Origin of the sequence: Rhodovulum sp. DZ06 (assembly GCF_050586345.1) — a bacterium.
GTDB lineage: Bacteria > Pseudomonadota > Alphaproteobacteria > Rhodobacterales > Rhodobacteraceae > JBOCEF01.
Genome location: NZ_JBOCEF010000035.1, coordinates 7,756 through 54,059 on the forward strand (window position 1 = coordinate 7,756; position 46,304 = coordinate 54,059).

General features: G+C 72.2%; 41 protein-coding genes and 1 pseudogene. 16 read left to right on the plus strand and 26 right to left on the minus strand.

Annotated features, from left to right (window positions below; genetic code table 11):
• Window positions 1-115 precede the first annotated feature (115 nt).
• The gene (fsa, locus tag ACQ5SO_RS14745; protein ID WP_430942380.1) at window positions 116-769 is read right to left on the minus strand and encodes a fructose-6-phosphate aldolase; all 654 of its coding nucleotides are present in this window, start codon (window positions 767-769) and stop codon (window positions 116-118) included.
• Between the two features lie 511 nt (window positions 770-1,280).
• Here fsa and ACQ5SO_RS14750 point away from each other — a divergent pair.
• A complete protein-coding gene (locus ACQ5SO_RS14750) occupies window positions 1,281-3,509 on the plus strand; it encodes a primosomal protein N' (RefSeq protein ID WP_430942381.1) in 2,229 nt (742 codons plus the stop codon).
• 6 nt (window positions 3,510-3,515) lie between these two features.
• Here the strand turns inward: ACQ5SO_RS14750 and ACQ5SO_RS14755 are convergent, their stop codons facing one another.
• Window positions 3,516-4,775 (minus strand): MATE family efflux transporter, encoded by a 1,260-nt coding sequence (locus tag ACQ5SO_RS14755; protein WP_430942421.1) that lies wholly within the window; start codon window positions 4,773-4,775, stop codon window positions 3,516-3,518.
• A 333-nt stretch (window positions 4,776-5,108) separates the two neighbouring features.
• On the opposite strand from ACQ5SO_RS14755, the gene ACQ5SO_RS14760 reads away from it, so the two are divergent.
• The gene (locus ACQ5SO_RS14760) at window positions 5,109-5,555 is read left to right on the plus strand and encodes an SRPBCC family protein (protein ID WP_430942382.1); all 447 of its coding nucleotides are present in this window, start codon (window positions 5,109-5,111) and stop codon (window positions 5,553-5,555) included.
• Between the two features lie 151 nt (window positions 5,556-5,706).
• On the opposite strand, the gene ACQ5SO_RS14765 is transcribed toward ACQ5SO_RS14760, so the two are convergent.
• The gene (locus ACQ5SO_RS14765; RefSeq protein ID WP_430942383.1) at window positions 5,707-6,291 is read right to left on the minus strand and encodes a PaaI family thioesterase; all 585 of its coding nucleotides are present in this window, start codon (window positions 6,289-6,291) and stop codon (window positions 5,707-5,709) included.
• Window positions 6,288-6,785, minus strand: coding sequence for a PaaI family thioesterase (locus ACQ5SO_RS14770; protein WP_430942384.1), 498 nt, complete (start codon window positions 6,783-6,785; stop codon window positions 6,288-6,290). The genes ACQ5SO_RS14765 and ACQ5SO_RS14770 overlap by 4 nt, the downstream gene beginning before the upstream one ends.
• Before the next feature lie 303 nt (window positions 6,786-7,088).
• Between ACQ5SO_RS14770 and ACQ5SO_RS14775 the strand changes: the two genes are divergently transcribed.
• The 8 genes from ACQ5SO_RS14775 to ACQ5SO_RS14810 all read left to right on the plus strand — a co-directional run bounded on the left by ACQ5SO_RS14775 (window position 7,089) and on the right by ACQ5SO_RS14810 (window position 15,803).
• Entirely contained in the window at window positions 7,089-7,511 is a 423-nt protein-coding gene (locus ACQ5SO_RS14775) for a MerR family transcriptional regulator (protein WP_430942385.1), read from the plus strand.
• 145 nt (window positions 7,512-7,656) lie between these two features.
• On the plus strand, window positions 7,657-9,429 hold the full coding sequence (locus ACQ5SO_RS14780) for an acyl-CoA dehydrogenase C-terminal domain-containing protein (RefSeq protein ID WP_430942386.1): 1,773 nt from the start codon (window positions 7,657-7,659) through the stop codon (window positions 9,427-9,429).
• Between the two features lie 161 nt (window positions 9,430-9,590).
• On the plus strand, window positions 9,591-10,217 hold the full coding sequence (locus ACQ5SO_RS14785; protein WP_430942387.1) for a glutathione S-transferase family protein: 627 nt from the start codon (window positions 9,591-9,593) through the stop codon (window positions 10,215-10,217).
• A 182-nt stretch (window positions 10,218-10,399) separates the two neighbouring features.
• On the plus strand, window positions 10,400-11,611 hold the full coding sequence (locus tag ACQ5SO_RS14790) for an acetyl-CoA C-acetyltransferase (protein ID WP_430942388.1): 1,212 nt from the start codon (window positions 10,400-10,402) through the stop codon (window positions 11,609-11,611).
• A 46-nt stretch (window positions 11,612-11,657) separates the two neighbouring features.
• Window positions 11,658-12,506 carry a hypothetical protein gene (locus tag ACQ5SO_RS14795; RefSeq protein ID WP_430942389.1) on the plus strand — a complete coding sequence of 283 codons (849 nt, stop codon included), beginning with the start codon at window positions 11,658-11,660 and terminating at the stop codon, window positions 12,504-12,506.
• Window positions 12,503-14,722 (plus strand): 3-hydroxyacyl-CoA dehydrogenase NAD-binding domain-containing protein, encoded by a 2,220-nt coding sequence (locus tag ACQ5SO_RS14800; RefSeq protein WP_430942390.1) that lies wholly within the window; start codon window positions 12,503-12,505, stop codon window positions 14,720-14,722. Before ACQ5SO_RS14795 ends, ACQ5SO_RS14800 begins: the two co-directional genes overlap by 4 nt.
• A gap of 274 nt (window positions 14,723-14,996) precedes the next feature.
• A complete protein-coding gene (locus ACQ5SO_RS14805) occupies window positions 14,997-15,302 on the plus strand; it encodes an ATP-dependent Clp protease adaptor ClpS (protein WP_430942391.1) in 306 nt (101 codons plus the stop codon).
• Between the two features lie 147 nt (window positions 15,303-15,449).
• The gene (locus ACQ5SO_RS14810; protein ID WP_430942392.1) at window positions 15,450-15,803 is read left to right on the plus strand and encodes a hypothetical protein; all 354 of its coding nucleotides are present in this window, start codon (window positions 15,450-15,452) and stop codon (window positions 15,801-15,803) included.
• Window positions 15,804-15,828: 25 nt separating this feature from the next.
• Here ACQ5SO_RS14810 and ACQ5SO_RS14815 read toward each other — a convergent pair whose 3' ends face one another.
• On the minus strand, window positions 15,829-17,157 hold the full coding sequence (locus ACQ5SO_RS14815) for an ATP-binding protein (protein ID WP_430942393.1): 1,329 nt from the start codon (window positions 17,155-17,157) through the stop codon (window positions 15,829-15,831).
• 121 nt (window positions 17,158-17,278) lie between these two features.
• On the opposite strand from ACQ5SO_RS14815, the gene ACQ5SO_RS14820 reads away from it, so the two are divergent.
• On the plus strand, window positions 17,279-18,235 hold the full coding sequence (locus ACQ5SO_RS14820; RefSeq protein WP_430942394.1) for an MBL fold metallo-hydrolase: 957 nt from the start codon (window positions 17,279-17,281) through the stop codon (window positions 18,233-18,235).
• 83 nt (window positions 18,236-18,318) lie between these two features.
• Here ACQ5SO_RS14820 and ACQ5SO_RS14825 read toward each other — a convergent pair whose 3' ends face one another.
• From ACQ5SO_RS14825 to meaB, 5 genes are all read right to left on the minus strand, one after another.
• Window positions 18,319-19,446, minus strand: a complete 1,128-nt coding sequence (locus ACQ5SO_RS14825; protein WP_430942395.1) for a M48 family metallopeptidase — start codon at window positions 19,444-19,446, stop codon at window positions 18,319-18,321.
• A gap of 186 nt (window positions 19,447-19,632) precedes the next feature.
• Window positions 19,633-21,813: a DUF898 family protein gene (locus ACQ5SO_RS14830; RefSeq protein WP_430942396.1), complete on the minus strand. Its 2,181-nt coding sequence runs from the start codon at window positions 21,811-21,813 to the stop codon at window positions 19,633-19,635.
• A gap of 208 nt (window positions 21,814-22,021) precedes the next feature.
• Window positions 22,022-23,659, minus strand: a complete 1,638-nt coding sequence (locus ACQ5SO_RS14835; protein ID WP_430942397.1) for a long-chain-fatty-acid--CoA ligase — start codon at window positions 23,657-23,659, stop codon at window positions 22,022-22,024.
• 142 nt (window positions 23,660-23,801) lie between these two features.
• On the minus strand, window positions 23,802-24,650 hold the full coding sequence (gene rlmJ, locus ACQ5SO_RS14840; RefSeq protein ID WP_430942398.1) for a 23S rRNA (adenine(2030)-N(6))-methyltransferase RlmJ: 849 nt from the start codon (window positions 24,648-24,650) through the stop codon (window positions 23,802-23,804).
• A gap of 10 nt (window positions 24,651-24,660) precedes the next feature.
• Window positions 24,661-25,698 (minus strand): methylmalonyl Co-A mutase-associated GTPase MeaB, encoded by a 1,038-nt coding sequence (gene meaB / locus ACQ5SO_RS14845; protein ID WP_430942399.1) that lies wholly within the window; start codon window positions 25,696-25,698, stop codon window positions 24,661-24,663.
• Between the two features lie 298 nt (window positions 25,699-25,996).
• On the opposite strand from meaB, the gene ACQ5SO_RS14850 reads away from it, so the two are divergent.
• Window positions 25,997-26,899: a hypothetical protein gene (locus ACQ5SO_RS14850; RefSeq protein ID WP_430942400.1), complete on the plus strand. Its 903-nt coding sequence runs from the start codon at window positions 25,997-25,999 to the stop codon at window positions 26,897-26,899.
• Between the two features lie 177 nt (window positions 26,900-27,076).
• Here ACQ5SO_RS14850 and ACQ5SO_RS14855 read toward each other — a convergent pair whose 3' ends face one another.
• The 7 genes from ACQ5SO_RS14855 to ACQ5SO_RS14885 form a co-directional block, all read right to left on the minus strand.
• On the minus strand, window positions 27,077-28,564 hold the full coding sequence (locus tag ACQ5SO_RS14855; protein WP_430942401.1) for a DEAD/DEAH box helicase: 1,488 nt from the start codon (window positions 28,562-28,564) through the stop codon (window positions 27,077-27,079).
• A 458-nt stretch (window positions 28,565-29,022) separates the two neighbouring features.
• Window positions 29,023-29,625: a peroxidase-related enzyme gene (locus tag ACQ5SO_RS14860; RefSeq protein WP_430942402.1), complete on the minus strand. Its 603-nt coding sequence runs from the start codon at window positions 29,623-29,625 to the stop codon at window positions 29,023-29,025.
• 76 nt (window positions 29,626-29,701) lie between these two features.
• Entirely contained in the window at window positions 29,702-30,433 is a 732-nt protein-coding gene (locus tag ACQ5SO_RS14865; RefSeq protein WP_430942403.1) for a GNAT family N-acetyltransferase, read from the minus strand.
• A 94-nt stretch (window positions 30,434-30,527) separates the two neighbouring features.
• A complete protein-coding gene (gene smpB / locus ACQ5SO_RS14870; protein ID WP_430942404.1) occupies window positions 30,528-31,007 on the minus strand; it encodes an SsrA-binding protein SmpB in 480 nt (159 codons plus the stop codon).
• Between the two features lie 72 nt (window positions 31,008-31,079).
• Window positions 31,080-31,568, minus strand: a complete 489-nt coding sequence (locus ACQ5SO_RS14875) for an SAM-dependent methyltransferase (protein WP_430942405.1) — start codon at window positions 31,566-31,568, stop codon at window positions 31,080-31,082.
• Window positions 31,569-31,572: 4 nt separating this feature from the next.
• Window positions 31,573-32,451 carry a 4-hydroxy-tetrahydrodipicolinate synthase gene (gene dapA / locus ACQ5SO_RS14880; protein WP_430942406.1) on the minus strand — a complete coding sequence of 293 codons (879 nt, stop codon included), beginning with the start codon at window positions 32,449-32,451 and terminating at the stop codon, window positions 31,573-31,575.
• A gap of 234 nt (window positions 32,452-32,685) precedes the next feature.
• The gene (locus tag ACQ5SO_RS14885) at window positions 32,686-33,342 is read right to left on the minus strand and encodes a flavin reductase family protein (RefSeq protein ID WP_430942407.1); all 657 of its coding nucleotides are present in this window, start codon (window positions 33,340-33,342) and stop codon (window positions 32,686-32,688) included.
• Window positions 33,343-33,746: 404 nt separating this feature from the next.
• Between ACQ5SO_RS14885 and ACQ5SO_RS14890 the strand changes: the two genes are divergently transcribed.
• The 3 genes from ACQ5SO_RS14890 to ACQ5SO_RS14900 all read left to right on the plus strand — a co-directional run bounded on the left by ACQ5SO_RS14890 (window position 33,747) and on the right by ACQ5SO_RS14900 (window position 36,714).
• The gene (locus ACQ5SO_RS14890; RefSeq protein WP_430942408.1) at window positions 33,747-34,757 is read left to right on the plus strand and encodes a TRAP transporter substrate-binding protein; all 1,011 of its coding nucleotides are present in this window, start codon (window positions 33,747-33,749) and stop codon (window positions 34,755-34,757) included.
• A gap of 132 nt (window positions 34,758-34,889) precedes the next feature.
• Window positions 34,890-35,393 carry a TRAP transporter small permease gene (locus ACQ5SO_RS14895; RefSeq protein ID WP_430942409.1) on the plus strand — a complete coding sequence of 168 codons (504 nt, stop codon included), beginning with the start codon at window positions 34,890-34,892 and terminating at the stop codon, window positions 35,391-35,393.
• Between the two features lies 1 nt (window position 35,394).
• Complete coding sequence (locus ACQ5SO_RS14900) at window positions 35,395-36,714, plus strand: TRAP transporter large permease (RefSeq protein WP_430942410.1); 1,320 nt, start codon at window positions 35,395-35,397, stop codon at window positions 36,712-36,714.
• Between the two features lie 461 nt (window positions 36,715-37,175).
• On the opposite strand, the gene ACQ5SO_RS14905 is transcribed toward ACQ5SO_RS14900, so the two are convergent.
• The 9 genes from ACQ5SO_RS14905 to ACQ5SO_RS14945 all read right to left on the minus strand — a co-directional run bounded on the left by ACQ5SO_RS14905 (window position 37,176) and on the right by ACQ5SO_RS14945 (window position 45,426).
• Entirely contained in the window at window positions 37,176-37,862 is a 687-nt protein-coding gene (locus ACQ5SO_RS14905; RefSeq protein WP_430942411.1) for a TerB family tellurite resistance protein, read from the minus strand.
• Window positions 37,863-37,998: 136 nt separating this feature from the next.
• Window positions 37,999-38,580 carry a cobalamin biosynthesis protein CobQ gene (locus ACQ5SO_RS14910; protein WP_430942412.1) on the minus strand — a complete coding sequence of 194 codons (582 nt, stop codon included), beginning with the start codon at window positions 38,578-38,580 and terminating at the stop codon, window positions 37,999-38,001.
• 695 nt (window positions 38,581-39,275) lie between these two features.
• Window positions 39,276-40,265, minus strand: a complete 990-nt coding sequence (locus ACQ5SO_RS14915; protein ID WP_430942413.1) for a glutathione S-transferase family protein — start codon at window positions 40,263-40,265, stop codon at window positions 39,276-39,278.
• Between the two features lie 113 nt (window positions 40,266-40,378).
• Window positions 40,379-42,043, minus strand: coding sequence for a cisplatin damage response ATP-dependent DNA ligase (locus ACQ5SO_RS14920; protein WP_430942414.1), 1,665 nt, complete (start codon window positions 42,041-42,043; stop codon window positions 40,379-40,381).
• Window positions 42,044-42,667: 624 nt separating this feature from the next.
• Window positions 42,668-42,901, minus strand: a complete 234-nt coding sequence (locus ACQ5SO_RS14925) for a hypothetical protein (RefSeq protein WP_430942415.1) — start codon at window positions 42,899-42,901, stop codon at window positions 42,668-42,670.
• Window positions 42,902-43,060: 159 nt separating this feature from the next.
• A complete protein-coding gene (locus ACQ5SO_RS14930; protein WP_430942416.1) occupies window positions 43,061-44,059 on the minus strand; it encodes a ligase-associated DNA damage response exonuclease in 999 nt (332 codons plus the stop codon).
• Between the two features lie 43 nt (window positions 44,060-44,102).
• Entirely contained in the window at window positions 44,103-44,306 is a 204-nt protein-coding gene (locus tag ACQ5SO_RS14935; RefSeq protein ID WP_430942417.1) for a hypothetical protein, read from the minus strand.
• 29 nt (window positions 44,307-44,335) lie between these two features.
• Window positions 44,336-45,025: a hypothetical protein gene (locus ACQ5SO_RS14940; protein WP_430942418.1), complete on the minus strand. Its 690-nt coding sequence runs from the start codon at window positions 45,023-45,025 to the stop codon at window positions 44,336-44,338.
• The gene (locus tag ACQ5SO_RS14945; RefSeq protein ID WP_430942419.1) at window positions 45,022-45,426 is read right to left on the minus strand and encodes a hypothetical protein; all 405 of its coding nucleotides are present in this window, start codon (window positions 45,424-45,426) and stop codon (window positions 45,022-45,024) included. Before ACQ5SO_RS14945 ends, ACQ5SO_RS14940 begins: the two co-directional genes overlap by 4 nt.
• A gap of 173 nt (window positions 45,427-45,599) precedes the next feature.
• On the opposite strand from ACQ5SO_RS14945, the pseudogene ACQ5SO_RS14950 reads away from it, so the two are divergent.
• Window positions 45,600-46,217 (plus strand): annotated as a pseudogene (locus ACQ5SO_RS14950) (DEAD/DEAH box helicase); the annotation flags it as partial.
• Window positions 46,218-46,304 lie beyond the last annotated feature (87 nt).

Consider the following 46,304-nt stretch of genomic DNA (forward strand, 5'->3'; position numbering starts at 1 on the left):
TTTGGTTTTCTCTGTTTTTTTTTTCGTTGTTCCCCTGCCCCTCCCCCCCCGGGGCTCCCGTCCCCCCCCGTGCGCTGGGGGGCGGTCTGGGCGCTCCACGGCGCGCCCGGGGGCGTCAGACGATCTTCTGACCGGTCTTGGCCCAGTCGGCCAGGAACTGCTCGAGCCCCTTGTCCGTCAGCGGGTGGTTGGCGAGGCCCTTGAGGACCGCCGGCGGCGCGGTGCACACGTCGGCGCCGATCAGCGCGGCTTCGCGGATGTGGTTGGCGGTGCGGATCGAGGCGGCCAGGATCTCGGTGTCGAAGTGGTAGTTGTCGTAGATCTGGCGGATCTCGGCGATCAGGTCCATGCCGTCGATATGCATGTCGTCGAGGCGGCCGATGAAGGGCGAGATGAAGGTCGCGCCCGCCTTGGCGGCCAGCAGCGCCTGGTTGGCGCTGAAGCACAGGGTGACGTTGACCATGAAGCCCTTGTCGCGGAACGTCCGGCAGGCGCGCAGCCCGTCGAAGGTCAGCGGCACCTTGATGCAGACATTGTCGGCGATGTCGGCGAGCTTGAGGCCCTCGGCCACCATCGCGTCGTACTCGGTCGCCGCGACCTCGGCGCTGACCGGGCCGTCGACGAGATCGCAGATCTCTTTCGTCACCTCGATGATGTCGCGGCCGGACTTGAGGATCAGCGACGGGTTGGTCGTGACCCCGTCCACCATGCCCGTCTCGGCGAGCTCACGGATCGCGTCGATATCCGCGGTGTCCACGAAGAATTTCATGTCGTCTCGTTCCGTTCTCTCTGGTCGAGCCTGTCGGTCGCGCCGGGCGGGGCTCGCGCCGCCGCGGTCGCTGGAAAGGGACGGCGCGGGGGGCGCCGGGGCGCGCAAGGCGGGGCCTGGCGCGGTCCGGGCGGGGGAGGGCGCCATGGAGGGCCGCCGCGACGCGCCCCCGGGGCCGGACGGCGGGCACGATAGACCAAGCGGCGCACGGTCGCCAGCGCAGGGCGGCGGGATCGGCGCGGCGGTCGGGGGAAATGACGCAGCGGGGCAACGATTCCGGGGCGCGGAGAGGTTGCGCCCGGACGGGCGTCCGCGGCGCGGGGCGGCGCAGGGGAGGAAGGGGCGGGCCCCTTCCTCCCGTCGACGCAGTGCGTCGACCCCCTCCTTCCCCAGCCTGGCGTTGCGCGGGGCGGCGACCGGAGCGCCCTCGCCGCCCCGGCGCAAAGCCCAACCGGCTTGCGCCGGCCCGGCCCGCGCCCCATACCTTGCCCATGCCCAAGGCCCCCCGCCCATGACCCGAAGCGACGCCCCCGCCCCCCGCCCCGAGGAGGACGGCCCGCGCCGGTTCGCGCCCTGGGACGCGGTGGCCGTGCTCGCTCCCCTGCCCCTCGACGGACCGCTGGATTACCTCGCCCCCGAGGGCGGCGTGACGGAAGGCGCGCTCGTGGAAATCCCCCTCGGGCCGCGCACCGCCATCGGGGTGGTCTGGGGGCCCGGCTCGGGCGAGGTTCCGCGCGCGCGCCTCAAACCCATCAAGTCGGTGATCGACCTGCCGCCGATGCGCCCGCAGATGCGCGCCTTCCTCGACCGCGCCGCCGACTACACCCTGACTGACCGCGGGCTGATGCTGCGCCTCGCCACCCGCGCCAAGGGGCTGGCCGATCCGCCGGGGGTGCGGACGCTCTACGCGCCCTCCGGCGCCCCGCCCGCCAAGATCACCGAGGCCCGCCAACGCGTGCTCGACGCCCTCGCCCGGTTCGGCGGGATGCCCATGGCGCCGGGCGAGCTGGCGAAGGAGGCGGGGGTGAGCGTCGGCGTGGTCAAGGGCCTCGCCGATGCCGGGGGCCTGAAGGCGGTCGAGGCGCCCCGGGACCTGCCCTATCCGCGCCTCTCGCCCAGCGCGCCGGGCAAGCCGCTCTCCGCCGCGCAGGCCGCCGCCGCCGCCGAACTGGCGGAGTCGGTCAGCGCCCGCAAATTCTCCGCCACCCTGCTGCGCGGGGTCACCGGCTCGGGCAAGACCGAGGTCTATCTCGAAGCCGTCGCCGCCTGCCTCGCCGCCAGGCGGCAGGCGCTGATCCTGCTGCCGGAAATCGCGCTGACCTCGGATTTTCTCGACCGTTTCGCCGCCCGCTTCGGCGCCCGCCCCGCCCTGTGGCATTCCCAGGCCACCGACGCCGAGCGCCGCCGGGCCTGGAAAGCCGTGGCGAAGGGCGAGGCGCAGGCGGTGGCGGGGGCGCGATCCGCCCTGTTCCTGCCCTTCCAGGATCTCGGCCTCGTGGTGGTCGATGAAGAACACGACACCGCCTACAAGCAGGAGGAGGGCGCGCTCTACAACGCCCGCGACCTCGCCGTCCTGCGCGCGAGCCACGAGGGCGCCGCCGCGCTCCTCGCCTCCGCCACGCCGTCGCTCGAGACCTGGGCCAACGCGCAGGCGGGCAAGTACAGGCGGCTCGACCTGCCCGAACGCTTCGGCCCCGCGGTGCCGCCCGCGCTGAAGCCGCTCGACCTGCGCAAGGACGGCCCGGCGAAGGGCCAGTGGATCGCCCCGCCGCTGGCCGAGGGCGTGCTGCAGCGGCTGGAGAAGGGGGAGCAGTCGCTCCTGTTCCTCAACCGCCGCGGCTATGCGCCGGTGACGCGCTGCACCGGCTGCGGGCACCAGATGGGCTGCCCCCATTGCGACGCGACGCTGGTCGAGCACCGCTTCCGCGGCCGCCTGATGTGCCACCAATGCGGGTGGGAGCAGTCGGCCCCCAAGGCCTGCCCCGGCTGCGGCGCGGCGGACAAGATGGCCCCCATCGGCCCGGGCGTGGAGCGGCTGGCCGAGGAGGCGCAGGCGCGGTTCCCCGACGCCCGCGTCGCCATCCTGTCCTCGGACCTGACCTCGGCCAGGACGCTGGCCGAGCAGATCGCCGCCATCGCCCGCGGCGAGGCGGACGTGATCATCGGCACGCAGCTGGCCGCCAAGGGGCACAACTTCCCGATGCTGACGCTCGTGGGCGTCATCGACGCCGACCTTGCGCTGCGCGGCGGCGACCTGCGCGCGGCCGAACGCACCTTCCAGCTGGTGCGGCAGGTGGCGGGCCGCGCGGGCCGGGCCGAGCGGCCGGGCGAGGCGCTGATCCAGACTTGCGCGCCAGAACACCCGGTGATCCGCGCCATTCTCGACGGCGACGAGGAGGCGTTCCTGCGCGAGGAGGCCGAGCGCCGGATGCAGGCCGGGGCGCCCCCTTACGGGCGCATGGCGGGGGTCATCGTCTCGGGCCCCGACGAGGGCCGCGCGGCCCGCACCGCCGAGGCGCTGGCACGGGCGGGCGAGGGGCTGGGGCGGTCGGGCGTGCAGCTTTTCGGCCCTGCGCCCGCGCCGATCTCCCGCATTCGCGGCAAGTACCGGTTCCGGTTGCTGGCCAAGGCCCCGCGCAGCGCGCCGTTGCAGAAGGCGCTGCGGGCCTGGCGGGACTCGGTGAAGCCCGAGCCGGGGGTCACGGTGAAGATCGACATCGACCCGCAGAGCTTCCTCTGACGCGCCCTACCCCTTCGCCGCCTCCAGCAATCCCGGCCAGCGCCGCCACAGCGTGACCGCCCGCGCCACGAAAAACCCCATCAGCGCGGCCCAGAGCCCGTGCGGCCCCAGCGCCCAGCCGAGGCCGAAGAGAAGCGGCAGGTAGATCGCGAAGCTCTCGATCATCCCCACGCGCATGTCGCGGGTGCGGGTCGCGCCGATGAAGATCCCGTCGAGCATGAAGCAGGGCAGCCCGATCACCGGCGAGGCCGCGGCCCAGAGCAAGAAGACCCGCGCCCGCGCCCGCGTCTCGGGGTCCGTGGTCATCAGGTCGATGATCGCCGGGCCGAACACCAGGAACAGCGCCGCGATGGCGGCGGCGGCGGCGAAGGCCCAGAGGCTCGCCACCCGCGCCGCGGCCCGCACCGTGGCCGGGTCGCGGGCGCCGAAGGCCGCGCCCACCATCGCCTCGGCCGCGAAGGCGAAACCGTCCAGCGCATAGGCGTTGATGGTGAAGAACTGGTACAGGACCTGGTTCGCCGCCAGGGTCACGTCCCCCGCATCGGCCGAGGAGAAGACGAAGAGCAGGAAGGCCAGCGACAGCAGCGCCGAGCGCAGCAGGATGTCGCCATTCACCTGCGCCAGCCGCCGCAGCTTGGCCGGGTCCAGCACCCGCGCCCGGTCCTTCCACGCGCCCCCGGCGAAGGCGGCGCGGCAGAGGTAGAGGCCCAGCGCGGCGCCGGCGACCTCGGACATCACGGTGGCCGCGGCCACGCCCTCGACGCCCCAGCCGAGCCCCAGCACGAACCACAGGTCGAGGCCGATATTCATGCCGTTCATCCCGACCTGCAGCAGCAGCACGCCGCGCGTCTTCTCCATCGCGATCAGCCAGCCGGTCAGCGCATAGACCGCGATGGCGCAGGGCGCGCCCCACATGCGGATCGAGAGGTACTGGCGGGTCATCTCCTCGACCCCTTCGCTGGCGGGCGACAGCATCAGCGCCAGCGGGATCAGCAGCGGCTGCAGGATCGCGACGGCCAGCCCCCCCGCGGCGGCGATCAGCAGCGCGCGGGTCAGCAGCGCGCCCGTCTCGGCCGCGTCCCCCTGCCCGCGGGCCTGGGCCACGAGGCCGGTGGTCCCCATCCGCAGGAACCCGAACATCCAGTAGATGAAGGCGATGATGACGGCCCCGACGCCGACGGCGCCGATGGGCTCGGGCGCGCCGAGCTGGCCGACCACGCCGGTATCGACCGCCCCCAGCAGCGGCACCGTGACGTTGGAGAGCATGATCGGCCCGGCGATGGCCAGCACCCGCCGCCCGGTGACGGGCGGCGCGGCCCCGGGGGCGGCTGCGGCGGAAGGCGCGCCGGGCGCCCGCCCGGCCTCGGGCGGCGTCGCGGGATCGGTCATGAACAGGGTCCGGGGCACGGGGCGGGGCCGCAAAGCGCCCCGCCGGAACAAGTATTCGCCAGCAACCTACGCCCCGAAGTTGATGGAAATCAACGGACTTCCCGGCAAGACTGCAAAATGCACCCTGTAAAGGTCCCGAAGCACGCTTCGCGTTTGCCAGGCCCCGTCCCCGGCGTATTGTCCGCGCGTTCATCAAGGGGGGACGACCTCATGGCCGCCATTCGCCGCTCGCTTCGCATCCATGCGCCCGCCGCCGTCGTGTGGCCGGTGCTCGCCCGCGTCACCGCCTGGCCGGACTTCCTGCCGATGATCGAGTCGGTGGTCCCCCTCGACGGCCCGAACCTGAAGCCCGGCGCGCGGTTCTACATCCACCAGAAGGGCGTGCAGGAGACGACCTGGACGGTGGAGGAGGTGGTCCCCTCGCGCTCCTTCAGCTGGAAGGCCTATGCGTCCGGCACCTTCCTGACGGCGAGCCACGCGCTGGAGCCCGACGGGCAGGACGCGGTGGTGGTGACGCTGGAATTCCGCATGTCCGGGGCGCTGGGGATGGCCGCGGGGCTGCTGATGAAGGGCAAGGCCGAGCGCTACATGGAGGCCGAGCTCGAGGGCATCCGCGCCCGGGCCGAGGCCAAGCGCGGGGCCGGGCGCGCCGCCTGACCCACTGTCCCGCCGCAGAAACTGGAGGCGCCGCGCCCTGCCCCACGGCCGCCGCCCTCACACCGCCCGCCCGGGCGCGGCCGGGCCGGCGAGCGGGGGGCCTGTCCCCCCGAGCCGGGCCGCACGCCCCGCGCGCGGCCCGGACCGACCGTCACTCCTTGGGCATGGCGAAATGGGCGATGGCGCTGGCATAGGGCTTGCTGCGCTCATCCTGCCAGGCCTCGACCGAGACCGAGGCGTAGCGCCGCCCCATCCGGGTGATCCGCGCCCGCGCATAGGCGTCCCGCGGCAGGCCGGAGCGCAGGTAGTCCACGGTGAAATCGATGGTCTTCGGGAAGGGCGGGAACTCCCCCGCCTCGATCCGCGCCGCCGCCTCGCCGCCGCCTTCCATCCGCTCCCACACCATCGCCCAGGCGATCTCCACCTGTGCGGCGAGTTCCAGGAACGCGCCGGTCACGCCGCCATGGATCGCGGGCAGCATCGGGTTGCCGATGATCGAGGGAGAGAAGGAGAGGGTCGCGGTCAGCTCGTCGCCCGCGCGCTCCCAGCTCACGCCGATGAAACGGGCGTAGGGGATCCCCTCGGTCAGCCGGTGCAGCGCCGCGTCGCGCCGCGCCTTGACCACCTGCACAGGCTCGGGGCGCTTGCGCTTCGGGCGCCCGGCCGCGGCCTCGCCCCCCGCAGCGTCGCCGGTATCGGTGACGGGGCCCGCCGGGTTCTTGTCCTCGCCGCTCATTTGCGCACCTTCTTCATCAGCTCCGCCGCCGCCTGCGCCGCCGGGGTCAGCGGGCCGCCCCGCTCCACCGTGAAGGCGCCGGAGCTGGCCGCCACCAGGTCGCCCTCGTCCTCGTCCCAGGCCGATCCGCGCACGAAGGCCACGGACCTCGTGGCGCGGTAGCACACCGCCTTGCAGGTGATCGCCTTGCCCGGCCGCGCGGGGCGCATGTAGTCGATCCGCAGGTCGATCGTCGCCGTCGTCGTCACCCCCGAGGGGTGCGAGAGCACCGCCGCCCCCGAACAGCTGTCGAGCAGCGCGGTGATGACGCCCCCGTGCAGCACCCCCGTCGCCGGGTCGCCCACGAAGCGTTCGTCCCAGGGCACGCGCATCATCGCCTCGCCCGCCATCAGGTCGACGATCTCCATGTTCAGCGCGCGGTTGTGCGGGATCGCGCCGATGAACTTCTGGCCGATCGCGGCCAGCGCCTTCAACGCCTCCTCGGAAGAGGTCATGCGATTCGTTCTCCTTGTCCTGCGCGGACGTCCCGCCGGGCCCCGCCGGGGCGGGCGACGCAGCGTCGCCTGACGATCCTTGCGCAACCGTCCGCCCGCGTCGATGCCAGAGGATCTGGCGCGGGTTTGAAAAAACCCATAGTTTCCCTGCGGCATGCGGCAGAACGCCCGGCGCTTCGCGAGGCAGAACGCCCTTTCGCAAATTATCCCGCATTCTTACGTTAACGTCAAACAGGGCTTGAAACTGACGCGCACGTCAACCACATTGACGTCCAGCGACGGATCCATTCCCCAGGAGCTGCAATGACCGAAGAGCTGAGCACCATCAGCCAGATGTGCGCGGAGTACGGCGTCACCCCGCGCACGCTGCGATTCTACGAGTACAAGGGCCTGCTGAACCCGCGTCGCGAGGGGCAGAAACGCCTCTTCACCTATCGCGACAAGGCGCGGATCCAGCTGATCCTGCGGGGCAAGCGGTTCGGCTTCTCGCTCGACGAGATCCGCGAACTCCTGGACCTCTACTACCTCGACGACGGCCAGAGCACGCAGCTGACCCGCACCTACCTCAAGGCGCAGGAGCGGCTGCAGGCGATGATCGCCCAGCGCGACGAGCTGACCGAGGCCATCGACGACCTGGCGAACGAGCTGAAGCGCCACGAGGGCTCGCTGCGTGCGCGCGGCCTTCTGCCCGACCAGCAGGACGCCGGGTCCGAGACCGCCGACTGATCCCGGGCCGGCGCGCCCCCGCGCCGCCCAGCCCATCCCGGGCGCCGCCCGCGTCGGCGGCGTCCCCGACAAGCCTACTCGCGCCCCGGGCCAACCGGGGCCGCGCCTTCAAGCGAACGCTTTGAAAACAAACGGGAGCCCGCGAATGCCCGCCTATGTCCCCCCCCTGCGCGACCTGTCCTTCGTCCTGCACGAGGCGCTGGAAATCGAGAACTCCGGCATCGCCGGCTATGACGAGATGACCCCCGACTTCACGGGCCAGGTGCTCGAGGAAGCCGGCAAGATCGCCCGCGACGTCCTCGCGCCGCTGAACATCATCGGCGACGAGCAGGGCTGCACCCTCGAGAACGGCGTGGTCCGCACCCCCGAGGGGTTCAAGGCGGCCTTCGACACCCTGCGCGAGGGCGGCTGGACCGGGCTCGACTGCGATCCCGAATATGGCGGCCAGGGCATGCCCTACGCGCTCGCCGCCGCGGTGGGCGAGATGCATTCGGCCGCCAACATGGCCTTCATGATGTATGCGGGCCTGACCCACGGCGCCTATTCGGCGATCCACGCCCATGGCTCGGACGCGCAGAAGGCGAAGTTCCTGCCGAAGATGGTGACCTGCGAGTGGACCGGCACCATGAACCTGACCGAGCCGCATTGCGGCACGGATCTGGGCCTGCTGCGCACCAAGGCGGAGCCGCAGGAGGACGGGACGTACAAGATTTCCGGGCAGAAGATCTTCATCTCGGCCGGCGATCACGACATGTCCGAGAACGTCATCCACCTCGTCCTCGCCAAGATCCCCGGCGGGCCCGAGGGGGTGAAGGGCATCTCGCTCTTCATCGTGCCGAAGTTCATCGTGAATGACGACGGCAGCCTCGGCGAGCGCAACGCGCTGTCCGTCGGCAAGCTCGAAGAGAAGATGGGCATCCACGGCAACGCCACCTGCGTGATGAACTATGACGGCGCCACCGGGTATCTCGTGGGCGAGGCGCACAAGGGCCTCCGCGCCATGTTCACCATGATGAACGAAGCCCGGCTCGGCGTCGGGATGCAGGGCCTCTCGCAGGCCGCGGGCGCCTACCAGGGCGCGCTGGCCTATGCCAAGGACCGCATCCAGGGCCGCGCCGTGACCGGCGTCGAGGCGCCCGAGAAGGCGGCCGACCCGCTGATCGTGCATCCCGACGTGCGCCGGATGCTGATGGACCAGAAGTCCTTCATCGAGGGCGCCCGGTTCTTCGCGCTCTGGGGCTCGGTGATGATCGACGCCGCCCACCACGGGGACGAGAGCGCGGACGACATGATCTCGCTCCTGACCCCGGTCCTGAAGGGCTTCCTGACGGACAAGGGCTACGAGATGGCGACCCAGGCCCAGCAGGTCTTCGGCGGCCACGGCTATATCGAGGAATGGGGCATGTCGCAGTTCGTGCGCGACGCCCGCATCGCCATGATCTACGAGGGCGCGAACGGCGTGCAGGCGCTGGACCTCGTGGGCCGCAAGCTGGCCGCCAAGGGCGGCAAGCCGGTGATGGCGTTCTTCGAGATGATCACCAGCTTCTGCAAGGAGCACCGCGAGGACGAGGCGATGAAGCCCTTCATCGACCCGCTCAAGGCCGCCTCCAAGGACCTGCAGGCCGCCGGCATGTTCTTCATGCAGAACGGGATGAAGAACCCCAACGCGGCGCTGGCCGGGTCGACCGACTTCATGCACCTCTTCGGCCATGTCTGCCTCGGCTACGCCTGGGCGCGGATGGCCAAGGTGGCGCTGGGCAAGCTGGCCGAAGGGACCGGGGACAAGGCGTTCTACGAGACCAAGCTGGCCACCGGGCGCTACTACATGGCCCGCCAGCTGCCGGCCACCGGCATGCACCTGGCGCGGATCCAGTCGGGCGCCGAGCCGGTGATGGCGCTGGACGCCGAGGCGTTCTGATCCCGCGCCGCGGATAATCGCGGAACAGTGTTCCGCACTTGCGTGAACGATGTTCTCGGAACATCGTTCACGCGATAGAACGGCAAGACGCCGGGCTACGGCGCGACGCCGCCCCGACCCCCCGCGACGCGGGGGGCGGGCCGCACACCAGGGAGCATCCAATGGCCGACTTCAACCTCACCTGCTTCGGGCAGTCCGGAAACGCCTACAAGGCCGCGCTGGCGCTGTCCTTCGCCCATGCCGACTGGCAGCCGGTCTTCATCGACTTCATGAACGGCGCGCACCGCGCGCCCGAATTCATGGCGAAGAACGAGATGGCCCGGGTGCCGATCCTCGAGCATGGCGGCAAGACGTATTCCGAGTCGGGCGTCATCCTCGACGTCATCGCGCGGGAGACCGGCAAGCTCGGCGGCGAGACCCAGGACGAGACCGACGAGATCCGCCGCTGGATCTTCTGGGACAATTACGGCTTCACCTCGACCGTCGCGCCGCTGCGCTTCATGGCCAATTTCGTGCCCGAGGAGAAACGCTCGGCCGAGGTGATGGGCTTCCTGCAGGGCCGCCTGCGCCCCTGCCTCAAGGTGCTCGACAAGCGCCTCGGGGAGCATGGCTTCGTCGCCTGCGGCCGGCCCACGATCGCCGACTGCTCCATCGCCGGGTACATGTTCTACGGCGACGAGCTGCCCTTCGACCTCGGGGAATTCCACCACATCACCGAGTGGATGAACCGGCTGCGCGCCATGGACGGCTTCAAGCCGCCCTACGAGATGATGCCGCTCAAGGCCTGATCCCGTCCGGGCCCGGAGCCGGGCCCGACCCTTTCCGGCGCCGCCCCGCCCCGCGCAATGGGCCGGGCGGCGCCGACCCCCGCCCCCCCAGGAAAACCGGGGGCGGGTCATGACCCTGCGGGCCCGCCCCCGGGCCGGTCCGCGCCGCGCCACACGCGAAAACTCAAGGGAGCCTGTCCCACATGACCGAGGCTTATATCTTCGACGCCGTGCGCACCCCGCGCGGCAAGGGCCGCAAGGACGGCGCGCTGCACGAGGTGACCTCCGTCGCCCTCTCGGCGCGCATCCTGGACGAGCTGGCCGCGCGCAACGACCTCGACACCTCCGCGGTCGAGGACGTGATCTGGGGCAACGTCACCCAGGTGAAGGAGCAGGGCGCCTGCCTCGCCCGCTCGGCCGTGCTGATGTCGAACTGGGCCGAGAACGTCCCCGGCCTGTCGATCAACCGCTTCTGCGCGTCCGGCATGGAGGCGGTGAACCTCGCCGCCGGCCAGGTGATGGGCGGCATGGGCGACATGTACGTGGCCGGCGGCGTCGAGATGATGTCCCGCGTGCCCATGGGCTCGGACGGCGCGGCCATCGCGGTCGACCCGACCCTGGCGATGCGCGCCTATTTCGTGCCCCAGGGCATCGGCGCCGACATCATCGCCACCAAGTACGGCTTTTCGCGCGACGACTGCGACGCCTACGCGGTGGAATCGCAGAAGCGCGCCGCCCAGTCCTGGGCCGAGGGCCGCTTCGGCAAGGGCGTGATGACCGTGCGCGACCAGAACGGCCTGCCGATCATCGACAAGGACGAGTACCTGCGCCCCGGCACCGACATGCAGTCCCTCGGGGCCCTCAAGGCCGCGTTCAAGGACCAGGGCGAGGTGATGCCGGGCTTCGACGCCGTGGCCAAGCTCAAGTACCCCGAGCTGGAGCGGATCGAGCACGTGCACACCGCGGGCAACTCCTCGGGCATCGTCGACGGCGCCGCGGCGCTGCTGATCGGCTCGAAGGAAGCGGGCGAGCGGCTGGGCCTGAAGCCCCGCGCGCGCATCCGCCAGACCGCCAAGATCGGCACCGACCCGACCATCATGCTGACCGGCCCGGTTCCGGTGACCGAGCGCGCGCTGGCGCTGTCGGGGATGAATATCGGCGACATCGACCTGTTCGAGGTCAACGAGGCGTTCTCGGCCGTGGTGCTGCGCTTCATGCAGGCCTTCGACGTCGACCATTCCAAGGTCAACGTCAACGGCGGCGCCATCGCGCTCGGCCACCCGCTGGGCGCCACCGGCGCGATGATCATCGGCACGGCCCTGGACGAGCTCGAGCGCTCGGACAAGGAGACCGCGCTGTGCACGCTCTGCGTCGCTTCCGGCATGGGCGCGGCGACGATCATCGAGCGCGTCTGACGGCGCGCGGAACGGATCGAAACGGAACGGATCGGAACGGGCGATGATGGCCGGGGACGAAGTGGAAACGGTGACGCATGAGGTCGGCGCGCGCGTGCTCGCGGGCGACTTCGCGGGCTACATGAAGCTCGTCGTCACCCCGCTCGTCCGCGTGGGACAGGCGGAGACGGGCATCCATGCCGACGCCGCCGCCCAGCGCCGCGTGTTCGAGAGAACCTCGCTGCGCGCCCGCCATGCCGGGTGGGACGGGCTGTCGTTCGAGATGCTGGGGAGCGTCGCGATCGGCGGCTCCTCGATCTTCGCGCGCTTCCGCATGACCCCCACCATCGACGGCGTGGCCACGCCGCTCGGGCGCACCGAGGGCGGGCTGTTCCAGCGCATCGGCGAGCGGCTGATGCTGCGGGCCCGGCTCAACACCACCGGCGGGGGGTACGAGAGCGACTCGGCCTACCGGCCGGAGCGCGAGCCGGTCCCGGTCGAGACCGCCGCCCTGACGGATGCGGTCCGCGGCCTGCAGCAGGGGCTTCAACAGGGCGACATCGCCCGGTTCCTGTCCTCGATCTGCCTGCCGATGTCGCTCAACTACGATGACGGGGTGACGCCGGTCCGCAATGCCGGCGACGCCGTTCAGGTCCTGGCGGCGTATCGGCAGATGAACACCGAGATCGCCTCCTACGATTCGGAGCTGATCGACGTGATGTGCTGCGGCCCGCTGCTGCGCGCCGCGCGGTTCCGGATCTTCACCCGGCTGCGCGACGGCGGCGAGCTCGATCCGTTCACCAACCTCTACTTCCTGCGCCGCGGCCGCGACGGCTGGCGGGTGGCGCTTGCGTTCAACGCGGCGATCGGGCGGACGCTTCCGCCCCCGCCGCCCCTGGGAAGGACAATCCAATGACCGAGATCTTCCACTACGAGGTCGACGCCGACGGCGTCGCGACGCTGAGCTGGGACCTGCCCGAGCGGTCCATGAACGTCATGACCGTCGAGGGCCTCGAGGAATTCGCCGCCAAGACCGAGGCGGCCATCGCCGACGACGCGGTGAAGGCGCTGATCATCACCTCCTCCAAGCCCGATTTCGCGGGCGGGATGGACCTGAACGTGCTGGCGGGCATGAAGGCGGGCGCGGGCGACAACCCGGCCAAGGGCCTGTTCGACGGCACCATGCAGATGCACGCCATCCTGCGCCGGGTCGAGCTGGCGGGCGCCCTGCCCACCGACAAGAAGAAACAGCCGAAGAAGCCCGTCGTCTGGGCCTGCCCCGGCACCGCCGCGGGCATCGGCTTCGAGATCGGCCTCGTCTGCCATCGCCGCATCGTCGCCGACAACCCCAAGGCCAAGATCGGCCTGCCCGAGATCATGGTCGGCCTGTTCCCGGGCGCCGGCGGCGCGACCCGCGTCTCGCGCATGCTCGGCGTCATGGCGGCCGCGCCCTTCCTGATGGAAGGCAAGATGGTCGCCCCGGCCAAGGCCAAGGCCGCGGGCCTGGTGGATGAAGTGGTCCCCGCCGACCAGCTGCTGGCCCGCGCCAAGGAATGGGCGCTGTCGGCCAAGCCGGACGAGCTGGTCAAGCCCTGGGACGGCAAGCGCGAGAAGATCCCGGGCGGCGAGCCCTATTCCGCCGCCGGCTTCCCGACCTATGTCGGCGCCTCGGCGATGATCCACGGCAAGACCCAGGGCGTGTACCCCGCCGCCAAGGCGCTGCTCGCCGCGGTCTACGAGGGCGCGCAGGTCGACATCGACACCGCCCTGCGGATCGAGGCGCGCTGGTTCACCTCGGTGCTGCTCAACCCGTCCTCCGAGGCGATGATCCGCTCCATCTTCCTCAACAAGGAAGCGCTGGAGAAAGGCGCCGTGCGCCCCGAGGGCGTGCCGGACCAGCGCGTGAAGAAGGTCGGCGTGCTCGGCGCCGGCATGATGGGCGCGGGCATCGCCTATGTCTCGGCCATGGCCGGGATCGAGGTGGTCCTCGTCGACCAGTCCGCGGAAGCCGCCGAGCGCGGCAAGGCCTACTCCACGGGTCTTCTCGACAAGGCGATCTCGCGCAAGCGGTCGACCGAGGAGAAGAAGGAGGCCGTGCTGTCGAAGATCACCGCCACCGATGATTACGCCGCCCTCGAAGGGTGCGACCTGATCGTCGAAGCGGTGTTCGAGGATCCGGGCGTGAAGGCCGAGGTGACCGCGAAGACCGAGGCGATCATCCCCGAGGACGCGATCTTCGCCTCCAACACCTCCACCCTGCCGATCACCTCGCTCGCCAAGGCCTCGAAGCGCCCCGAGCAGTTCATCGGCATCCACTTCTTCTCGCCCGTCGACAAGATGCTGCTGGTGGAGATCATCAAGGGCAAGCAGACCGGCGACCGGGCCGTGGCCAAGGCGCTCGACTTCGTGCGCCAGATCCGCAAGACGCCCATCGTGGTCAATGACGCGCGCTTCTTCTACGCCAACCGCTGCATCATCCCTTACATCAACGAGGGCGTCCGCATGGTGGCCGAGGGCGTGAATCCGGCGCTGGTCGAGAACGCCGCCCGCCAGGTCGGGATGCCGCTGGGCCCGCTGCAGCTGACGGACGAGACCTCGATCGACCTCGGCGTGAAGATCGCCAAGGCGACCAAGGCGGCGATGGGCGACGCCTATCCCGAAAGCCCGGCCGACGACGTGATGTTCCACCTGTTCGACGAGGGCCGCCTGGGCCGCAAGTCGAAATCGGGCTTCTACGACTATGACGAGAAGGGCAAGCGCCAGGGCCTCTGGGCCGGGCTGGACGAGGCCTTCCCGCAGGACGAGGACGAGGAGCAGCCGGGCGTGCAGCGCGTCCAGCAGCGCCTGCTGATGGCCCAGGTGCTCGAGGCCGTGCGCGCGCTGGAAGAGGGCGTGCTGATGGACATCCGCGAAGGCGACGTGGGCGCGATCCTCGGCTGGGGCTTCGCGCCCTGGTCCGGCGGGCCGTTCAGCTGGCTCGACATCATCGGGACGGACACGGCGGCGATGCTGTGCGACGACCTCGAGGCCGAGTATGGCGAGCGCTTCAAGTGCCCCGCCCTGCTGCGCGAGATGGCCGAGAAGGGCGAGACCTTCTATGGCCGCTTCGGGAGCAACCAGGCCGCGGCCTGATCCGACGCGACGCGATGCGATGCGAGGGGGCCCGGTGGAAACCGGGCCCTCTTGCGTTCCGACACCTGCCGCAGCCCTCGGGTCCCCTGCCCGGCTTCCCGCCCGAAAAGGTGGGATTCGCGCCACAGGCGCCCCTCGCGCGGCGGCCCGCCGCCCCGCCGCGCTTGCCCCGAATCGCCGCGCGGCTGTAAAGGGCGCTCCGGATCCGCTATGATGCGGCCCACGTCCCCGTCCATCGCCGCCCAGCTTACCGGCCCCGCCCGAAGGCTATGCCATGACCGATCAGGACCTGCAGACCCGCCTCGCGACCGTGACCAAGCCGGCGCGGCCCAAGCTGTGGAAAGTCATCCTTCTGAATGACGACTACACCCCGCGGGATTTCGTGACCCTGATCCTGATGGCCACCTTCCGGATGACCGAGGACGAGGCCGCGGGCGTGATGCTGACCGCCCATCGCAAGGGCGCCTGCGTGGTCGCCGTCTATACCCGCGAGGTGGCCGAGACCAAGGCGACCGACGCGATGGAGCAGGCCAAGCAGATGGGCTTCCCCCTCGCCTTCTCGACCGAACCGGAAGAGTGACCGGCGCCGGCCCCGCGACCGTGCGGTAACGACGACCCGGAGCGGCGTATTCGGCCCGCGGCGACGCATTTGACCTGAGTCATGGCCGGCCCGTTGCGGCCCCTGTACTCAGCGCCGATCGTTTCGTCCCGCCCCCGAGGTCCGCCCATGCTCCGCCCCGCCGCCCTCTGCGTCTCGCTCGCCCTCGCCCTCGCCGCCCCGGCCGCCGCCGCCGACTGGTCCGAGCGCGACATCTGCCGCGCGGGCATCCAGACCTTCTTCGACCTGCCCGAGGCGCCGATCGACGACGCAAGCGCCGATTTCCGCGACCACATGGGGTTCGAGGGGCGCAACGGCATCATCCGCCGCCAATACGCCTGCCGGGTGCAGAAGGACCGCATCGCCATCCGCTGGTTCGTCGACGGCCACCGCAAGCGGGACGCGCGCACGACCTGGGAGGTCGACGGCGACGCGCTGGTGATCCACGCCAGGAACGCCGAGGCGCGCTTCCCCGCCGAATGATCCGCGGCGGAGGGCGCCCCCCGCCTCAGCGCGGGATCCGCACCACCGCCTTCAGCCCCCCCAGCGCGTCCGAGCGGTCCAGCAGCACCACGCCCCCGTGGCTGCGCGCGACGTCGAGCGCGATGGCGAGGCCGAGGCCCGCGCCGCCGCCCGCATCCATGTTGCGCGCCTCGTCGAGGCGGGAGAACGCGCGGAAGGCGGTCTCGCGCAGCTCCTCGGGGATGCCGGGGCCGTCATCCTCGATCACGAACTCGACCGAGCGGCGGTTGGCGCGCAGGCTCGTCTCCACCCGCCGCCCATAGCGCACGGCGTTGTCCACCAGGTTGGTCAGCGCCCGCGCCACCGCGCCGACGCGCAGCGCCATCGGCGCGACCTCCTCCTCCGGCAGGCTCAGCCCCACCTCGCGGCCCATGCGGCGCTGGTCCTCGACCACCCCTTCGAGGAGCGCCGCGGGGCTGACCGAGGCCGGCTCCTCGGCCCCTTCCCCGCGCGAGAAGTCGAGGAATTCCTGCACCATCCGCTCCATCTGCGCGACGTCGCGCTTCAGGTCGTCGGTCTCCGGGCCCGGCTCGGTGAATTCCAGCGCCAGCTTCATCCGGGTCAGCGGCGTGCGCAGGTCGTGGCTGACGGCCGAGAGCATCCGGGTGCGCTGCTCGATCTGCCGCTCGATCCGGCGGCGCATCTCGAGGAAGGCGGCCCCGGCGCGGCGGACCTCCTCGGCGCCCGCGGGGCGGAAGGGGGTGGCGCGGCCCTTGCCGAAGGCCTCGGCGGCGACGGCCAGCGCCTTGATGGGCCGCACCTGGTTGCGCAGGAACAGCACCGCGACGACCACCAGCGCGGTGGCGGTGACCACCATCCAGACCAGCAGGAGATGCGGGTTGGAGGCGATGGTCCGCCGCCGCGGGATCTCGGCGCGCAGCACGCCCTTGGAGGTCTCGATCCCCACCACGGCGGCCTTGTCCACGGACACGAGATCCACCGCCATCGGCCGGGTCAGGTGGCGCCTGAGCGTGTCGGCGAGGGCCGAGCCGGAGACGTCGTAGAACCGCCGCCGCGCCTCGAGCGACAGCAGCGTGTCGGGCAGCAGCTGCAACCCCAGCCCCAGCGGGCGGGCGAGCTCGTCCAGCCGCGCCTGCGCCGCATCGTGGCTTTCGGCGGCGTCCACCACGTCGGCGGCATAGGACAGCTCCAGCGCCACGGCCCCGGCCATCTGGGCGGTGACGCCGGCATAGTGGCGCTGGATGAACAGGCCGGTGACGACCAGCTGCAACAGCAGGATCGGCAGCAGCAGGATCATCAGCGCGCGGCCGAACAGGCTTTTGGGCAGATAGCGTTTTATGATCGGGCGGCTCATGCCCCGCATCCTCGCGCGCCGGGCGCGGAATGCAAGCGCGCGCGTTGACGGGCGCGGCGGGGCCGGGGAAGGTGGCGCGCGGCCCGACCGGGCCGAACCGCTGCAAGGAGAGAGCCGCCCCATGTCCGCATCCGACCCGTTCGACCGTTCCCAGGACGTGGCCCATGGCGTGGCCGAAACCTTCGAGCCCGGCATCCGCCGCGTGGTCTGCCCCAATCCGGGGCCGATGACCTTCACCGGCACCAATTCCTGGATCCTCGGGACGGGCCGCGTCGCGATCCTCGACCCCGGCCCGGACATCCCCGAACACCGCGCCGCGCTGCTCGCGGCGCTGGGGCCGGGCGAGGAGGTCGAGGCGATCCTCGTCACCCATTCCCATGTCGACCATTCCCCCGGCGCCCGCCCGCTCGCGGAAGAAACCGGCGCCCCCATCATCGCCTTCGGCCCCCATGGCGCGGGGATCAGCCCGCGGATGGCGGCGCTGGCGGAGTCGGGCGCGGAATTCGGCGGCGGCGAGGGCTCGGACCGCGATTTCCAGCCGGACATCGCGCTCTGCGACGGAGAGGTCTATGCCGGGACCGGCTGGACCGTGCGCGCGATCCACACCCCCGGGCACCTGTCCAACCATCTCTGCTTCGCGGTGGAGCGGCTGGAGGGCGGGCGCCCCGGCGCGGTGTTCTCGGGCGATCACGTGATGGCCTGGGCGACGACCATGGTCTCGCCCCCCGACGGGGACATGGCCGCCTTCATGGCCTCCTTGCGCAAGATGCGGACGCGGGCGGACCAGGACCGGGTCTACTACCCCGGCCACGGCGCCCCGGTGCAGGACCCGGCGGGGATGATCGACCACCAGCTGGCGCATCGCGAGGCGCGGGCCGCGCAGGTGGCCGAGGCGCTGGGGAAGATGGGTCCCGCCACCCCGGCCGAGCTGACCGCGGTGATCTATGCCGATATCGACAAGGCGCTGCACGCGCCCGCCGCGCGCAACGTGTTCAGCGCCCTTCTGGGGATGCTGGAGGAGGGGACCGCGACCCATGACGGGCCGCTGTCGCCGGACGCCGCCTTCCGGCTGGCCTGAGACGCGCGGGGCGGCGGCGACGGGCGGCGGGACGACGGGGCGACGGGCGACGGGCGACGGGCGACGGGCGACGGGACGCGGCCTCAGTCGCAGATCTGCTGCAACGCCAGCCAGCCCTCGTCCTGCAGCGCGGGGCGGAAGGGCGCGTCGCCGATCACGTCCGCCGCCCGCGCCTTGGCCGCGCGGCCCGAAAGATCGGGATGGGTCGCGAGATGCGAGATCCGCGGCGCGCCGCGCTCGGCCTCCAGCCGCTCGAACATCTCGGCCAGCGCGGCCGAGGGCAGCCCGGCCGCGGCCAGGATCTCCAGCGCGCGGTCGTCGGCGGCGCTCTCCGCCTCCTGCCTGTAGGCGCCGCCCACGGCCTGCTGGGCGACGGCGGACGTGGCCGCGCCGCCGGCATAGTCTCCGACCACCAGGCTCATCACCACGCCCGCGCCGACCGACCGGAACGTCTCGCGCAGCGGGTCGCGGGCCTCGGCATGGGCGATCTCGTGCGCCAGGATCGCGGCGAACTGCTCGGGCGTCTGCGCGAAATCGAGCAGGGCCGAGAACATCAGGATCCGCCCCCCCGGCAGGGTCACGGCGTTGAGGGCGGGGCCCCGCAGCACCATCACCCGCAGCGGCGGGGCGTCCGGGGCGCCTTCGCGCAGGCGGGCGGTCAGCCGGTCGAGCGCGGCCTGCCCGCCGGGGGCGCGGCACAGCGCGTCCTCGCCCGCGGCGCCCATGGACCGCGCGGCGACGCCGACCACCGCGTCGCCGACGCGCTCGGCCCGCTCCTGCGGCACAGAGGCGGCGAGGCGCTCGGCGGCCAGCGGCGCGAGGAAGAACACCATCCCCGCCAGCACGCCGATGGCGGCGCCGATCATGCCGATGCGCCGCCCGATCCGGGCCGCGCCGACCTTCGGCCCAGCCTCGAGATCCGGGCACACCTGGCGAATCGCGTCGATCATCGACGGGTCCGTGAGGGTCAGCCGTTCCTCGGATTCATGCCCCGGCGAGACGCGCAGCACCTCGCGCCCATGCTCGTCCCTGGTCGAGGAGACCTTGCGCAGGCTGGCCAGCGCCCAGTGCTCCATCGGGCGGTCCTGGAGGTCGAGCACGGTGAGCGTCGCCTCGCCGAACCGGATGATCACGTCATGGGGGCGGGCGCTCTCGCCGTCGAAATAGACGGCCTCGGCTTCGAGAAGGGCGTATCGGTCAAGGGCGGTCATGCGAAAGGGCGGAAGCGTCCTTCTGGGCGGAGGGGCGATTCGGGATCGCCCCTCCCGGGACCCCCTGCGTAACGCGGAACGGCGCCCGCGGGAACCGGCGCGTCGGCGCCGGGCGCCGCACCTCCGGGGCGGGGATGCGGGCGCGGGGCCGGAAGCGGAACTCGGAAGCGGAATCGGAAGCCGGGGTCAGAACCCGACGTCGATATCCATGGCGTCGGCCAGGCCCTCGGCCTCGCGCGGGCCGGCGGCGGCGCGCTGGCGGGCGCGGTCGAGCGAGGCGAGCCCCTCCACGTGCACCGACTTGCACAGCCGCGAATGGAAGGCGCGGAACATGACGGCCGAGGTCAGCCACATCATCAGCAGCGCGGTCATGCCGATATTCATGACGCGCGAGAGCAGCAGCAGCGCCTGCGCGGTCATGTCGTCGCCCATCGAGGTCAGCAGCTCGAACATGTTCGACGCGTCCCAGCCCTGGACCATCGCCTCGCGGTCGATGGTCAGCACCGGGAGGACGGCGATCACGCCGATCAGGATGGCGATGGGCAGGCCCGGCCAGATCATCCGCCACAGCACCGCCAGCCACGCCGCCAGGTAGGTGCGCGCGGTGAAGGAGCAAGTGGCGACGGCCTCGGCGATGCGGCGGCCCTCGACGAACAGCCGGATCTCGGCCGCGCGGTACGAGGCCCAGGCCAGGAACAGCGCCCCCAGCCAGCCGAACACGGCCGCCGACTGCGCCCCGGGCGAGGCGGCGGCGAAGCCGAAGGCGATGTCGGCGAGGCGGTCGCGGATGTCGGCGGCGACGCGCAGGGTGGCCTGCAGCTCCGGCGAGGCGGCGGACCAGGCGGCGAACAGCGTGTCCGAGGCGGCGTCGAAGGCCTGCGCGGCCACGCCGGTCTCGATCGAGGGTTCGGGGGCGGCCCCGGCGCCTGCATCGGCATCGGCCCCGGCATCGGCCCCGGCGCCCCCGGCGTCGGCCGGAGACGCGGCGACCGGGCCCGACGGCGCCTGCACCCCGGGCACGCCGGGCAGCGGCAGGCCGGGCGTGGCGGGGGCGGCCCCGGCGGCGGCGCCCGCGCCCGCGGCGGGTCCCGCAGAGGGCCCCCGGGCGGCGGCGGCATAGGGCGAATTCACCGGCGGCGGCAGGCGCAGCCCCGGCGGCGGGGCCGGAAGCTCGCCCGGCTCCAGCTCTCCGCCCATCAGCGGCGGCGGCGCGATGATCATCACCTGGGGGGCCGGGGCGGGCTCCGGCTCGGGCTCGGGCGCAGGGGAAGCGGCGCCCCCCGCCGCGGCGCCGTCCCCGCCGCCAGCCGCATCCGCCGGGCCGGCGGCGGCGCGCGCCTCGGCGGCGGCGGCGGCCTGGGCGCCGATCGGGGGCAGCAGGCCCTCGGCCTCCAGCGTGCGCCAGCTGGCCGCGAGGCCGAGCGCCAGCGGCCCGCCCAGCAGCGCCAGCACCAGCGCCCAGCGCGGCATCAGCCGCCAGGCGGAGGCGGAGAAGCTGAACTTCTCCTTCCCCCACCAGCTGCGGTCGGTCATGTACCGCTCGCGCGCCACCCGCAGGAACGGGTTGGCGAGGCCGAGCGTCAGCAGCGTGACCGGCGCCCAGAACGCCCAGCGCGCGGCGAGGCCGAGGCCCGAGCCGGTCATCTCCATCCGCAGCCCGCGCCACTTGGTGCGCCGCATCCGGTAGCGGCGGGCGCGGAAGCGGGCGTATTCGATCAGCGGGGCGATCATGACCAGGCCCGCCAGGATCAGCCCCTGCCAGGCGGCGGCGGCGGCGGCGGGGTCGGTCTCGCCCGCCAGGTCGAGGCCCATGTAAGACAGCGCGAGGCTGAGCGCGAAGCCCATCCCCCCGAGGAAGATCACCGCGACGACGGCGCCGAAGAACAGCTCCCACCCGTTGCCGGTATATTCGAACGGCTCGCCGCCGAGGCGGGTGTGCGACCAGATCGACCGGCGCATGGCCGCCTTCTGCCAGAACCGCCAGAGGCCGAGGGTCAGGACGGTGGCCAGCCCGTGCGAGACGACGACGGCGGTCAGGTCGCCGCCGTTCTTGGCATAGGCGAAGTCGCCGCTGCGGCGCACGCCGACGGGCGCGCCCTCGGCCGGGTCATGATAGGGATCGCCGGGGGGGCCCGAGGGGGTCCCGGGCCGGGCGCGGCCGCGGGCGCCGGGACCCGCGCCATGGCCCGCGCCGGGGCCTGCATCGGCCTCGGGGTCCGGGAAGTCGCGGGCCGCGATCTCCTCGGCCGTGAACAGCCCCGAGGGGCGGTCCGAGATCATGTCGCCGAACAGCTCCTCGATGCTCTCACGCGGCGCGTCCTGCCGCCTCTGGCGGCGGCGGACCGGCTGAACCGGCTGTTCGGGCATACGCAGGACTCCCCGGAGGAACGACAACTCACGCGGCCATGATACCCCCGCGAGGGGGCGAACGGGAAGGCGAACGAAGGTTTTCAGGGCGTTGCGCGGCGATTTTCCCACGCAAATGCGCCGAAAACGCGGACGCCCCGGCTGAAACCGGGGCGCCTGTTCATGCACGCTTCAGAGGGCGGTCATCCCGCGCTCATCTTGGCCGGCCTCAGGCCGCCTCGGGGTGCTTGTAGTCCATCTGCGTGAGAATCTTGCGCAGCTCGAGCTTGGAGATCTTGCCCGTGGCGGTGTGCGGGAGTTCATCCAGGTAGACCACGTCGTCGGGGATCTGCCACTTGGCGAAGTGCTTCTCCACCTCGGCCAGGATCTCCTCCTTCGGCGGGCGGGCGCCGTTCAGGCCCACGACGCAGAGGATCGGGCGCTCGCCCCACTTGGCGTGCGGCACGCCGATGGCGGCGGCCTCGGCGACCTGCGGATGGGCGACCGCGGCGTTCTCCAGCTCGATCGACGAGATCCACTCGCCGCCCGACTTGATCACGTCCTTGGACCGGTCGGTGATGCGCACATAGGCGTGCGGGTCCACCGAGGCGACGTCGCCGGTGTCGAACCAGCTTTCATCGTCCACCGCCGTGTCGTCGAAGTTGTGGTACCGCTTCACCACCGCCGGGCCGCGGACCAGCAGGCGGCCCTGGGCGGCGTCGTCCCACGGAAGCTCCACCCCATCGTCGTCGGTGATCTTCAGGTCCACGCCGAAGGGCGGGTGGCCGACGGTGCACTGGGCGTCGACGCGGCCCTTGTCGTCCCGGGCCATGATCTCGGGCTTGAGGGTGCAGACGGTCCCGAGGGGCGACATCTCGGTCATCCCCCAGGCGTGGATCACCTGCACGCCGTAATCGTTCTGGAACGCCTCGATCACCGCGCGCGGGCAGGACGACCCGCCGATCACCACCCGCTCGAGCGTGTCGAGCTTGAGGTTGTTGGCGCGCATGTGCGGCAGCAGGCCGAGCCAGATGGTCGGCACGGCGGCGGTGAAGGTGACGCCCATGTCGAGGATCTCGTAGATCCCCGCCGGGGTCATGTCGCGGCCGGGCATGACCATCTCGGCGCCCGCCATCGGGGCGGTGTAGGCGATGCCCCAGCCATTGGCGTGGAACAGCGGCACGATGGGGGTGACCACCTCGCGCGAGTGCAGGCCGATGCAGTCCGGGCCGAGCGACATCATCGCGTGCAGCACGTTGGACCGGTTGGAATACATCACCCCCTTGGGGTTGCCGGTGGTGCCGGAGGTGTAGCACAGGCCCGAGGGATCGCGCTCATCGACCTCGACCCAAGGGAACTCGGGGTCGCCATCGGCCACCCATTCCTCGTAGCAGATCGCGCCCGGCAGGGTCGTCTCGGGCATGTGCTCGCGGTCGGTCAGCACGATGTAATGCTCGACCGTCGGCAGCTTGCCCGCGGCGGCGAGCCCTTCGAGGACCTTCACCAGGTCCGCGTCGATCATGATCGCCTTGTCCGGGGCGTGGTTGATGATGTACTCGAGCTGCTCCTGGAACAGGCGCGGGTTGAGGGTGTGGTTCACCATCCCGGCGCCGGCGATGCCGTACCACACTTCCATGTGGCGCACGGTGTTCCAGGCCATCACGCCGATGCAGTCGCCCTTGGAGAGCCCGAGCTTGACCAGCTTGTCCGCCACCATGCGGGCGCGGCGGTTGATCTCGGCCCAGTTGCTCTCGACGAAGGGCCCCTCGGCCGAGCGGCCGCGCACGCGGCGGTCGCCATGGTACTTCGCGGCGTGGTCGATGATGGCGGAGACGCGCAGCGGGAAATCCTGCATTTCGCCGATCATGTCCGTTCCTCCCAGTTCGGTTGTCGGTATCCGGGGGGAATGTAACGCAACAGACGCGCTGCGAAAGGTCGTTTCGAAATGTTGCGGCGCTTCGCTGGAAAGTTCCTTTTCGGAACGCTTCTCGGGCCTTGCGCCCGTTGCGTCAGGCGCCCTGCTTCGGGGCGCCCCGGGCGGGCTTGCCGCGCCGCGGCATGGGCTGCAGGACCGGCGCCCCGAGCGCGAGCGCGGCCGAGAGCGACGCCTCGGTCCCGTGGGGGGCGTTGAGAATCAACATCCCCGTCCCGGTCATCCCGGCGCCGCCCTTCAGCTCGAACGCGTTCTCCAGCACCAGCGGGCGCAGGACCGACACCTTCTGGCGCAGGTCCATGTGCCGGCCGGCGGGCAGGATCGGGTACCAGACGGCGATGATCGCCTCGGGCCAGCGCACGAGGCAGTCCATGGCGAGCTGGCCGGTGGAGACGTATTCCTCCTTCAGCTCATAGGACGGGTCGATCAGCACCAGCCCGCGGCGCTCGGAGGGGGGCAGGCGGTCGCGCGCGCCTTCGCCGCCGTCGCGCTTCTCGATCAGCGGGTCGGGGCCGGGGAGGGCGCAGGCGTCGAAGGTCTCGCACAGCGCGCGGTGTTCGGCCGGGTGCAGTTCCATCAGCGCCATCAGGTCGGTGTCGCGCAGCAGGGCGCGGGCGACGAGGGGCGAGCCGGGATAGGCGCGGGGGCCATAGGCGGCGCGGACCTGCCGGAGCGCGGCGGTGAAAGGGTGCGGGGGGAGCTTGCCGAGGGCCTTCTCCCAGGCCTCGACGCCCTCCGCCGCCTCGCCGGTCTTCTGCGCCTCGACGCCCCCGAGGTCATAGAGGCCGCGGCCCGCATGGGTCTCGAAATACGCGACGGGGCGCTTCTTGCGGGTCAGCTGCGCCAGAAGCGTCGCGAGCACGAGATGCTTGGCGAGATCGGCCGGGCCGCCCGCGTGATAGGCGTGCTGGTAGGACAGGGACATGGGCCGCGCCTCAGCCCAGCGCCTTGCGGAAGGCGGCCAGCGCCTCGGCCGCGGCGGTGTCGGGCGGGGTGTCGCCGCCCCCGACCTGCGCCTCGAGCTTCGGCAGCAGCTCGGCCACCGCGGGGGCGGAGCGGAAGAGTTCCGCCAGGCGCCCCTCGATCTCGGCCCGCATCCAGGTCACGGCCTGCTCGCGGCGGCGGTTGTCGCGGATGCCGCCCTCGCGCCGCCAGCCGTCGAGGGCGCGGATCTCCTCCCACACCGTCTCGAGGCCCCGGTCCTCGAGCGCGGAGACGGCGATGGCCTTGGGGAAATCCTTGGGGTCCTGCGGGCGCTTGCGCAGCAGGCGCAGGGCGCCGGCGTAATCGGCGCGGGTGCGCTCGGCCGCGGGTTTCAGGTCCCCGTCGGCCTTGTTCACCAGGATCATGTCGCAGATCTCCATGATCCCGCGCTTGACGCCCTGGAGCTCGTCGCCCCCCGCGGGAGCCATGAGCAGCAGGAAGATGTCTGTCATGTCGGCGACCATGGTCTCGGACTGGCCCACGCCGACGGTCTCCACCAGGATCACGTCGAAGCCCGCGGCCTCGCACAGGATGATCGCCTCGCGCGTGCGGCGAGCGACGCCGCCGAGGGCGGCGGAGGAGGGCGAGGGGCGGATGAAGGCGTTCTTCTCGCGCGTCAGGTATTCCATCCGCGTCTTGTCCCCGAGGATGGATCCCCCGGTGCGGGCCGAGGACGGGTCGACGGCGAGGACGGCGACCTTCAGCCCCGCCTTCACCAGCATCATGCCGAAGCTCTCGATGAAGGTGGATTTGCCGACGCCGGGCGTGCCCGAGAGGCCGACGCGGATCGCCTGGTCATGCTTGCCATAGAGGCGGCGCATCAGCGCCTCGGCCGCCGCGCGGTGATCGGGGCGGGTGGATTCCACCAGCGTGATGGCGCGGGCGAGGGCGCGGCGCTCTCCGGCTTCGAGGCGGACGGCCAGGTCCTCGGCCAGCGCTTCGGCGGCGGCGGCGGCTTCGGCGGTCGCGGCAGGGGCGGGCTGGGACATGGGCGCGGGATCTCCCGGATACGTGATGGGCGGCGAGGGACCGATTGCGGCGGGGCGCGCGGCGGGCGGGGCCCGATCCGGCGGGGCGGAGCGGGCCGATCCGCCCAAGCTGCGGCGGAAACCCGGCGGCGTGGGTCATGACATCGCCCAACCCTATCCCATATGCCAAGGGGAGGGCCAAGCCCCCGGCCCCGCGGCGATGCGCGCGCGGAGCGGCGGGAGGCGGGGCCGAGAGACCGTCGAGAGACACCCGGGCGCGCCCTTCCCATCCGCGCGCCCCAGCCGATCGGAGGCGCCGATGCGCAGCGCACGAGAGCCCGACCAGAAGAAACCCGCCCGCGCCGGCGCCCGCCGCCGCGCCCTGCCGGGCGGCGACCGTCCGTCCGCCCTGCCCCACGGAACCCTGATGCGCTCGGCCCGCAAGGCGCGGGCGGGGGTGGGGGCGCTGCTGTTCGCCGCCGCGGGGATCGGCCTTGGCGCGGTGTTCGGCGCCGCCGACGCCGCCCCCGAGGCGGGGCTGGCCGAGGGGCCGAAGGCCGAGGTGTTCGACCTCTATTTCGGCGGCTTTCCCATCGGCGACGTGCGCCTGGCGCTGGAGATGGACGGCGACCGCTACAGCGCCGCGGCGAAGGGCGAGGCGTCGGGGCTGATCTCCGCCATCGTCGGGGGCCGGTTCTCGGCCACCGCGTCGGGCGCGGCGCCGGGGGGCGACCCGCTGGCCCCGGGCGCCTCCCCGGCGCTGTTCGAGGCCGAGGGCAGCTTCGCGGATGATTCCATGGAGCTGTCGATCGCCTTCGACGGCGGCGACGTGACCGACGTGACCGCGGTTCCGCCCTACAAGAGCCGCCCGTGGGAGGCCGAGGCCCGGGCCTGGCAGGGCGCGGTGGACCCGCTGACCGCCATCGCGCTGATGCTGCGCGAGCGGCCGGGCGGGGCGCTGTGCGACGCGGCGATGGAGATTTTCGACGGCCGCCGGGTGGTGCGCGCGCAGCTGGGCGCGCCGGAGAAGGTGGCGAAGACGGACGAGGTGAAGTGCTCGGGCGTCATCGAGCGCAAGGCGGGGTTCAAGCCGAAGATGATGAAGAAGCCGCCGATGGAGTTCCGGGTCTATTTCGGCCCGCGGGACGGCGGGCTGGCGCTGAAGCGGGTGATGGTGCCGACCGACTGGGGCGTGGCGACCGCGGTGCGCCGCGGCAGCTGAGGGTTTTCCCCGGTTGAGGGTTTCCCCGGTGGGCGGGCGGCCTCGGGGGGCCTGAAGCCCCCGCTCGCCCGCCCGCGCCGCGCCGGGGCGCGGCGGCGCCCGGGATGGAACCTGGAGACGAGAACGGCCCGCGCCGGGAAGCGCGGGCCGTTTTTCATTCCGGGACCCGGGGGGCGATCACTCGCCGCCGCCGCCCCCGCCGCTGCGCCGACGGCGCGGGCCGCCGCTGCGGCGCCGGGCCGGGGCGTCGCCGCCGCCATTGCGCCGGGGCGCGGTCTCGCCGCCCCCGCCGCGGCGCCGGTCGCCGCCCTTGGGCCCGCGGCCCTCGCCGCCGCCCGCCGCGCGCGGGGCGCCCTCGGCCCGCGGCTTGCGGGCCGGGCGGCCGTCCTGCTCGCCGCCGCCGCGGGCGGGCTTGCCCTGCGGGCGGCCCTGGCCGCGGCCCTGCGCCTGCTTCTGGCCCTGGCCCTGCGCCTGCTGGCCGCCGCCGCCGCGCCGCCGCCCGCCCTTCTTGGCGGGCTTGGCGAGGTAGACCTCCTCGGCGCTCGGCCCGTCGCCGATCAGCCGCGGGGTCATCTCGGTCAGCATGATGATGTCGCGCAGATAGGGGATCTCGTCCGGGCAGCAGAGCGACAGGGCGATGCCGCTGGCCCCGGCGCGCGCGGTGCGGCCGATGCGGTGGACATAGGCCTCGGCGACCTCGGGGAGCTCATAGTTCACCACGTGGGTGACGCCCTCGACATCGATGCCGCGCGCCGCCACGTCGGTGGCCACGAGGATGTGGACCCGGCCGTGCCGGAACCCGTTCAGCACCTTGTCGCGCTTGCCCTGGGTCTTGTCGCCATGGATCGCCTCGGCCACCAGCCCGGCCTGGCAGAGCCAGCGGCACACGCGGTCGGCGCCGCGCTTGGTGCGGGTGAAGACGATGCCGCGCTCGACCTTCTCTTCCGTCAGGAAGTCGATCAGCGCGCCCTTCTTCTCCGGGTGCTCCATGTGCATCACGCGCTGGTCGATGCGCTCGACCGGGCGCGAGGCGACGGAGACCGAGACCTCGGCCGGATCGCGCAGGAAGTCGTCGGCCAGCCCGCGGATCGCCTTGGGCATGGTGGCCGAGAACAGCACCGTCTGCCGCCCCGGCGCGCAGGCCGAGAGGATCTTGCGCACGGCCGGAAGGAAGCCGAGGTCGAGCATCTGGTCGGCCTCGTCGAGGATCACCAGGTCGGCGCCCGACACGTTCACCGCGCCGGTCTCCATGTGGTCCATCAGGCGGCCGGGGGTGGCGACGATGATGTCGACGCCCGGCGCCACGGCGCGGACCTGCGGGCCGGGGCGCATGCCGCCGACGATGGTGGCGACGGCGGGGCGCAGGCGCGAGCCATAGGTGCGGATCGCGTCGCCGATCTGGCCGGCGAGTTCGCGCGTCGGGGTCAGGATCAGCGTGCGGCAGCCCTTGGGCTTCGGCTGCACGCCTTCCGAGGCGCGCTGCAGCGCGGGCAAAACGAAGGAGGCGGTCTTGCCGGACCCGGTCTGGGCGACGCCGACAAGGTCGCGCCCTTCAAGGATCACGGGGATCGACTGGGCCTGGATGGGGGTGGGGGTGTCGTAGCCCTGGGCTTCGACGGAAACGAGGATCTTCTCGGCGAGGCCGAGATCGGAAAAACGGGTCAAACCGGCGCTTTCAACAGGCGGCCCGGGCGCGCCGGATCTTCGGCGCGCGCAACAAGGCCGCGGGGTCGGTGCGTGGAGCTTGCGTAGAACAGCCTCAGGCGTTCTGGATGGCCGCGAAGGCGCGGCCGCTGGGCGCCCGGGTCCCGGCGATCATTCGGCCGGGAAGGCGCATCCCCTGCCCCCGTCGACGGCCTTGCCGTCCTCTACGCACGGAGAGGGATCGGCCCCATATGGGCCGGATCGGCGGAAAATGCAATCAAGAACGGCGCTTGCCGCCCCGCAGCACGGGAAAATGATCGTAAAAACCGGCGGAAACCCGCCCCGGCCCGCCCCCGGGCGCCCCGCCGCCGCCGCCGCGCGGGCGCAGCGGCCTCGTCGGGCGCGACGCGGGACGCGCGGCGCGGGCGGGCGAGCGGGGGCTTAACGCCCCCCGAGCCCGCCCGCCCCCGCCGGGACGCTCAGCGCGCCTGGGCGTGGTAGTCGTCGTTGGGCCGCATGTCGGTGGCCGAGGCGACGCGGTTGGTCATGTTGAAGAACCCCGCCACGCTGGCGATGTCGAAGATGTCGGCATCGGTGAACCCCGCCTCGCGCAGCGCGTCGCGGTCCTCTTCCTCGATCTTGTGGCTGCGCTCGGTCATCTTCTCGGCGAAGAGCAGCATCGCCCGGTGCCGCTCGGACAGCGCCGCGGCGCGCCAGTTCATCACCATCAGCTCGCCCAGCTTCGGATCGCCCGACAGCTCGCGCACCGCCGCGCCATGGGCGGTCAGGCAGTAGAAGCACTTGTTGATCGAGCTGACGGCCACCGCGATCATCTCGCGCTCCAGCTTGGTCAGCCCCGAGGGCGCCAGCATCAGGTCGTTGTACATCCCCGAGAAGGCCCGCAGCTTCTCGGGCGCGAAGGCGTAGGCGCGCAGCACGTTCGGCACCATGCCCAGCTTGTCCTGGCAGACGGCGAAATACTTGGCCGTGTCCTCGGGGAGCGGGTCCGCGGGCGGCAGGTCGAGCGCGGTGGGCGGGCCGTCGGGCAGCTCGGGCGGCTGGCGGTCGGGATCGGTGGTCATGCGGGGGGTCCTCCCTGGACAAGGACGCGGCCCGCCATCTTCCGGGCGGGTCCGCAAGGGGGTCGCGCCGGGCCGGTCAGCCCTGCGCGATGCGATAGCGGTATTGCGCGGCGACGGTCATCCCGGCGCGCTCATAGAGGGCGCGGGCCCCGGCATTGGCCTCGGTCACCGCGAGGGCCAGCGTGCCGGCCCCGTTGTCGAGCGCGAAGCGCGCGGCCCCGGCCAGAAGCGCGGTCCCGGCGCCGAAGCGGCGCGCCTCGCGGCGCACCTCGGCGGCGTGGAGCATGGCGACGTCCCCGTCCACGGCGACATGGGCGACGCCCGCGGTGGCGGCGTCGGTGCGGGCCATGATCGTGGCCTTGGGCCCGGCGCAACGCTCCATCACCGCGACCCGCTCGGGCCCGATGCCGCCCTCGGCCCAGATTTCATGCAAGAGCGCGAGGCGCGTGCGCACGGTCACCGCCCGCACGCCCTTCTTCAGCGGCGCGTCGGCCAGCGGGCCCGCGTCGGCGGCGTAGATCACGGTGCGGTCGATGATGTCGTAGCCCCGGGCGGCCAGCAGGTCGTCGAGGCGATCCTCGCCCGGGCGCACCATGAACAGCGGGACCTGCCCCCATTCGCGCATCGCGGCCTCGGCCGGAACGATGTCGGGGGTCGCGCCGGACACGAGCGCGGTGGCGCAGCTGACCCGCTTGCCGCCCCCCGCGCCGCGGCGCAGGCGCCAGCCGGGGGCGAGGTCCTCGCTGGTCTCGGCGGCGGGCCACGTGGCGTCGAGCGCCTCGAACAGGCGGGTGGGGTCGGTGATCATGCGGCAGGCTCCGGAACGGCGGTTCGCAATTGGTAGCCGCCCGGGGAGCCAAGGGCAATCGGCCCGGCGCCGCGCCTGCATGCGCGCGCCGCGATCAGCCCTGGTTCTTGAGCAGCCGCGACTTCTCGCGCTGCCAGTCGCGCTGTTTCGACGTCTCGCGCTTGTCGGCCATCTTCTTGCCCTTGGCGATGCCGATCAGCAGCTTGGCGCGGCCCTTGTCGTTGAAATAGAGCTTCAGCGGCACCAGCGTGGCGCCCTTGCGGGACGCCTCGGCCCAGAGCTTGGCGAGCTCTTTCTGGTGAACCAACAGCTTGCGGCGGCGGCGTTCCTCGTGCCCGAAGGTCTTGGCCTGGAGATAGGGCGCGATGTAGCCGTTGATCAGCCACAGCTCCTCGCCCTCCACCGAGACGTAGGATTCGGCGATGTTCGCCCCGCCCTGGCGCAGGGACTTGACCTCCGACCCCTCAAGGACGATGCCGCATTCCAGCGTGTCCTCGATGGTGTAGTCGTAGCGGGCGCGCCGGTTCTCGGCGACGAGCTTGTTGTTCGGATCGGATTTTTTCGACTGGGCCATGGCGGGCGGATATATGGCGCCCGGGGCGCGACGCCAAGCGCGGAAGGCGGAAATCCCGCGCCCTGCGCCCGATCAGACGCTGATGTCGCCCGAGGCGGCGCCCGGCGGGGCGTCGACGGTGGGCAGCCAGGGCTTGATGTCCACCAGCGGCGTGCCGTCGAAACAGTCGGCGGCGTCGATATGAAGGGTGGTTCCCTCGATCCCCGTCACCTGCACGCAGGCCATCGAGATCGGGTTGGGCCGCGCCGGGGTGCGGATGGCGAAGCAGCCGCGCGGCCCGTCCACGTGGCCGGGGCGCTGCACGGCGATGTCCCGCTCGGCCCGGTCCATCCAGTAGAGCAGCATCACCCAGCGCCCGGGCGCGAGGCCGGTCAGCAGGGCCTCGCATTCGGGAAGCAATTCAACCCGCGCGCCCTGCCCGGTTTCCCGGGCGCGGGCGATGTTCTTCGGGCAATCGCCCTTCGACCAGGGCGTGCGGATGCGGCCCAGGAAGGCGATCGAGGCGTCGCCGCGCGCGGCCGGGTCGAAGCCCAGCCGCTCCTCGCCTTCCCGGATCGCCATCGGATCAGCCGTCCAGCAGACCCGCATGGACCATGGCGGCGCGGACGACCGCCTTGGTCTCCTCGGTCGGCTCGACCAGCGGGGTGCGCACCTGGTCGGTGCACTTGCCCAGCAGCGACAGCGCGTATTTCGCCGGGACCGGGTTCGGCTCCACGAACAGCGCCATGTGCAGCGGGAACAGCTTGTCCTGGATCCCCAGCGCCCGCTTGAAGTCGCCGACGAGGCAGGCTTCCTGGAAGTCGGCGCACAGGCGCGGGGCCACGTTGGCGGTGACCGAGATGCAGCCATGCCCGCCGGTGGCCATGAAGCCCAGCGCGCTGTCGTCATTGCCCGACAGCTGCAGGAAGTCCGGCCCGCAGGCGGCGCGGGTGGCCGAGGCGCGGACCATGTCGCCGGTCGCGTCCTTCACGCCGATGATGCGCGGCAGCTTCGACAGCTCGCCCATCGTCGCCGGGGTCATGTCGATGACCGAGCGGCCGGGGATGTTGTAGATGATGATCGGCAGGTCGCAGGCCGAGTGCAGCTCGGTGTAATGGGCGATCAGGCCGCGCTGGGACGGCTTGTTGTAGTAGGGCGTCACCACCAGCGCCGCGTCGGCGCCCACCGCCTCTGCGAAGCGGATCAGGCGCACGGATTCGGCGGTGTTGTTGGAGCCCGCGCCCGCGATCACCGGGATCTTGCCCCTGGCGGTCTTCACGATCAGCTCGATCACGCCCTCATGCTCGTCGTGGCTCAGCGTGGGGGATTCGCCGGTGGTGCCGACCGCGACGATGCCGGACGAGCCTTCTTCCACGTGCCATTCCACGAGGTCCACCAGGGCTTTCTCGTCCACTTTCCCGTCGCGGAAGGGCGTGACGAGAGCGGGGATCGATCCCTTGAACATGGCGGTTCTCCAGTGGAAGCGGGCCGGGATGGGCCCATGGCGTCAGAGCCCCGGCGCGGCATGCGCAAGGGCGGGCGGGAACCTAGCGGGGAAGCGGGGCCGCGGCAAGCGGGCGCGGGATGATGAATCGTGCGCGCCGCCATCGTCCCGCGCTATGGGACGCGCGGGCCGGTCGGGGCGGTCGGGGCGGCGCTGGGAACGGCGCGGCGGGCGATGCGACGGCGCGGCGCCCGGTCAGCCCCCGAGGCGCGAGAGGCGGCGGCGCAGCTCGGCCTCCTCCTCCTCCGGCAGCGTCGCGCCGGCGCGGGCCAGCTTCGCCGCGCGCTCCAGGTCCTCGGCCAGCGCGGGGGCGCCCTCCGGCGCCGGCGTCGCCTCGGCGGCATCCTGGAGCGAGCCGAACCGGCCGGCGAAGAAGGTCAGCGGCGCGCCCTCGCCGATGGCGCAGTTCATCACCCGGCCGATGAACAGCTCGTGGTCGCCCGCGGGATAGACCGCCTCGTGCGCGCATTCGAACACCGCCAGCGCGCCCTCCAGCACCGGCGCCCCGCCCAGCCCCTCGTGCCAGTCCACCCCGTCGAACCGGTCGAGATCCCGGCGCGCGAAGCGCGAGGCGAGTTCGGCCTGCCCGGCCCCGAGGATGTTGACCGCGTAATGCTCCGCCGCCCGGTAGACGCCGAGCCGCGGCGAGGACCGGGCCAGGGACCACAGGATCAGCGGCGGGTCGAGCGAGACCGAGTTGAAGGAGTTGGCCGTGAACCCCGCCGGCGCCCCGTCGAAGCCGCGGGTGGTGATGATCGTGACCCCGGTGGCGAAGCGGCCGAGCGCGGCGCGCAGGGCCGACAGGTCGCCCGGGTCGATGGCGTCGGGGGCGGAGGCGGGGGTGACGGGCATGGCGGGGCTTTCCTGCGGGGCGCGGCGCGGCGGCCGCCTGTCTTCCCCCCGAAGGTATAGCGCGCGGGGCGGCGAAGGCGAGGGGCGGCGGCGCGTCCGCGTGCCGGACCGCGCCGCCGCGGGGCTGGGCGCGCGCGCCCGCCGCGGGGCAGGCTCGGACAGGCCGAAAACGCCGCGGGACAAGACCGTAAGGGGACCGTTGCAAAAAAGCCGACCGCTCGGTCGATGAAAGCTTGCCCTGCGCGCGGTTTTCCGTTCATTCTGCGCGCCGGCCCGGACCGGGAGACGGGCGGAATGGCAAGATTCCGCTTGGGTCCGCAGCGGCGCGGTGTTATTTGTTATGTCAAATAACATATAACGCGCTAAACAGCCGACAGAGACACGCGCATCTGGGAGGATCGATCATGCGTCTTCTGAACACCCTGGCCGCGGGCGCCCTCGCCCTCGCCGCCGCCATCCCGGCGCAGGCCGCCGATTACACCATGACCATCGCGTCCTGGGCCCCGCCGACCCACGGCTTCAACGCCAAGATGTGGCCGCGCTTCATCGAGATGATGGAGAAGGCGACCGACGGGAAGGTCACCGGCGAGGTGAAGCTGGGCCTGGCCCCGCCGCCCGCGATGATGGACCTGGTGCTGGACGGCGCCGCGGACATGACCATCATCTTCCACGGCTACAACGCCGGCCGCTTCACCACCACCAAGCTGATCGAGCTTCCGGGCTTCGAAGGCTCGGCCGAGGACGCCTCGGTCGCCTACTGGCGCGTGTTCGAGAAGCACCTGGCCGCCGCGAACGAGCACAAGGGCGTGAAGGTCTTCGCCGTCCACACCCATGGCCCGGCCGTGGTGCAGACCGGCGCCGAGCTTTCCAACGGCCTCGCCGACATGAACGGGCTGAAGCTGCGCGTTCCGGGCGGCGTCGCCTCGATGATGGGCGAGCAGCTGGGCGCCATCGGCATCCAGGTTCCGGCCCCGAAGGTCTATGAGACCCTCGCCTCCAACGCCGCCGACGGCGTGGTCATGCCGATCGAATCCCACGCCTCGTTCAAGCTGTTCGAGGTCGCGCCGAACGTGATCTCCATGCCCGGCGGCCTCTATCGCGGCTCCTTCGCCATGCTGATGAGCATGGACACCTGGGACAGCCTGCCGGCCGACGTGCAGGAAGCCCTGGAATCGAAGGTGTTCGGCGAGCCCGCCTCCCGCGTCTTCGGCCAGGTCTGGGACGAGGCCGACGCCGCCGGCCGCGCCGCTGTCGCCGAGGGCAAGTTCCACGAGGCCACCGAGGCCGACCTGAAGCTGCTCTCGAAGATCTCGCAGACCGTGACCACCGCGGTGCTCGAGGAGATCTCCGCGACCGGCGTCGACGCCGCCGCCGCCTACGACATGATCAAGTCCGAGCTCGCCTCGATGAAGTGATCGCCCGGGCGTCTCGCCCGGCGACGAGGGCCCGCCCGCTCCGGGCGGGCCCTCTCCGTATCCAGCCGCACGCAACCGCAGCGCCGGGGGGCCGCCCCCCTCTCGCGCAGACCGACAGGGGCCTTCCGCACCATGTCCAAGTTGACCCGCATCGCCAGATCCGCCGAACTTGCGCCCGCGCTCCTGGGCGCCGCCGCGCTGTTCGCGCTGATGGGCATGACCTTCGCCGACGTGATCCTGCGTTCGGCCTTCGATTCCCCGCTTCCCGCGGCGACCGAGCTGACGCGCATCCTGATGGCGCTGGTGGTGTTCTCGGGCGTGCCGATCATCTCGGCGAAGAACGAGCATATCGCCGTGGACCTGCTCGACCCGCTGTTCAACGCCCGCATGGCGCGTTTTCGCGACGGCGTCCTGGCCGCGCTGTTCGGCGCGCTGCTGTTCTGGCCCGCCGACCGCATCGTGGCGCTGGCCGAGCGCGCCCGGTCCTACGGCGACGTGACCGAATACCTCGCGATCCCGGAATTCTACCCGGCCTGGTTCATCGCCGGCGCCGTGTACCTGACCGCCGCGCTGATGATCGCGCGCGGGCTGATCCTCATCTTCGCGCCCAAGATCCTCGCGCAGGAGACCGTCTGACATGACCGAAGCCCTGATCGGATTCGCCGCCGTCCTCGGCCTCGTCCTGCTGCGCGTGCCCATCGCCTTCGCCATGGGCCTCGTCGGCATCATCGGCCTGGCCGAGCAGCGCAACATGCGCGCCGCCCTGTCGCAGACCGCGCGCCTGACCATCGATGCGGCGCAGGATTACGGCCTGTCGGTCGTCCCGCTCTTCATCCTGATGGGCCTGTTCGTGAACAAGGGCGGCCTGAGCCGGGAGCTTTACAACGTCTCGAACGCCTTCCTCGGCCACCTGCGCGGGGGCCTCGCGATGGCGACCATCGTGGCCTGCGGCGGGTTCTCGGCCATCTGCGGCTCGTCGCTCGCCACCGCGGCGACGATGTCGAAGGTGGCGATGCCGCAGATGCGCCGCTACGGGTACACCGACAGCCTGTCCACCGCCTCGATCGCGGCGGGCGGCACGCTGGGCATCCTGATCCCGCCCTCGGTGATCCTGGTGATCTACGGGCTGCTGACCGAGACCTCGATCGGCAAGCTGTTCATCGCGGGCGTGATCCCGGGCCTCCTGGGCATCACCCTGTACCTGTGCGCCGTGGCCTGGACGGTGACGCGCAACCCGGCGGCGGGTCCGGCGGGCGAGCGGACGGACTGGGGCGGGCGGCTGCGCGCGGTGCGCGACGTCTGGGCGGTGCTGCTGCTGTTCTTCCTGGTGATCGGCGGGCTTTACGGCGCGCTCGACTTCTACCCGATCAACCTGACCTTCTCGCCGACCGAGGCGGCGGGGATGGGCGCGATGGGCGCGTTCCTGATCGCGCTGTCGCGCGGGACGCTGAACCTGAAGTCGATCTTCGAGGTGCTGCGCGAGACGACGAACACCTCCGCCTCGCTGTTCTCGGTGCTGATCGGCGCCTGGGTGTTCTCGAACTTCGTGAACATCGCCGGTCTGCCCGAGGCGCTGCTGGAGATCGTGACCGCCAACGCGGTGTCGCCCTGGATGGTGATCCTGATGATCCTGGCGATCTACCTGGCGCTGGGCTGCGTGTTCGAATCGCTCTCGATGCTGCTGCTGACGGTGCCGATCTTCTTCCCGCTGATCGTCTCGCTGGGGTTCGACCCGGTGTGGTTCGGCATCATCGTGGTGGTGGCGGTGGAGATCTCGCTCATCACCCCTCCGGTGGGGCTGAACGTGTTCATCCTGAAGGGCGTGGTCGGGGACGTGTCGACCGGCACGATCTTCCGCGGCGTGACGCCGTTCTGGGTGGTGGACATCATCCGCCTGGCGCTGCTGGTGGCCTTCCCGGCGATCGCGCTGCTGCTGCCGAACTCGATGGGGCCGTAAGCCCCGGCGCAGGACTGGAAAAGACGAGGGGGCGCGCCCGGCCGGGCGCGCCCCCTTCGCATGTCGGCCCCCCCTGCCCCCCCGGCGGCCGCTTGTTCAGGGCGCGGGGCGCTGAAACGTGAACCGCCCCGCGCCTGGGGGGCGCGGGGCGGCTGAGTTCCGCGTGCCGGCGGAATGACCCTTCGGGACGGCCCGTGGGGTTGGACGACCCGGATCATGGTTGCGGCCCACACAACACGCCGCGGCACAGGACGCTTTACGCTTCGAACACAGTGCAGACCCGGTTCGGGCCTGCGCAAAGGGAGTGAACACGAGGTGAAGGTAAATGAAAACTGTTATTCAGACGCCGAATTCATTTTGCAACCTGCGCGTGCGCGGCGCTGATCCCGGGTGACATCCGCCGTGCGCCGCGGGGCTCGCGGGGGGCCGGTCGCCGGGCGGTCGCCGCGCGGTCCCGGGCCTCAGCCGCGGCCGCGCAGGGCCATCGCCTCTTCATAGGCGTGGTTGATTGCGGCGAGTCGCGCGGTGGCCAGTTTCACCGCCTCCTCCGGGACGCCGCGGGCGATCATCCGGTCGGGATGGCTTTCGCGCACCTGGGCGCGCCAGGCGCGGCGCAGCGCCTCGTCCGACACGTCGGGCGAGACGCCGAGCACCTCGTAGGGATCGGGCGGCGCGCCGGGGGCGTAGCGGGCCTGGAGGGCGCGGAAGGTGCGCTCGGGCAGGCCGAAGATCTCGGAGACCCGGTGCAGGAAGGCTTCCTCGGCCGGGTGGTATTCGCCATCGGCGGCGGCGATGTGGAACAGGCCCTCGAGCAGGTCCGAGAGCGGCTCCTTCCGGTCGCCGAACATCTTCGCGATTCGGGCGGCGTAGCCCTCGTAGCCGGCGATGTCGGTGCGGGCGAGGTCGAAGATCCGGGCGGCGTTGCGCTCCTCGGCCGGGGGGATGTGGAACACCTCGCGGAAGGCGGCGACCTCGTCCCGGGTGACCTGCCCGTCGGCCTTGGCCATCTTGGCCCCGAGCGCGATGACCGCGATGGCGAAGCCCGCGGTCTGTTCGGGCGGGGTGCGCAGGCGGTCGAACACGTCGCCAAGGGTTTCCCCCTGGCGAAGGGCGGCGAGCGCGTCTGCAATGCGGGACCAGATCGACATGGCCCATGATTAGCGCCGCCCCGCGCGGTTGTCATGGCGCCGGGGGACGCAGGGGGCGCAGCGCCGGGAGAGGCCGCGCGGACGGTTGGCGGCGGGCGGCAGGCGGCGGGCGGCGGGCGGCGGCGGTTGGCCGCGCTCAGCCCGCCATGGCCATGGCCGCGATGGGGCCCATGGTGCAGAGCGCCTCGACCCCCAGCCCGAGGCCGAGCGCGACCCGCGCCCCGCTTGCGGGGTATCGGCGGGCCAGCGCCAGCGCGGCGGCGAGGCAGAGGAGCAGCTCGGCCGGGGCCACCCAGCCCGCGTGCCGGGCCGGGTTCCAGTAGGAGAGGGGGCTGTGGAACACGTAGTCCGAGAGCGGCCAGAAATGGCGGCGCGCGTCCTCGTTATGCAGCGGCAGGTCGCAGATGACGTGCAGCAGCCCCGCGGCGGCGAAGGCGGCGAGCATCGGTTTGCGCCAGGCCAGCGCGGCGAGGGCCAGCAGCGCCCAGAGGGGGATGGAGTTGTCGACCGCGAAGATCCCCTGCCAGAACGGGTCGCGGTAGTCGTAGCCGAAGACGAGGGAGAGGGGGCGGCCCTGCACCAGGTGCTCCCACGCCACCATGGTGAAGACCGAGATGTCGGGGACCAGCGCGCCCGCCATGGCGGCGAGGCCGAGCCCCGGGCGCCCGGGGCGGGCGAACAGGCCGGCGGCGATCAGGATATGGGCGGGGGTGTTCACGGGGCGGCTCGGCCGGGCTGGAGACGGGGAGTTCGGGTCGGACTTGGGTTGCGGGCGCGTGGGTCGCGGAGATGCGGGGCCCGATGCGGGTGTCGGAGCGGATCGCGGCGCGGGCGCATGGGAGCGACGGCCGCCAGCGGCGCAGTCATGGGCTTCTGGCGCGTGGGTCGAGGCTTGGCCTGCGGCGCAGGCGTGGCTCGCGGCGCGTGGGTCGTGGGCGCGGAGCGGCCGCCCTGGCGCAGCGCCGGTCGTCGGCCTGGCGTCGGTCGTCGCCTTGGCGCGTCGGCCTGCCGCAGCGCAGGTCTTCGCCTTGTCGCGTCGGCCCCGGCCTGGCCCCGGCGCGTGACCCGCGGCCCGCGGCGCGCGGCCCGTTTCCGGGAGCGCCGGACATGAAAAGACCGGGCGCGAGGGAGAGAGCGGCCCCCGCGTCCGGCCCATGCCGCGCGCCTGCAATCCCGGCGTGCAGCCTTGCGGGAATGCCGGCGATCGCCCGCCGCAAAGGCGATCGCCGGACCCCGCGAACCCGACGCTCAGGAGGGAGAGCGAGGGGCCCGCTCGCCCGCATCAACGCCCGATCCTTTTCCTGGGGGGGGACTGGGGCGTCGCCGCAGCGGGCGGCTGAGGACACAATGGGCCCCCAAGAGTTAATAGACAATTACCAATTCCCGCTATGCGTGCATTTTCCAAATTTTCGTTCAGGCGGCGAGCATCCCTGACCGCCCGTGCGGGGCGGTGAAATCGATCTCGGGCGCCGCGGGCACGATGCGGTTCGGATTGATCGTCTCGTGGCTGTAGTGGTAGTGGCGCCGGATGTGGTCGAGCCGCACGGTCGCCGCCACGCCGGGCCGCTGGTACAGCTCCCGCGTCCAGGCCCAGAGGTTGGGGAAATCGACCAACCGCTTGATCGAGCACTTGAAATGCCCGTGATAGACGGAGTCGAAGCGCACCATGGTGGTGAACAGCCGCCAGTCCGCCTCGGTGATCCGGTCGCCGCACAGGTAGCGGTTGGCGCCAAGCCGCGCCTCCAGCTTCTCCAGCGTCTCGAACAGCGGGTGGACGGCCTCCTCATACGCCTCCTGCGTGGTGGCGAAACCGGCCTTGTAGACGCCGTTGTTGACCCGGTCGTAGACCTCGGCGTTCACCGCGTCGATCTCCTCCCGCAGGTCCTCGGGGTAATGATCGTGACCGCGGCCGACGATCCCGGCGAAGGCGGAGTCAAGCATGCGGATGATCTCGGAGCTTTCGTTCGACACGATCCGCCCCTGCCGCTTGTCCCACAGCACCGGGACGGTGACGCGGCCGGTCATGTCCGGGGTGTCGCGCAGGTAGACCTCGCGCATGAAATCCGAGCCGAACAGGCTGTCGCCCTCGGCGCCGTCGAAATTCGTCTCGAAGGTCCAGCCGTCCGAGAGCATGTCGGGATGCACCGCGTCGACGGTGATGTGGTCCTCCAGCCCCTTGATCGCGCGCATCACCAGCGTCCGGTGGGCCCAGGGGCAGGCGTAGGAGACATAGAGGTGGTAGCGGCCGCTCTCGGCCTTGAAGCCCCCCTCGCCCGTCGGCCCGGGCGCGCCGTCGGCGGTCACCCAGTTGCGGAACGCGGCCTCGGAGCGCTTGAAGCGGCCCCCGGTGCTCTTGGTGTCATACCACTGGTCGGTCCACTCTCCGTCAATCAGCATGCCCATGGCGCGCCCTCCCATCCTTGTCCTGTCTGCCTGGGGCTAGACATGGACCGGGGCGGCGGCGCGTCCAACCGGGCGGCTGGGACAATATAGTTCCCGATTTCGAAACAGCGTGGTCAGTCGAGGCCCGCGGCGCGACGCAGGGTCTCGAGCCGGTCGGCCTCGGCGATCGGCTTGTCCCAGCGAATGCGCGCCACCCGCGGGAAGCGCATCGACAGGCCGCCGCGGCGCTTCGGGGCCTCGGAGAGCGCGTCGCAGGCGATCTCCAGCACCAGGCCGGGCTTGACCCCGCGCACCGTGCCGAAGCGGTCGGTGGCGTTGGCGCGGACCCATTTGTCGAGCTCGGCCAGTTCCGCATCGGTGAAGCCCGAATAGGCCTTGCCGACCGGGACCAGCGCGTCCCCGTCCCAGACCCCGAAGGTGTAGTCCGAGAAGAAGGAGGACCGTTTCCCGTGCCCCCGCTGCGCGTACATCATCACGCAGTCGAAGCGCAGCGGCTCGCGCTTCCATTTCCACCACAGCCCCGCGGGGCGCCCGGACCGGTAGGGCGCGTCGCGGCGCTTGAGCATCAGGCCCTCCTCGCCCGCCCCGCGGGCGGCGGCGCGGCGGGCTTCGAGCGTGTCCCAGTCCGCGGCCTCCAGCACCGGCGACAGGCGCAGGCGCTCCGATCCGGGGCGGGCGATCCAGGCTTCAAGGGCCTTGCGCCGCGCCTCCCAGGGCAGGTCGCGCAGGTCCTCGGTCCCGTCATGCAGCAGGTCATAGACCATCATCACCGCGGGCTTCTCCGCCAGCATCGCCCGCGTCGGCGCCTTGCGGTTGAGGCGGGTCTGGAGGGCGGCGAAGGGGGCGATCTCGCCGTCTTCCTCCACCAGCAGCTCGCCGTCCACGCAGCCATGGCGGTCGAGCGCGGCGAGCAGGTCGGGGAAGGCGCCGGAGAGGTCCTCTCCGGTGCGTGAGAACAGCCGCCGCCCATGCGCCGCCGAGGCAGCCTGCACCCGGATCCCGTCCCATTTCACCTCCGCGGCATGGGCGGCGGGGTCCATCCCCGCGCGGTCCGCCGGTTCCAGCGGATTGGCGAGCATCATCGGCCTGAAGGCCAGTTCCGCGTCGACCTTGGGCGGCGGACCGCCCTCGATCCAGGCGAACAGGCCCGTGTAGGGCGCCTCCTGCCCATGCCAGACCGCCTCGATGTCTTCCGCGGTCGGGGCGCCGAGGCGGGCGAGCGCGGCGCGGGTCATGGCCGCCGAGACGCCGACGCGCAGCCCGCCGGTGCAGAGTTTTATCAAGGCGAAGCGGGCCGAGGCGGAGAGCCGGTCGAACAGCGCCGCCAGCGCCGCCTCGCGCCGCGCGGGGGCGGCGGAAGGGGGCAGGGCGCGCAGCCGGGCGACGACGGCGGACAGCGGCGGGTCGGCGTCGGGAAGGGGGGCGAGGGCGGCCTCTTCGTCCGGGAACAGCCCCGGAAGGGTGGGCGCCGGGTCGGCGGCGGCGGGGTCCGGGGCGGGGGCGGCGCCTTCGGGCCAGATCAGCGCCGCCGTTTCCGCCAGGTCGCCGACGAAATCGTGCGAGAGGGCGAAGAGGGTCGGGTCGGTGCGCGCCTCGGCCATGCGGCGGATGAGGGAGGGGGTGATGGCGGGCAGGTCGAGCCCGCCCGACAGCGCGCCCAGCGCCCAGCCGCGGTCGGGATCGGGGGTCTCGCGAAAATACGCCTCGAGCAGCCGCAGCTTGCCGTTGCGGGACGGGGTGAAGACCAGCGCTTCGAGAAGGTCGGCGAAACGGTTCACGGCGGGGCTTTCCGGGCCGGGGGGGCGTGTGCGGCGGGGCGGCTTGCGTGCAGGGGATGATAGGGGCCGGGGCGGGGCGGGAAAGGGGGGCCGGGCGGCGCCGCGACAGGCATGGGGGGGGGCAGGGCGGCGTGGCCTGCCGGTCCGACCGCCCCTCCGCGGGGTCGTCCTGCCGGCCCCCGCATGGCCGCCTGCCACACCCCGCCGAACGCAGCGGCGCCAGGGCGACCGCTTCCGCGGCCAGCCGCGGCGCCGCTCCACGCGCTGCCGCCCCACGCCTGCAACCCCATCCCGCCAGCGCCCACCCACGGCCGTCGCGCCATCGCCCGCCCCACGCGGGAGGGCCCGGAGCGGGTCAGGGATCGCGCAGCGACCCGCGCAGCGGGCTTGTCCTTGACGCGCTCCGGGGCCGACCAACCCTTGGAGCTGCGACCTGGGGGAGATCCTCTCCCCCAGGCGCTTCAAAGCAGGGTCCGACCGCCCGCCCCCCCCGCACCGCCTCCTGCCATCCCGGGCGCCACGGGGGCGTTCGAGGGGGCATGCCCCCTCGAGCGGGGGATCGGGGGCGGCAGCCCCCGCCACTTCCGCCGAAGGAAGGCGCAGCCGCCCGGAGGCCCCCGCCTCTCAGTCCCGCGACCCGCCGAGCCGCCCCAGCAGCAAATCCAGCATCTCGCGCGTCGCATCGCGGCGCACCCTGCGCCGCCGCAGCGCCGCGGCCAGCACCACGTCGGCCGAAAGCCCGTCCAGCGGGCTGGGCCGCGTCTCGCAGGGCGCGCGGCGGGGCGCGGGGGCGCCGTCGGACAGGATCCGCGGAACCGGGCGCGGAAGGGGTCGGGGGGAATGTTCGTCGCGGGTCATCATCTTCTCCTCGGGGATCAATCGCTTCCATTCGATGTCCCGAGGATGCCCGCCCGCGCGCGCCGAGGGCATGGGGCGATCACCCCGTTTTGCCCCCCCGCGGCGCCGGCCGCCCCCGCTGCGCGGCCGAAAACCGCCGGTCCCGGCCAGAACCCGCGCTCAGTCCCCCTCGCCCTCGCGCCCCGCGACCGAGAGGGGGCGCGCATCGATCCCCTGCCCCGCGCACCAGTGGCACAGCGCCTCCTCGGCCCCGTGGGTCACCCAGACGGTCCCGGCCCCGACCTCCCGTATCGTGGCGCAGAGCCCGTCCCAGTCGGCATGGTCCGAGATCACCATCGGCAGCTCCACCCCTCCCTGCTTCGCGCGCTGGCGCACCCGCATCCAGCCCGAGGCGGCGCAGATCACCGGGTCCGGCAGCCGCCGCGCCCAGCGATCCGCCAGCGCCGAGGGCGGGGCGAGGACCAGCTCCCCCGCCATCCCGGCCTTCGCCGCGGCTTTCTCGAGCCGCCCGAGCGGCACGCCATGCGCCTCGTAAAGCGCGCAGAGTTTCTCCAGCGCGCCGTGGAGATAGATCGGGCGGTCGTAGCCCGCCGCCCGCAGCTCGGCGATCAGCCGCTGCGCCTTGCCCAGCGAATAGGCCCCGACGGCATGCGCCCGCTCCGGCTGCGCGGCCAGCGAGGCGAGCAGCCTGGCGATCTCCCCGCCTATGGGCGGGTGGCGGAACACCGGCAACCCGAAGGTCGCCTCGGTGATGAAAAGATCGCACTCCACCACCTCGAACGGAGCGCAGGTCGGGTCGGCCTCGCGCTTGTAATCGCCCGAGACGACGGCGCGGGCGCCCCCCGCCTCGATCACCGCCTGCGCGGCCCCGAGGACATGGCCCGAGGGCGCCAGGCGGATGTCGGCCCCGCCGACCCGCAGGGTCTCGCCGTAAGGCAGCGCCTGGGTCGAGGCGAAGGCGGTCTCGCCATAGCGGACCTTCGCGATGGCGATGGTCTCGGGCGTGGCCAGCAGCGCGTCATGGCCCGGGCGGCAATGATCCGCGTGGCCATGGGTCACCAGCGCCCGGGGAACCGGGCGGTGCGGGTCGATGAAAAGGTCCGCCTGCGGGCAATAGAGGCCCTCGGGGCGGATGGTGAGCAGGTCCGTGGCGCGCATGGGCGCGAAGGATAGCGCGGGCGCGCGCCGGGGGAAGCCGCGCTCAGCGCCGGGCGATGATCGCCGTGTAGGGCGCCGCCTTGCCCGAGGAGCTCGCCTTGGTTTCGAACCTGCGGCCCAGCTGGTGCAGCGTCGCGTCGTCGAGCCCCGAAAGCTCCTGCTCCACGGTCCAGCCCTGCCCCCCGAGGTCCGACCTGACCTGCGCGCGCGTCGCCTCGTCCACCACCACGATCTTCAGTTCGGCCATCTCGCGCCCCTCCCTTTCGCTTGTCCCGATCAGGCCGTCGCGCAGCCCGCGCTTTCAAGGCCCCCGGCCAGGCTCTTGACCTCCTCGAAGCCGGTGGCCTCCAGCGCGGCGCGGAACTCGGCCACCGTCTGCGCGCCGCCGAGCCGGGTCATCGCGTCGGGCCCGCCATCGGCCTGGTAGGCCGCGAACAGCTTCGCCCAGTTGGCGTCGTTGCGCGTGCCGCCGGGGAAGGTGCAGGCGGTGATCAGGTCATGGCGCGACCGCCATTCCGTGATCCGGGCCTGGGTGGTCTGCGCGATCTCGGCCGCCTTCGGGTCGATCCGCCCGTCATCCCCGCGCGCCATCAGCGCCGTGGCGGCGCCGGACTGCACCGCGATGGTCCCGACCGCGAGGCGCTGGTAGATCGCGTTGCCGACCGAGGTCGCCCCGGCGCTGTCGCCGCCGTATTTCAGCTCCATCAACACGTTGGCCGTGTCCTGCGCGCCGTCATAGCCCGCCGCGGTCACCGCCGTCTCGCTCGAGGGCCGGTTGGTCGGCACGAAGGCGAATTCCGCGCGCTTGTAGCCGAGGTTGAAATAGGGCGCGTTGGTCGCCTGGTTGGTGCCGATGTCGACGCCGATGGACGTCCCCGTCGCCGCGATCACCGAATAGCCCTGCTCGGCGCAGCCCGAGAGCGCCGCCGCCGCCAGAAGGGCCGCCGCCCCGCCGATCCGTTTCATTCCGCCTCTCCCTCGTCCTGCACGTCGTCCGGGTCGCCCACGTCGTCCACGTCACCCGCGTCTCCCGCGTCATCCACCGCGATCCGCTCCAGCCGCATCTCGCCGCCTGCGCCGCGGCGCAGCTCGACCGCTCCCTCGCCGTCCAGCGGCGCGACCAGCCAGTCCTGCGAGATGTAGCCGAGGCTGAACCCCGGCCCCCGCGTCGGCGTGCCCTGGAGGCGCAGCTCCAGCCCCAGCGCCTCGAGCCGCCCGGCCTCCACGTCGCCCTCGCCGGCGGCGGGGCGGTCCAGCACCCCGATGCCGATCAGCACGGTGCGCGTGCCGCCCCCCGGCGCGGGCGCCTGGATCGCGCAGGCCGAGGTCAAGACAAGGGCGGCGCAGGACGCGGGGAATACGCGCATTCTTCGGGGCATCCTCGGGCAGACCTTTCTCGCTTGTCGCAAAGCGTAGCATGAATTTGGCAGGCGGACCGGAATTCCTGCCCCCGCGGCGCGGCGGGGGGACCCGCGGCAGGGGCCGCGGCACGGGGCGCCCCCCCTCCCCGTCGCCGCGATCCGCCCTATGATCCAGCGTCATGACCGACGCCGCCGCTCAGACCGGGCCCGCCCTGCCGCCCTCCCTCGCCCGCTGGTTCGACGCCCGCGGCTGGACGCCCCATCCGCACCAGCTCGAGCTCCTCTCGCGGGCGCAGGCGGGCGGCGCGGACCTGCTGATCGCCCCCACGGGGGGCGGCAAGACGCTGGCCGGGTTCCTGCCCACCCTCTGCGCGCTGGCCGAGGATCCGGCCCCGGGCCTCCACACCCTCTATGTCTCCCCCCTCAAGGCGCTGGCCGCCGACATCCGCCGGAACCTCTCGATCCCCATCGAGGAGGCGGGCCTGCCGATCCGGGTCGAGGACCGCACCGGCGACACCACCCAGACCGCCCGTCGCCGCCAGCGGGCCGACCCGCCGCATATCCTGCTGACGACGCCCGAATCCCTCGCGCTGATGCTGAGCTGGGAGGACGCGCCGCGCATCTTCGGCTCCCTGCGCCGGGTGGTGACGGATGAAATCCACGCGCTGGCGGAATCGAAACGCGGCGACCAGCTCGCCCTGAACCTCGCGCGGCTCGAGACCCTGTCCCCCGGCCTGCATCGCATCGGGTTGTCGGCGACGGTCGAGGACCCGGAGGCGCTCCTCCAGTGGTTCGCGCCACCCGACCGCGGGGGAGCCGGCAGGCGGTCCGGCGCCTTGTGCAGCAACCGCAGCACCGGCGTGCCGGTGTCCACCGCGTAGTCG

Excerpts from the sequence above, each read along its gene's own strand:
- ACQ5SO_RS14770 (WP_430942384.1), bottom strand. The coding sequence starts at position 6,785 with ATGACCTCTTCCGAGGAGGCGTTGAAGGCGCTGGCCGCGATCGGCCAG.
- ACQ5SO_RS14875 (WP_430942405.1), bottom strand. The coding sequence starts at position 31,568 with ATGGCGATCCGGGAAGGCGAGGAGCGGCTGGGCTTCGACCCGGCCGCG.
- ACQ5SO_RS14895 (WP_430942409.1), top strand. The coding sequence starts at position 34,890 with ATGTCCAAGTTGACCCGCATCGCCAGATCCGCCGAACTTGCGCCCGCG.
- ACQ5SO_RS14890 (WP_430942408.1), top strand. The coding sequence starts at position 33,747 with ATGCGTCTTCTGAACACCCTGGCCGCGGGCGCCCTCGCCCTCGCCGCC.
- ACQ5SO_RS14930 (WP_430942416.1), bottom strand. The coding sequence starts at position 44,059 with ATGCGCGCCACGGACCTGCTCACCATCCGCCCCGAGGGCCTCTATTGC.
- ACQ5SO_RS14750 (WP_430942381.1), top strand. The coding sequence starts at position 1,281 with ATGACCCGAAGCGACGCCCCCGCCCCCCGCCCCGAGGAGGACGGCCCG.
- dapA (WP_430942406.1), bottom strand. The coding sequence starts at position 32,451 with ATGTTCAAGGGATCGATCCCCGCTCTCGTCACGCCCTTCCGCGACGGG.
- ACQ5SO_RS14925 (WP_430942415.1), bottom strand. The coding sequence starts at position 42,901 with ATGACCCGCGACGAACATTCCCCCCGACCCCTTCCGCGCCCGGTTCCG.
- ACQ5SO_RS14795 (WP_430942389.1), top strand. The coding sequence starts at position 11,658 with ATGGCCGGGGACGAAGTGGAAACGGTGACGCATGAGGTCGGCGCGCGC.
- ACQ5SO_RS14755 (WP_430942421.1), bottom strand. The coding sequence starts at position 4,775 with ATGCTCTCCAACGTCACGGTGCCGCTGCTGGGGGCGGTCGATACCGGC.
- meaB (WP_430942399.1), bottom strand. The coding sequence starts at position 25,698 with ATGTCCCAGCCCGCCCCTGCCGCGACCGCCGAAGCCGCCGCCGCCGCC.
- ACQ5SO_RS14805 (WP_430942391.1), top strand. The coding sequence starts at position 14,997 with ATGACCGATCAGGACCTGCAGACCCGCCTCGCGACCGTGACCAAGCCG.
- ACQ5SO_RS14820 (WP_430942394.1), top strand. The coding sequence starts at position 17,279 with ATGTCCGCATCCGACCCGTTCGACCGTTCCCAGGACGTGGCCCATGGC.
- smpB (WP_430942404.1), bottom strand. The coding sequence starts at position 31,007 with ATGGCCCAGTCGAAAAAATCCGATCCGAACAACAAGCTCGTCGCCGAG.
- ACQ5SO_RS14815 (WP_430942393.1), bottom strand. The coding sequence starts at position 17,157 with ATGAGCCGCCCGATCATAAAACGCTATCTGCCCAAAAGCCTGTTCGGC.
- ACQ5SO_RS14915 (WP_430942413.1), bottom strand. The coding sequence starts at position 40,265 with ATGGGCATGCTGATTGACGGAGAGTGGACCGACCAGTGGTATGACACC.
- ACQ5SO_RS14775 (WP_430942385.1), top strand. The coding sequence starts at position 7,089 with ATGACCGAAGAGCTGAGCACCATCAGCCAGATGTGCGCGGAGTACGGC.
- ACQ5SO_RS14835 (WP_430942397.1), bottom strand. The coding sequence starts at position 23,659 with ATGATCGGCGAAATGCAGGATTTCCCGCTGCGCGTCTCCGCCATCATC.
- ACQ5SO_RS14940 (WP_430942418.1), bottom strand. The coding sequence starts at position 45,025 with ATGAAACGGATCGGCGGGGCGGCGGCCCTTCTGGCGGCGGCGGCGCTC.
- ACQ5SO_RS14825 (WP_430942395.1), bottom strand. The coding sequence starts at position 19,446 with ATGACCGCCCTTGACCGATACGCCCTTCTCGAAGCCGAGGCCGTCTAT.
- ACQ5SO_RS14860 (WP_430942402.1), bottom strand. The coding sequence starts at position 29,625 with ATGACCACCGATCCCGACCGCCAGCCGCCCGAGCTGCCCGACGGCCCG.
- ACQ5SO_RS14760 (WP_430942382.1), top strand. The coding sequence starts at position 5,109 with ATGGCCGCCATTCGCCGCTCGCTTCGCATCCATGCGCCCGCCGCCGTC.
- fsa (WP_430942380.1), bottom strand. The coding sequence starts at position 769 with ATGAAATTCTTCGTGGACACCGCGGATATCGACGCGATCCGTGAGCTC.
- ACQ5SO_RS14865 (WP_430942403.1), bottom strand. The coding sequence starts at position 30,433 with ATGATCACCGACCCCACCCGCCTGTTCGAGGCGCTCGACGCCACGTGG.
- ACQ5SO_RS14800 (WP_430942390.1), top strand. The coding sequence starts at position 12,503 with ATGACCGAGATCTTCCACTACGAGGTCGACGCCGACGGCGTCGCGACG.
- ACQ5SO_RS14885 (WP_430942407.1), bottom strand. The coding sequence starts at position 33,342 with ATGCCCGTCACCCCCGCCTCCGCCCCCGACGCCATCGACCCGGGCGAC.
- ACQ5SO_RS14935 (WP_430942417.1), bottom strand. The coding sequence starts at position 44,306 with ATGGCCGAACTGAAGATCGTGGTGGTGGACGAGGCGACGCGCGCGCAG.
- ACQ5SO_RS14830 (WP_430942396.1), bottom strand. The coding sequence starts at position 21,813 with ATGCCCGAACAGCCGGTTCAGCCGGTCCGCCGCCGCCAGAGGCGGCAG.
- ACQ5SO_RS14850 (WP_430942400.1), top strand. The coding sequence starts at position 25,997 with ATGCGCAGCGCACGAGAGCCCGACCAGAAGAAACCCGCCCGCGCCGGC.
- ACQ5SO_RS14905 (WP_430942411.1), bottom strand. The coding sequence starts at position 37,862 with ATGTCGATCTGGTCCCGCATTGCAGACGCGCTCGCCGCCCTTCGCCAG.
- ACQ5SO_RS14900 (WP_430942410.1), top strand. The coding sequence starts at position 35,395 with ATGACCGAAGCCCTGATCGGATTCGCCGCCGTCCTCGGCCTCGTCCTG.
- ACQ5SO_RS14945 (WP_430942419.1), bottom strand. The coding sequence starts at position 45,426 with ATGCGCGTATTCCCCGCGTCCTGCGCCGCCCTTGTCTTGACCTCGGCC.
- rlmJ (WP_430942398.1), bottom strand. The coding sequence starts at position 24,650 with ATGTCCCTGTCCTACCAGCACGCCTATCACGCGGGCGGCCCGGCCGAT.
- ACQ5SO_RS14780 (WP_430942386.1), top strand. The coding sequence starts at position 7,657 with ATGCCCGCCTATGTCCCCCCCCTGCGCGACCTGTCCTTCGTCCTGCAC.
- ACQ5SO_RS14810 (WP_430942392.1), top strand. The coding sequence starts at position 15,450 with ATGCTCCGCCCCGCCGCCCTCTGCGTCTCGCTCGCCCTCGCCCTCGCC.
- ACQ5SO_RS14790 (WP_430942388.1), top strand. The coding sequence starts at position 10,400 with ATGACCGAGGCTTATATCTTCGACGCCGTGCGCACCCCGCGCGGCAAG.
- ACQ5SO_RS14765 (WP_430942383.1), bottom strand. The coding sequence starts at position 6,291 with ATGAGCGGCGAGGACAAGAACCCGGCGGGCCCCGTCACCGATACCGGC.
- ACQ5SO_RS14785 (WP_430942387.1), top strand. The coding sequence starts at position 9,591 with ATGGCCGACTTCAACCTCACCTGCTTCGGGCAGTCCGGAAACGCCTAC.